The following is a 45,927-nucleotide window of genomic DNA, read 5'->3' on the forward strand; positions in this document are numbered from 1 at the left end:
CAAGAACCGCTTTAATCAAGATGCTCTTCAATAAAAGCTCTGATTGCTTCTGGATCAGCATCCACAAAATATTTTTTACTCTTTTTTCCACTCAATTCTTCCAGGGTTGTTGAGGTGGGAGTAGGTAGTGATGCTTTTTGATAAACACTGGGAAACTTGGCAGGGTGTGCGGTGGCAAGAATGAGGTATTTTTCAGACGAATCTAGATCTTTAAAAGCACAGGCAGTATGCGGGTCCACCAGGTAGCCATATTCGTCCATTACCTGCTTAATAATTTGTGGTAGTTCTTCATCACAAACTGAAGAACTCGTGAAACCATCCACTTTGAAATGCTCGAAAGAATATTTTCCTTTTTCACTAAAGGTTGCCATTACTTGACGGAGTTTTTTTGAATCTCCTCCAAGAATAAAATAAAGCAGCCTTTCAAAATTAGAAGCCACTTGAATATCCATTGAAGGTGCTAGACTTGGAGAAACATTCTCGAGCGAATATTCACCAGATTGAAAGAGGCGATGTAAGACATCATTCTGATTTGTTGCCACGCGAAACCCTTTTATGGGCAAGCCCATTTTGGTTAGCAGCCAACCAGCAAAAACATTCCCAAAATTTCCTGTTGGAACTACAAATGTTGTATTCTCACGTTCGTGCTTTTCTAACTGTAGCCAAGCGAAAAGATAATACACGGATTGGGCAAGTATCCGGGCGAGATTAATTGAATTAACCGCAGAAAGCCCGACTTTATTCTTAAATTCAAGATCTGAAAAAATCTCTTTAATTGCTCGTTGAGCATCATCAAAAGTTCCTTCTATTGCCAATGGATAAACATTATCTGCCTCCGTACAGGTCATCTGTCTTTCCTGTAAAGGGGAAACTTTTCCGTCCGGAAATAAAATAAAAACCGTTACTCCTTTTTTCCCCAAAAGTCCGGCAATCGCAGCCGCTCCAGTATCTCCAGAAGTGGCACCTAGTATCGTTAAAGGTTTTCCATTTTTTTTAATTTGTTCTTCATAAATATTTCCAAGGAGTTGAAGAGCAAAGTCCTTAAATGCTAAAGTGGGTCCATGAAAAAGCTCTAGGATTTTTAAATTCTTTTTCAATGAAACAATGGGAGCAATCTCCTGATGAGAAAAACGAGAATAGGAATCCTTCACTAATTCCCGCAAATTATTTTCTTCTATATCGGAAGCAAATAAACGAAAAAAAGAAAAACATAAATCTGGATAACTCATGTTCTCCCAATCCGAAAGATAAGAAGTAATATCAGGAAATTCGTCCGGTAAGTAGAGACCTCCATCTGGAGCTAATCCCTGAGCTACTGCTTCTGAAAAGCTTACCGAACCCGCCTGCCCTCGGGTACTGACGAATCTCATTAAATAAACTCTCCTACTTTCCTAAATCAAATGCCTGATGAGCAACCCTCGTTGCATCATCTCCATTATCAGGATTAACCGCGACTGAAATCTTGATTTCAGAAGTGCTAATCATCAACATATTAATTCCTGCATTGGCAAGTGCTTCAAAGAATTTAGAGGCTACACCAGAATGGGAACGCATTCCCACGCCGACAACAGAAACTTTAGCAATATTTGTACTTTTTCCAAGTTTACCAGCGGACTGGTCCAGGAAATGAGCCTTTAGGGCTTTTTCTGCCCGGAAGGCGTCTTCAGTAGGAACTGTAAAGGTAAGGTTTGCCTTTCCATTACGAGCAACATTCTGAACAATCATGTCTACCACCACATCGGTTTCGGACATAATCTTAAAAATTGCCGCGGCTGCACCCGGTCGGTCAGGCAATTCGGTAATACTTAATCTTACTTGATTTTTATCAATGGCTACACCACTAACTAGTGTATCCTCGAGGGATTTTACTTTTTTCTTCACGGTCGTTCCTGTTTTGTTGGAAAAGGTTGAGCGAACTTCAAATGGAATGTTATGTTTTTGGGCAAATTCTACTGCCCGTGTTTGCATTACCTTAGAGCCACTGCTTGCTAATTCAAGCATCTCCTCGTAATTAATGGCCGGCATTTTGCATGCATTCGGGACGATACGAGGATCTGCGGTGTAGACTCCTTCCACATCGGTAAAAATTTGACAACTTTTGGCACGTAATGCACCGGCAAGGGCAATTGCACTTAGATCAGATCCGCCCCGTCCAAAAGTAGTAACATCTCCATGATCGCTCACTCCCTGAAAGCCTGCCACTACCACTACATTACCCGCCCGTAATTGCTTACGAATATCCCCCCCTCTTACTTCTCGAATACGGGATTTAGTATGGATTCCTTCCGTAATAATTTCTGCCTGCCATCCAGTCCGGGAAACCGCCGGTACCTTTAAGGCATGGAGTGCAAGAGTCATCAGGGCAATGGTTTCTTGTTCACCGCAAGTCATTAAAACATCCATCTCTCTTTCAGTCGGGTTTTTTAAAATTGCACTTGCCCGTTCAATTAACTGATTGGTTACGCCAGCTCGGGCAGAGACCACCACCACCACTTGATTACCTTCGGTTAATGTGCGTTTAACCCTTTTCGCAACCCGCTTAATGCAGTCAACATCGGCTACCGATGTGCCGCCAAACTTCTGTACAACGATACTCATTTTTCTTCAAAACAATTGGGATCAAACATACGAAATAAAACTGGCTTCTCTTTTACACCATCTAATTGTTCTAACGAATCGATTGCTAATCCAATAGAGTGTTCATTAGTTTGGTGAGTAGTTAAAATAATCGATGCCGATTTAGTTTTCTCGTCTGGAGTCTGAGAAACTGTGGCAAGACTGATTCCATGGACTGCTAAATTTTCAGCCACCTTTGCTAATTTACCGGGACGATCGTCCACACTTAGCCTCAAATAAAAACAACCTGAAATTTCCTGAGAAGGTGCCGGTTTACATTCATCTGGAGTTACATGTAAAAGCTTGGGAGGTAATGCACTGCCCTGCATGCCTTTAACCACATCCACAATATCACTAATTACGGAACCGGCTGTGGGGTCCTGCCCTGCTCCCCTGCCCGTCAGAACAACTGTTCCCACAACTGTTCCTGTCAGACTAATTCCATTAAAAACTCCATCTGTCTGGGCGATAATTTCATTAATCGGAACTAAAGCTGGGTAAACTCCAACGGAAACATAATTTTGCTCGAAGCTTCGGCGAATTACTCCGATTAATTTTATCTTACAATTTAGATCCCGGGCAGCGGCTAAATCTTCATTTGAAATTCTACGAATTCCCTCCACCGTAGTGTCTTTTAAATCAATCCACATCCCATGGGCAAGGTAGCCAAGGATAACCGCTTTATGGGCTGCATCAACCCCATCTAAGTCTAAAGCTTCATCCGCTTCCACATAGCCTAACTCACGGGCATCTCCCAGTACATCATCAAAGGTGGCTCCTTCATTTTCCATTCGAGTCAGGATATAATTAGAGGTGCCGTTCATTATTCCGTAAATCAACGGAAATTCATTCGCGACCAAGCTTTCACGAAGAACTTTAATGATCGGAATTCCACCGGCAACACTGGCCTCAAAGGCATAACGAACACCAGCATTTTCTGCCGCTTTAAATAATTCATCACCATGATCACAAATTAATGCTTTGTTGGCCGTTATTACTGATTTCCCCATGCTAAAGGCTCGGAGGGTCAACTTTTTTGCTTCTTCAATTCCTCCTATTAGTTCGCAAACAATATCAATATCAGGATCTTCAACAATCGAAAGTGAATCTGTGGTTATGCATGTTGGATCTATTGCGAACGCTCTTTTTTTTGATAACGAACGAACAGAAGCACGGGTCGGAATGAGTTGGACTCCAAGAATTCTCTCCCATGCCTTTTCGTTTTCTACTAAATGCTTCCATGTTCCCTGTCCCACAGTACCGAAACCAAGAATACCAACTCGTAAGACTTTTTTTTCATTCATAACAAACTTAGTAGAAATAGTTTTAAATTTTATTTTTTTTCTGAAAACGATTTTCAGTTCCTTCACGAAGACGGATGATATTCGAACGGTGTCTCCATACAATCCAAGCCATTATTATAAAAGCCAACGTAACCATTCCCATTACACCGGAAGAGTCTTCGTTAGACCAAGCAATTACAATCGCACAGACTGGAAGACTTACCCCAAAACCAATTGAAGCAAGTGCAACGTAGCGGGTTGAAAAAAAGATAATGACCCATGTGACCAACCCTAAGAATAAACAACCTGGCATCACCCCAAGCAATCCTCCCATTGTGGAAGCAACTCCTTTTCCTCCGCGAAAGCGAGTAAATATGGGATAGGTATGCCCAAGGACGGCACCGGGCAATCCCCACAATCCAAGAGTCGAATCTCCGGAAAAAGAAATCCATGGAAAAAGAAACCATGTGGTGGCGATCAATCCCTTCATGAAATCCATAAAAAATACAAAATATCCCGCCGGTTTACTTACACTTCTTAGTACATTAGTTGCCCCTGGATTACCACTCCCCACGGAGAAAATGTCTACCCCATACCGCTTGGCAACCAAGACTCCAAATGGAATTGAACCCAAGATATAGCCGACTAAGGCAACTCCAACAGTTTCAACTGAAAGCATATTTAAAATAAAAAAGGATCAAGGTATTCGAGCTAGCCTTGTCGGGAAATTCTTGCCTCTCTGATATCAGAATCTGCCTCCAGTATGCGAAGCACACCTTCATCCGGTTCCTCATCAAGTTCGCAAATTGTTAATGCAAGTTCGCCACAATCCGCTCGACTCAACGACATATTGGCAATGTTAACACCTCGATCGCCCAAAATTGTTCCCAATTTTCCTACAATTCCAGGTTTATCAACATTTCGAACAACTAATAAAAGGTCAACTGGACGAACTTCAATAGCTTGCTGGTCAACCTCCACGATCCGAGGATCATTTGCTTTGCCAAGAAGTGTTCCTTTCACAGATCTTTCTGTTCCATCACTTGAAACAGTTTTCACCTCAATTAATTCGTTATAATCAACCACCGATGAGGATTTTGTAACTTCTAGCTTTATTCCTAAAGCCTTAATCTTGTGCGGTGCATTCACATCATTGATTCCCTCATCTCCGGCAAGCCCAGCAAGCCAGCCCTTTTGAACAGCCCGGGTTAAAGGAACCGCGTCAAAATCAACAATTCCTCCCCAAAAAGTAATATGAATTGAAGAAATATTTTCCTGTGCTGATTGACGCGCAAAACTTCCTAATCGATGACAAAGGTCAAGATATGGGCTTAATGTAATTAAGTCTTTTGGATCAATCGAGGGCATATTAATCGCATTTCTAATACGACCTCCTTGCAAAACCTCCGCAATTGCTTCCGCAATTTCAACCCCAACACTTTCCTGTGCCTCGGCAGTGGATGCACCTAAGTGGGGAGTTAAATTTAAATTCTCAATACCGCGAAACTCATGATCCTCTGGAAGCGGTTCCTGTTCGTAAACATCTAATCCTGCAACTGCCACTTTTCCACTTTTTAAAGCTCCTGCGAGTGCACTCTCTTTGATAATACCACCCCGAGCACAATTAAAAATTCGTACTCCATCCTTCATTTGAGAAAAGGCAACCTCATCCACCATATCCTTGGTGTCTTTCGTCAGAGGCATATGGACGGTTATATAATCCGCTCGGATAAAAGCATCTTCTAGTTCAACTTTTTCTACTTCAAGTTCGTTCGCTCGCTCTTCGGTCAAATAAGGATCATAGGCAATTACATTCATCTCAAATGCCTTCGCTCTTTTTGCAACTTCAACCCCGATTCGACCCAATCCAAGAACCGCTAAAGTTTTGAATCTTAATTCGCCACCCTTTAACTGCTTCCTTTCCCATAATCCCTCTTTCATACTCGTTACACCACGAACAATTGGACGGGTGCTGCAGAGCATGTGTGTAAAAGTCAATTCTGCGGTAGCAATCGTGTTGCCACCAGGCGTATTCATTACAATAACTCCCGCCTCGGTAGCTGCTTCGATATTAATATTGTCCACTCCCACTCCGGCACGCCCGACCGCTTTCAATTTGGTTGCACCAGTAATTACTTCGGGAGTTATCTTGGTATCACTCCTGACAATAATTGCAGAAACATCCTTGGAAATCTCTAGCAATTTTTCTGGAGATGATCCGTAGGCTTCAACTACTTCAAAACCATCCTGCTTTTGCAAAAACTCCACACCTAATGGGGAGATACGGTCCGCGACAAGAATTTTCATTGTAACAATGTAAAAAGGTCTAAATATGCCCAAAACTACTACAATTGCAATGAGGAAAGAAATTTCTTAATTTTTACTTTCCGAAGCCATCTTCAATTGGCATGATGGACGGTAATTATGTTTGAATCATTAACTGAAAAATTAAGCCATACCCTACGAAACTTGAGGGGCGTTGGAAAACTTTCTGAAGATAATATCAGTGAAGCATTAGGAGAAGTGAGAAAAGCTCTTCTTTCGGCTGATGTTCATTTTAGAACTGCACGAGAATTTGTAGAAGAAGTAAAGCAAGCCTGCCTGGGTCAGGAGGTACTGAAGTCAGTCTCTCCTGGGCAACAGGTCGTCAAGATAATCAATGACGAGCTTGTTAAATTACTCGGTGAAGGATCCACGCAGTTAAAAGAGGATAAACCTCTTCGGGTAATGATGGTAGGTTTACATGGTGCGGGTAAAACCACCACTTCAGCTAAATTAGCTAAAAGATTGGCAAAGGACGGGCGTAAACCAATGCTTGTAGCCTGTGATATTTATAGACCCGCTGCAATTGACCAATTAGAAATCCTTTCAAAAAACGAAAATTTTCCATGCTATCTAGACCGAACTAGTAAAAATGTTCCCAATATTGCAAGAAATGGCTGGGAGGAGTCGAAGAAAAATGGGTCCGATCTAGTCATATTTGATACGGCAGGCAGATTGCAAATCGATGACGAGCTCGTTCAGGAGTTAGAAGATTTAAAAAAACAAATCAATCCCCACGAAATTCTCCTCGTTGCTGATGCCGCTCTTGGACAGGAAGCAGTCAATGTTGCTAAGACTTTTCATGAACGGTTGGATCTTACTGGTATAATTCTTACCAAAATGGACGGTGACGCCCGCGGGGGTGCCGCACTTTCCATGAAAAAAGTAACTGGTGCTCCGATTAAATTCATGGGGGTTGGCGAAAAAATTGATGAATTTGAAGTTTTTCATCCGGATCGGCTGGCTTCCCGAATCTTAGGTATGGGGGATGTTGTATCTCTTGTCGAAAAGGCACAGGAACACCTCGATGAAGAAGAATCAATGCGCATGGCGGAGAAAATGCTTAAGGCGGAATTCGACTTTGACGATTTTCTTTCTCAAATGAGGCAAATGAAAAAAATGGGATCAATGGGGTCAATTGCGAAGATGCTTCCAGGAATGGGAAATATTCAAGTAGGAGACAAAGAAGAGAAATCCCTGGCACGACACGAAGCCATAATTTTATCGATGACCAAAGAAGAACGACGAGTTCCAAGGATTATAGCCGGTTCGAGGCGCAAAAGAATTGCAGATGGTTCAGGCGTTCAAATTCGGGATGTGAATCAACTCATTAAGCAATTCTCACAAATGCAAAAAATGATGAAGAAAATGAAGGGTGGAAAAATGAAAAAAATGATGAGTGCTCTTGGTGGCGGAGGTGGTATGCCAGATATGAATGACATGGACCCCAACCAATTGGCCAAGCTGGCTAAGAAATTTAAATAACGGGTCTAATCGAGATTGTGAAGATCCACCCATCCATTTTTTGGATTCGACGCAGCTGCTAAAAAAATTCAGTAAAAAGTATAGCTAAAATGAATTTTTAGATTTGCATTAAAAACATCCACTTCTATACCAAATACTTATTATCTAGTTCAGTATTTAAATCTCACACAAACAATTTATTATGTCAGAAAATATATCTAAATGTCCAGTACTTGGTGGAGCGCACGCCCATAGTGCTGTTGGAACAACCGCAAACCAACATTGGTGGCCCAACCAATTAAACCTAAAGATCCTGCATCAAAATTCTTCTCTTTCCGACCCAATGAGTGAGGATTTTAATTATGCAGAGGAATTTAAAACTTTGGACTTGAATGCGGTTAAAAATGACATCGAAGTTTTAATGACCTCCTCTCAGGATTGGTGGCCAGCTGATTATGGTCACTACGGACCCTTCTTTATCCGCATGGCCTGGCATAGCGCGGGTACATACCGCATTCATGACGGCAGAGGAGGTGGGGCATCCGGTACTTTACGATTTGCTCCGCTAAATAGTTGGCCTGACAATGGAAATTTGGACAAAGCAAGAAGGTTATTGTGGCCCGTAAAACAGAAGTACGGAAAAAAACTTTCCTGGGCAGATCTTATGATCTTAACTGGTAATTGTGCCATTGAATCAATGGGCTTGAAAACATTTGGATTTTCTGGAGGCCGTGCCGATGTTTGGGAACCTGAAGAGGACATTTATTGGGGACCAGAAATCGAATGGCTTGGAGATGAGAGATACACGGGAGACCGGGAATTAGAGGAACCACTTGGTGCTGTTCAAATGGGCCTAATTTATGTTAACCCACAAGGCCCAAATGGTAACCCTGATCCCATCGCAGCAGCTAAAGACATTCGTGAAACCTTTGCTAGAATGGCGATGAATGATGAAGAGACTGTTGCCTTGATTGCAGGTGGGCATACTTTTGGTAAAGCTCATGGTTCTGCTGACCCTGATCAATATGTAGGACCAGAACCCGAAGGTGCGAGTACAGAAGAACAAGGCCTTGGATGGAAAAACAGTTTTGGTAAAGGAAATGCCGAAGACACTATCACCAGTGGATTGGAAGGTGCCTGGACAACCGAGCCAGCTAAATGGGACAATAATTACTTTGAGAATCTATTTGGTTATAATTGGGTCTTAACCAAAAGCCCTGCAGGAGCACATCAGTGGACCCCCAAGGAAGAATCCGCAAAAGACACTGTCCCGGATGCTCATAATCCCGCCAAGAAACACGCCCCGATGATGTTTACAACGGATATTGCATTGAAAGAAGATCCCGCATACTTACCTATTTCGAAGCGTTTTCATGAAAACCCGGATCAGTTTGGGGATGCTTTTGCAAAAGCATGGTATAAACTAACCCATCGTGATATGGGCCCGAAGTCTAGGTTTGTTGGTTCACTGGTTCCCGATGAAACACTTATATGGCAAGATCCAGTCCCGGCAGTTAACTATGAATTAATTGGAGAAGAAGAAATCAATGCATTAAAGATTACGATTCGAGACTCAGCTCTTTCCATTTCACAACTGGTTAAAACTGCATGGGCATCGGCGTCCACTTTCCGTGTTACTGATAAGCGAGGAGGGGCAAATGGAGCCCGGATCCGACTATCCCCTCAGAAAAATTGGGCCGTTAATCAACCCGCTGAACTTTCATCAGTTATTCAGGCATTGGAAAAAATTCAGTCTGATTTTAATAACTCCCAATCCGGTGATATGAAGGTATCTGTTGCTGATATTATCATCCTCGCTGGTTGTACCGCAATCGAAGATTCAGCCCAAAATGCAGGACAAAAAATAACAGTCCCATTTTCCCCGGGAAGAACGGACGCAGTACAAGAGGAAACTGATATTGAATCGTTTTCTGTACTTGAGCCAAAAGTAGATGGATTTAGAAATTACCTTCAGGCAAAACCGGTCAGGTCTACCGAAGAACTTCTTGTGGATCGAGCACATATGTTATCCCTCACCGCACCAGAAATGACCGTTTTGATTGGTGGATTAAGAGTTCTTAACACCAACTCAGATAATTCTGACTTAGGTGTATTCACAGACAAACCCGGGACATTAACCAACGACTTTTTTGTGAATTTACTGGACATGAACCTTGAATGGGAAAAATCATCCAAGTGCGATCACTTTTTCGAAGGTAAAGACTTAGTGAGCAAAGAAGTTAAATGGACTGGCACATCCGTTGATCTTTTATTTGGTTCAAACTCACAATTGAGAGCAATTTCAGAAGTCTATGGCTCGAACGATTCCTCTCAAACATTTTTGAACGACTTCGTTTCTGCCTGGAATAAGGTTATGAATCTTGATCGATTTGATCTGGAAGATTAATTTTTCCTAGTTTTTCGATGTAGTTCACTAGTCCCAATGTCGTTTGGGATTAGTGTGCTATTTTCGGGCTTACCTGCTATATAATTCGCCTGACCTTCTGAAAGAGTTCCGTCATTTTTTCGAGGTCTTTTATACCAGGTGATTTTTCAATCCCACTATTCACATCTACATGACGGGCTTGCGTTTCCTCGATCGCACTCGAAATGTTTGATGGAGAAATCCCACCAGCAAGAACCCAATTTTTTGCCGTAAACTTTTCCCTCCATAAGGAAAAGCTTCTCCAGTCTGAACGTTCTCCTGTTCCTCCAAATTTACTCTCGGAATAAGCATCTATTAAAAAAGTTTCCGAGTAGCAGAACAAGTCTTCTGGAAAACTTACACCTTTGGGCAATCTTGGTGCTAACCAAAGGTTTTCTGCTCCAACTAATTGGCTCCATTGCCCAATCAAGTCCCTGGATAAGTCGTAGGAAAAATGAAGTTGAAAAACACCAAAGCCTTGGTCCATTATTTTCTTTAGGTGTTCAATCGTTGGCTCAACTTCAACCGCCACCATTTTTTCTTCATTTAAAGAAAGTTCTGATTTTATATTTTCAACTTTTTCAAAATCTATCTTTCTTGGTGACTTCTCGTATGTAATAAATCCCAGTTTATCCGCTCCCAGTTCCAATGCGAACCGTGCGTCTTTTGCTTCAGTAATTCCGCAAACCTTGACTGATATAGAGTCCGCTTTGTTCACAATTATTTTTTGAAATAATTCACCAAAGATTCGACCATTGATTCTAGAGTTGAATCAGCAGCTTCAATTCCAACAGTAAGTTCGTTCTCCTGAAGAGTTTCAGACGTTTGCGTACCAAAGCTACAATAAATGGGTTTTTTTGCATTCTTTGAAAGCACCAAGTCATCTTCTTGCTCGATGTAAGAAAGTGCGGCCGAGGAACTTGCAAAAACTATAGCATCAGCACCTTTCTCAATAAAATCAGAACGATCGGGTGCAGTAAGCACATCCGCAAAGTCAGTTTGATAAATAGGTAAAGTGTCTACAATTGCATGACCGATCGACTCAAGTAAGCCCACCAAGACTTCCCGATTGCGGTTCCCTGCAACGACCAACACATTTGCACTATCCAAAGAATTCGTAGCCACCAATTCTTGAGCCAAATCTTCCGCAGTCGATCGCTTTGGGATTAACTCCACTTCCAAATTAAACTTTCGTACTACGTCGGCAGTAGCCTCCCCTACACAGGCAATTCTCATTGGACCAAAGCTTCTAATATCACTAAACGCTTTGAAAAATAGTTTGAAAAACTCTTTTGCACCATTGGCACTAGTAAAAATTACCCATCCATAAGTTGCGATTCCGGTAAAAGTTTCTGCAATTAAATTTCGATCCTCCTGGGGTAATATCTTAATTAATGGAAGTTCAAGAACTTCAGCACCTTTTTTTTCGAGTAGTAGCTTTAAACGACTCGTCTGGTTTACCGGTCTAGTCACAACAATTCGGGTTCCAAACAATGGTCTATTTTCAAACCAATTTTTTTCGCCACTCAGCCCAACTGAATTCCCAATAAAAATAATTGCCGGTGCCTTTAAGTCCTCTCGTGTCGCGTCCTTTACTAAATTCCCTAGTGTGCTGATTATTTTTCTTTGTGTCGGTAAAGTACCATGACTTACAATTGCGGCGGGTTTATCTGGAGCAAGCCCACCCTTCAATAATTTTTTCGTTATTTCATTCAGCGTACCCATTCCCATATAAATACAAAGTGTGCCTCCCACTTCAGCAAATTTAGCGAAATCAACCCGGAGAGATTCCTTTTCAACATCTTCATGGCCGGTTAAAAACGAAATCGAAGAACCATATTCTCGGTGAGATAAAGGAATTCCTGCGTAAGCCGCACAAGCCAGTGCAGCAGTAACACCCGGTACAATTTCATACGGTATATTAGACTGGTCCAACACAATCATTTCTTCTGCGCATCGACCAAAAACAAATGGGTCCCCTCCTTTTAAACGAACTACCCTCTTCCCTGCTCTTGCTCGGTTAACTAAAATCTTACCGATTTCTTCCTGGACAACCGTATGTCGTCCTGGACTTTTCCCTACATCGATGTGTTCGCAGTCACTTTTCGCTCGTTTGCGTAATTCTGCATTGGCAAGGTGGTCAAATACTAGCACATCACAAGTACTTATCAATTCAATCGCTTTTTGAGTAATTAAACCTACATCTCCAGGCCCCGCTCCTACCAAGAACACAGTTCCTACATTTTCTTTTTCTATTTCAGCCATGATAAAATTTTGTCCATGATCATTTCAATCGTATCATTCTGAATATCGAGAATGCGAATACCACAATCCTCATGGAAGAAATGTAATTGCTTCCCTGCCAAATGAACACCAAGTGCGACCTGGCACCCCCCTCCAAGACGATCTAAAATAGCTCGTTCAAGCAAAACGGCTCGACTAGTCTCCTCATGATCAAGAACTGAGAATTTGTCTAATTCGTTGGAGCGGACTTGAATCGCGATTGCTGCCTGCCCGGGAGAAGGGACCATCTCGTCAATAGGCAATTTGTTAAAGGTCAACCCCGGGTACTCCTTGATTCCCAATCGAGAAAGGCCTGCTGCTGCCAAAATTGTTCCATCTGCCTCTCTTTGAACTGCTATTTTACGCAAACGGGTTTCCACATTTCCGCGAAGTTCCTTCCAACTGACTTGAGGAAATCGCTTTTGGAGTTGCGCCCTTCTTCGAGGACTTCCAGAAGCTAATATTTGAGGATCTTTTACCTGCTCATTTAAAACAAGGACATCACGGGGATCTTCACGTACAGGAAATGCAGACAAGACTAAACCGTCTGGGTTTTCCGTCGGTAAATCTTTCGCACTGTGCACGGCTAGGTCGGCTCGTCCTTCCAGTAAAGCGACCTCTAATTCTTTTGTAAATAAGCCCTTTCCACCCTTCTCCTGTAACGACCAATCAGCTTGCTGATCGCCCGTGGTTGACATCGGTGAAAGTTCAACATTTAAACCCATGACAGATTCTACTAATTGAGCCACCCAATTGGCCTGTTTTAGGGCAAGAGGACTTTTCCTTGTTGCTAAAACAAGCTTATTAGTTGAGGCAGACATAAAAGTGATGCCGCATTATGTGCCAGGGCAAGATCTAATCATGCCTAAGCAAAGTCGGGATCGAATATTAGGAATAAGAAGCCTGTGCTCCTTTAATGTTCTTTTTTGGAATCCAAGACATTAACTCACGCAGACGCTTCCCAGTTTCTTCGATAGGATGTTTTTCACCGTCCTCTAGAAGTTTATTGTATTTGGGGAGACCAGCCTCGTATTCTTTGACCCATTCCTTCGCAAATTTACCAGACTGGATTTCCTTAAGAATAGACTTCATCGACTTTTTAACATTTCCGTTAATGACACGAGGTCCTCGGGTTACATCGCCAAACTTTGCAGTCTCTGAGATCGAAAAACGCATCCCGGCGATGCCAGATTCAATCATCAAATCAACAATCAACTTCAGTTCATGCAAGCATTCGAAATAAGCCATTTCTGGGGCGTATCCGGCTTCCACCAAGGTTTCAAAACCAGCTTCAACTAGGGCTGATGCACCTCCGCACAGAACCGCCTGTTCGCCAAAAAGATCAGTTTCAGTTTCTTCTTTAAAGGTGGTTTCTAAAATTCCTGCTTTTGCGGCTCCAACCCCTGCGGCCCAACTTAGGGCGGTTGCTTTTGAATCCTTTGAAGATCCTTTGAGAACTGCGATCAGAGCAGGAACGCCCTTCCCTTCTTTAAATTGAGAACGTACAACATGGCCCGGTCCTTTCGGGGCAACCATAATTACACTCACACCCCGTGGTGGCTTGATTAAGCCGAAGTGGATTGCGAAGCCATGCGTAAAAAGTAAAGTTTTTCCCTTGGAAAGATTGGGCTTGATTTCTTTTTCGTAAACTTCGGCTTGTTTCATATCAGGAACACCGATCATAATAACATCCGCTCTCTTGGTAGCTTCCGCCACTTCAACCACCTCAAACCCTTGTCTTTTCGCTACTTTTATTGATTTACTGCCTTTATATAGACCAATGATGACATTGCACCCACTTTCTTTCAGGTTCAGCGCGTGTGCGTGTCCCTGTGATCCGTATCCTATAACGGCTAGCGTTTTCTTCTTAATGGCTGTTACTTTAGCCTCTTTTTGAGTGTATACTTTAGCGGGCATGGCCGTATATTTTTTTGTGTTACTGTTTATATAGTGAAAATGTAAGACGATTAATGATCTGCTCGCCCCCGTCGCAGGGAAACTGTTCCCGTTCGTGCAAGTTCGATAATACCAAAGGGTTCGATCAATTCTATGAATGCAACAATTTTATTACCGTTTCCGGTTGCCTCCACGACTAACGATTCTTTTGCCACATCGATAATTTTCCCACGAAATACATCGCAAATCTGGGTAACTTCAGAGCGATTGGACGAATTGGCTTTTACTTTTATCATGACTAACTCTCGGCCTACACTCTCGTTATCTGAGAAATTTTGAATATCAATCACATCAATCAACTTGTCCAATTGCTTGACGCATTGATCAAGTGCTTTCTCATCACCGTTCAATGTGGCTGTAATCCTAGATCGGCCCTCTTGGTGGGTTGGCCCCACATTTAAGGTATCAATATTGAATCCCCGGCCACTAAACAAGCCGGCAATTCTGGCAAGTACACCAAATTTGTTTTCAACCAGAACGGAGATTACATGTCGCATGAAGTAAAGAAGGAAAAGTGGTGGACGACACAGGACTCGAACCTGTGACCTACTGGGTGTAAACCAGTTGCTCTAACCAACTGAGCTAGCCGTCCAAAGTTTAAAATTTAAAAATCAGATTATACTAATGAAACGCATTAATGTGGCAAGCGTGAATAATTACTTTACTTTTTAGACACCCTAATTTTTTTGGGACCAAGTACTGGCTTGATTGGTGAACCATATTTTTTACTTACTCGAACAGAGTTCGCCTGACTAGATGCAGACGGAGAAACCTTGCCTGAATTTGAAGAAGAAACCATTTTCTTAGGACCGAGCCAGTAACTGCTTGGATTAGCACCCGAATTTCCCTTACCCGATGGGATTACCCCACGTACTGAAGACTCTCCAAGTCTTCGCTCGGAAGAACCCATCGGTACATTTTTGGATCCTGCTTTTTGTACAGGAAAGCCTGGTTCACTGGATCGACCTTTTCGAAATTGAAATCGATTAATATCGCGCAGTGACATGTTATTTACATTATTCATCATATCATCCACTCTTTTATCTAGTTCCGCGTAAACGGCATCTCGAAATTCAATCGAAGCGGCTGCGGGGCTTCTGTTTCCTACATCAATATTTGAAACTCTTTCAAAGTTCTCGGAAGCGAATTTTTGATTAGAAGAAAGTTCATTTTCAATAATTTTTGTATCGAAACGCTCGCTTCCCCAGGTTTTTTTATTTTGTGCAGGAAATCTCCTCCCTCCAAAAGAAGAATAACGGCTTGGCCATTCGTTTACAGAAAAACGTTGGGTGGAAATAGAATTAATTCGACTCGAAGATAATCTCTTCGAAGACATTTGGTTTAATCTACCATCCAAAGATCGCACACGCTTGGTAAAGTCATTTGCCCGTTGTTGAGAAAAGCAAAAAGAAAACAACGAGAAACTAAGAAGAATTATAATCGGAGTTTTATTTAATGAAATTCTCGACATTTCACTAACATATATAAATAAATGGTGGGACCTCAACTTTAATTACAACCCACAATTTTTTTATCCTACTGTAAATGAAGAATTATTTAAATCTTGTCTCAAGAGTTCTGGAAAACGGGGATTATCGCGATGATAGAACCGGGACCGGGACCTGGTCAGTTTTTGGTGAACAGGAACGATTTAGATTAGATACCACATTTCCCCTATTAACCACCAAGAAGCTTCACCTACGTTCCATTATTTATGAATTACTTTGGTTTCTGAAAGGAGATACCAATATAAAATATTTAAATGATAACCAGGTTAAAATCTGGGACGAATGGGCTGATAAAAACGGAGATCTTGGACCGGTTTATGGCGCACAATGGACAAATTGGAAAAGAGCAGACGGAAAACTAGTCAATCAAATCCAGGATGTCGTTCACTCGATAAGAACGAACCCAGATAGCCGAAGGCATATTGTTTGTGCATGGAACCCCGGCGAATTACACCTGATGGCTCTTCCCCCTTGCCATGCGCTCTTTCAATTTTATGTCTCCAATGGAAAACTCAGCTGTCAACTCTATCAAAGAAGTGCTGATATATTCTTAGGTGTTCCATTTAATATCGCTTCATATAGCATTCTAACAATGATGGTTGCAAAAATCTGTGGTCTACAAGCCTATGAATTCATTCATACGTTTGGAGATCTACATTTATACGCAAACCATAAAGAACAGGCAGAATTACAACTTGAAAGAAATCCGAGAACACTCCCCAAAATGAATATTCATGGAAATCAGGAGGAACTTTCTGACTTTAAATTTGAAGACTTTGAACTTATTAACTACGACCCCTACCCAGCAATAAAAGCACCTATTGCGATTTAAATCATGGCAAAGATTAAAGCAATTGCAGCTGTTTCACTCAACGGAGTGATCGGAAAAAAGGGCGATTTGCCTTGGCGAATTCCCGGTGAATTAAAGTGGTTTAAAAAAATAACCATGGGGCACATAATTGTAATGGGTAGGAAGACTTGGGATTCTTTGCCTGGATTATTACCGGGACGGGAAAACTGGATTCTCTCCCGCTCGAATCATTCAATTGAAAACGCAAAGGTTTTCACATCTTTCGATGAAGTTGAAAACACTGCTGGAGATCGGACTGTTTTTATTATTGGAGGAGGTGAAATATATTCTGCGTTCCTACCCAAATGTGAAGAAATCTACCTCACCGAGGTCCCACAAATAATCCAAGACGGTGATGCATTTTTCCCGTCCTATAAAAACGATTTCCATTGTACCGAAACTCTCGAGAAAAATGAAGATTTTACGATCGGGAAATGGTGCAGGAATAAATAGGTATTCCACTTTGCAATTCCTGCAGTCTAGCTCTCAATAGTAAGGTTGAAGAAGCAGGTAAACCACTGGGCCAGTTACTGCGACATACAGCCACACCGGAAAGATTTTCTTGGCTAGAATACGGTGTTTTTGGAATTGATTCGTAAACCCATAGACAAAGGTGAGCAGGATAAAAGGAAGACTAATCGCAGCTAAAATAATGTGTGTAATTAAAATCCCGAGATAAACGATCCTCATGATACCGACCGCATTTTTTTCTTCCACACTTACAATTCCATCTTTGTTACTATCTCCATATAAGGTTTCTGCACTGGTGAAATGGTAAGCAACGTAGGAAAGAAGAAAAAGAAAGGAGCAAGCCATCGCCAAATAAATCCACCTTTGGTGGTGGATCACTAATTTCCTCTTGATTGAAATAATTGCCATAATAAGAGAAAACGCAGCAATGCTGTTCAGGACAGCATGAATCGGAGGAAGAAAAGTAAGGTCAGTGCCCTCCGGAAGTTCAATTTTAACCTCCCTCATTAGGCTAACCAAAAATAAAACAGCTCCGCTAATAATCCAAACCAGGATTTTTAGTTTTTTGCCTAAAACAAGATTCTCTTGGCGTGCAAGGTAACGATCAATATCACTCATATTTAGTTCTTGATTAGGATCCTATTGCAAGGTCAAAAGGGATAAAAACCTCTTCCTCTATGTCAGTTCTGACTTGGGCCCACAATCGGTAAACGCCCTCCCCTGGCGGTGAGAAACCAAAGGTGAGAGGCCCCTGAAAAGTCGTTTTTTTGACATTACCCAAATCTTCGTTGAGTGGGTGTAGGTGAGCAAAACCATTCACATTTTTATCGAATGCGACCATGTGTGCAAATGCCCCCATTACAGGGTGAAGAGTAATATCATGACCCTTTTTATCCCTCGCCAACAATCGAAGTTGAATTTGGTCCTGTCCCGGCTCAGCTGGAATTTTGATTAATTTAAAGTCGATGTTTTCCTTCGAAAATACTAAACATTCTTCTCGTTTCAAAGGAGATTGGCTCTTCCCTACGACCTCAAACGAAGAAGAAATTAAAACCCTTCTCGGGCTTTTTTGGGGAATAAAATCTAGGAATACAGAATATTTTCCTGCCAATTTAGGGGTTAAGGAAAAATGCCAAACTCCATCAAATAAACTATCTGCAACTGGATGGATGTGATGATAGTCGTTTAAGGTTTTATCCACCGCTAAAAGGTGGATTTTTTGGGTATGGCTTAAAGCAACATCTTGAGAAGTAAGGGGCGAACCGTCCGCCTTCTCAATTTTAAATTCAAATTTACACTCCTCGTTCATCTCGAGTGAACCAATGGGACGAAAGTCAATCTTCATCGGCCACTTGCGAATTGAAAGATCCACAAAACCAGTCTCATCTGCTCCACAGTAATCTAACTCACCTTCTTCGTTATAGGTTTCTTCGTGTAAGAACTCGCAAGGCTCAACGGGGAGGTTCCGTGCAATTACAAATAACACAACAAAGGGAATTCCCATGAGGAGAGAAAGCGACAGAGGATTAGTGAAAGGTTTGGGGGGAGTAATCATTTCAATCTTTACTATCTAAAGCCCTCCCTGTAATCGAGAAAGAAAATCTTCGACCCTCCAGTTTCTGCCGGGAACCTGATATACAATCTGTCTTTTTGAATTAACGATCATTGTCCTCATAGTATGATCGAGTGGTTGATCAGGGGCAGTCTCTCGAAGTATCCCAAATTGACGGGTCAAGTCGTCGATAACAGGTTTTTCTGCGGTACATACCTTAAAATTGCTTTCGTCTAGGTTGTAACCGCGTGCGTAAGACTTAAGGACACCAGGTGAGTCAAAAGCTGGGTCTAAAGTAATTGATAAAAAGCGAATGTTTGGAATTTTTATTTTTTGGGCCAATTCTTGTAGTTTTTTCATTTTAATCGTTGCGGCAGGACACATTTCAGCGACTGAACACCGCGAGAAAATGAAATTTAGAATAGTTACCGAACCATCAAAGTAATCCGTGGTGACTACTCCGCCATCCTGATCATAAAGTGCAAACGGAGGCAAATTATCTCCGACTGTTCGTAACATCGATTCTCCCATTCCCAATGTATCTCGTCGTAATAAACGATTCACATTTTTCACCCGAATTCGCTCCGCCTTTTCATCAGGCCAAACATTGTATAGCAGGAAAGTCTTACCAACAGTTGAAGAAAAGGTTTCTTGCAGATTTCCCTTGAACACCTTTTTCTTGGAAAGAAGGGAAAGATCTCCCGGTTGAACCTGGAGGTTTATCTTACTTCCTACCCTTCTGGAAATTTTGTCTGACAGGTTATGACTTCGGGCAAGAATTTCAACTTCTACTGTACTGTTGTTAACATCAATATTTAATACTTTTCCCCTCAAAATATTTTCCACTGCATCAGAGCGGACTCCGCTCGGGCTTTCATCAGAGCATCCATTTTTCGCAAATGCAAAAAAGAAGGACAATAAACAAATTAAGAAAGTTCTTAGATAAAGTTGCATAAGGATCACTAATCTATAAGTCATTTTTAAGGAAGCAATTCCAAAGGAGTTCTTTCCCACATTTAGAAAATACTCCACAAAAATAAGTTAACTAAATCTATTATAAAAATGTTATTTTCAGGCATTAACTGAGAAAATTATTTCAATTTAAAATCACTTGACATATCTTGAGCAGTTAAAGTCTCTGAATTGATGTATTAGAAAATCTAACGATCGGATATTTATAAGTTATGACCTTGCTTGTCTCCCCTTAAAATATCATTTTATAGGTAACTAATTTCATCTAGTGAATAGTTACAAAAACATTACTGCCAAATCTGATGCTCCGCCCCTCCCTGTATCTGTGAGTACTACTATGCATGGATTGCTTGAGTTAACCAAGCCCCGCCTCAGTTTAATGTCAGTGTTTACTGCCTCACTAGGTTACCTTGTTCACTTCCCCCTAACCCCCCACTTTTATATTTTCTTTTGTCTCACAGTTGGTACTGCACTTGCCGCCGGTGGTGCTGCTGCACTCAATCAGTGGATGGAGCGAGACGAAGATTTATTAATGCGTCGTACTGCTGACAGACCAATCCCCGCACAACAAATTGAACCTGAAATTGCGCTTATCTTCGGAGTTTGCCTTTCCTCCATCGGACTCGCAATTCTTTGGATTGGCACTAACCCATGGGCATGTTCTTTAACTTTTCTAACTTTGGTCGTTTACCTTCTAGTTTATACCCCCCTTAAAAAAAGAACCCCCTATGCAACTGAAGTGGGTGCCATTTCTGGTGCACTCCCCCCGCTGATCGGATGGGTTGCTGCTTCCGGTGGACCAACCACATACGGATGGATTTTATTTGGTATTCTCTTTACCTGGCAAGTTCCTCATTTTATGGCAATCGCATGGAATTTCCGTCAGGATTATCAAAAGGGTGGATTTCAACTACATAACTTGGGAAATCCGAACGGTTTTCATCTTGCCCGCAAGAGCTTTATTTATTCTATCATCTTATCATTGTTCATCTTCTCCCCCTATTACATCGAAACCACACAACCGAATCCTGGATTACTTTATCTTATTTCCGCCTGCTTACTCACCGTATATATTTTGATAAACTCATTCCAATTTCTAAATTCCTCCAATCGGGACAAATCGGCTAAAAAACTTTTTTTTGTAACCATCATTTATCTACCCCTACTCTTCGCCACGCTAGTAGTGGATCGCTTTCTTTGATACAACCAAGAACTATGAAAACATTGCTCAACAAGATTCAAACCTTGTCATACATTATCCTTCCGGCCTTCTTCTCTTTTATTGGAGGTTGTTCACGAATTGATCATAAGCAATCCGCTCTTGATCCCAAAGGTCTGGTTTCGCAGAATCAATACGACATATTCATGCTTTCCGTCTGGATTACTATATTTCTTTTTTGTGCAGTAGGTGGTTGCCTAATGTATGTTCTGTGGAAATACCGAGCCAAAACACCGGAAGAAGCAATGGAGGTTCCCCCACAGTCTCATGGAAATTCCAAAGTTGAAATTTCTTTAATTATTGCCTCTACTCTTATCTTAATCATCTTGGCCGTTCCCACACTTCAGGGTGTTGTCCTCATGAATCGGGTCCCAGATCCTAATGATTCTGAAACACTCGAGAAACTTGGGTTAGATCGAAGCGCGATTGATGATGCAATTACGGTTAATGTGACTGGCAAGCGTTTTTTCTGGATTTTTGAGTATCCACAATTTGGAATTGTTACCTCAAATGAACTTGTTTTTCCTGCCTCCAAAGCAGTTCGCATAAACCTCAGAACTGAGGATGTGATACATAGTTTTTGGCTCCCCAAACTAGCCGGCAAAATGGATCTCATGCCCGGTCAGGAAAATTTCTTATGGTTTATTGCAAACGAAGAAAAAATCCGGACGAGAAAGGATTCGGACGGTAACATGACTCTCGTTTCCACCGAAATTGCAATGCCTTCCGTATTTAACGGTAATATGAGGGAACGAATTTTCGCTAAACAAAAATTCACCGATGAATTCGAAGCTGTTGGCGGACTTTTTTACGGGCAATGCGCGGAGTACTGTGGAAATTCTCACGCCTACATGTCATTCCGAGCACTTGCACAAACGGACGATGATTTTGACTCTTGGGTAAAACGCTTTCAAAACTCCCAAAATCCAAACCTACAACCCGGAACTTACAACCCGGAGGAAGAATACCAGAAAGATTCGATAGTCCAATTCGCGGATCCTGCGCTTGGTGATTCCGGCACCCGGGAATTTCGAGCCGTTCAAGCAATCGCGAAAGGACAAGCTCCCAATCTAGACAAGAAGGTTTGGAAAAAAGCACACTCTGACGACTACGAAATGGGGAAAAAACTCTTTTCTTCTCTTCAATGCGTTCAATGCCACGCAATAAACCGGACTGGACTGGGTTCGAAGGGACCGAATTTAACTCTTTTTGGAATTCGTACTTCTCTTGCTGCGGGTTGGATGAGAAATGACGAAGAAAATCTTTCCAAATGGCTTCGTAACTCAAATGAAGTCAAATTCGGTAATTTAATGTGGAACGGTGAGGGAGTGGACGACGATCACCCTCTCCGCAACCTTGAAAACGATGATGAAAAAGTAAACCAGTTGGTTACTTATTTATTGGGTCTCAAATAACCCCATTCATTTAATCCAAACTTTTACACTCAACTATTGAAATACCATGGCAACTGAATCAATAAAATACCTCACCCCGGAAACTGAAACTAAGCTTAAATCGAAAGCCTTTCCGAGACCTCACCAAAACACCTCCGGCATTGTGAACTGGTTAACCACGATCGATCACAAGAAAATTGGGGTAATGTATGGCCTGGCCGCCCTCTTTTTCTTAATTTTAGGGGGAGTTGAAGCATTATTAATTAGATCCCAGTTGTGGAATCACAACATGGAGGTTTTAAGCAACCGTGAGTATAATCAAATGTTCACAATGCATGGAACAACGATGGTCTTTCTTGTCATCATGCCGTTGAGTGCTGCATTTTTTAATTTCATCATGCCCCTACAGATCGGGGCACGTGATGTTGCATTTCCACGAATGAACACCCTCAGTCTTTGGTGCTTTATTGCGGGCGGGATAACCTTGAATTTAAGTTGGTTCTTCACCGGAGGATCTCCCGCGATTGGCTGGTTCGGCTATGCACCACTTACCGACACCCGATTTGCTGAAGTAATAGGAGATATGGGACCCGATTTTTGGATATTCTCTTTGCAAATCCTTGGCCTTGCATCCCTGCTTGCCTCTTTCAATTTTATTACCACCATCATTAACATGCGTGCTCCGGGGATGACAATGATGAGATTGCCCGTTTTCACATGGATGACACTTATCGTCAGTTTTTTAATCATTCTCGCCTTTCCTGCCATCACAATTGCACTAGTTGAGTTAATGTTCGACCGAACATACGGCACCAATTTTTACGACTTTTTGGAAGGTGGAAAACCACACCTCTGGCAGCATCTTTTCTGGATTTTCGGCCATCCTGAAGTCTATATTTTGATACTTCCAGCAATGGGAATTGTTTCTGAGATCATTCCTGTTTTTTCCAGAAAGCCGCTTTTTGGATACGGATTAATTGTATTTTCTGGTGCAATCATTGGATTCATGGGATTTGCAGTATGGAGTCACCATATGTTTACAACTGGAATGGGAATTGTAGCCACATCCGCTTTTTCTATCCTCACCATGCTTATTGCTATTCCAACCGGGATCAAGATTTTCAACTGGATTGGAACTATGTGGGGCGGACGAATTCGTTTTGAAACTCCAATGCTTTTCGCTCTTGGATTCATCACCATGTTTATGGTTGGCGGATTTACTGGGATCATGCACTCATCGGTCCCGATTGATGCACAACATCAAGATTCTTATTTCGTAGTGGCTCACTTTCATTATGTTCTAATTGGCGGTGCGTTATTTGGTTTATTCGCGGGATTTTATTTTTGGTTACCGAAGTTAACCGGTAAAATGCTTAATGAAAAACTCGGTAAATTTGTATTCACCCTTATGTTCATTGGTTTTAATGTAACATTCTTTCCGATGCATTATTTAGGAATGATTGGCCAACCTCGCAGAACACACAGTTACAATGAAGGCCACGGATTTGAGACATGGAATCAAATCGCAACGATTGGAGCTTTCATTCTCGGCGTTGGAATCCTGATCGGGGTTTATCAGTTTGTTACCGCATTTTTTAATAAGAAATTGAAGGATGCTGGCAAAAATCCTTGGGATGCAAGAACATTGGAATGGACTCTTTCTTCTCCTGTGAAAGAATATAATTTTGCACGAACCCCTATTATCAAATCAAGGGATCAGGCCTGGGAAAATAATTATGGCCCCAAGGAAAACCATTCCGACAAGGTGCCTCTCGACGACCACGGTGTACACATGCCTGACCGCTCCTGGTATCCGTTGGTAAGTGGACTGGGTTTTCTCGGACTCGTTCTTGGATTACTATTTCACCAATCTGTCGATGCAAACACAGGAGAGATACTGAGGGATTATACCTACGCGATAGCGGGAGGAAGTATCGCAATATTTGGTATTATTATGTGGTCCCTTGAAGGACCGGCAGGATACCACCTCTTTCCCAAAGAAACCGAAGAATAATTTTCCCACGACCGTTATACTACAAAATTTGAATTATCATGAGTGAAGCATCCGCACATGCCCTTGAGCATCACGAGCCAGAAACCAGCACTGGCATCCCAAACAAAAAAGTCTTAATGTGGGCTTTTCTAGGTTCCGACTGTATGTTTTTCGGCACCCTGATTTCCACTCATTTAATCTACCGTAAAATTTCAGCCACAGTTGGTGGAAACACTTTGGATGTTCGCGATATATTCGATATTGAACTCACTTCATTTAGTACCTTCATTCTCTTAGCGAGTTCTTTATTTATGGCACTAGCCGTATCTGCTATCCATAAAGGGAATTTATCCAGTACCCGTTGGATGCTCTTCGGTACAATCATATTTGGTGCAATCTTTCTTGCCTGCCAAGTCTATGAGTTTACCCATTTCGTTCATGTTCCGGGTAATGAACTCACCCTTTCAAGTTACCGGGGAGAACCGCATGTATTCGGGTCCACTTTTTATGTTCTTACCGGAACGCATGGTACTCATGTGGCAATTGGTGTATTTTGGCTCATTGGGTGGTTTGTATATTCATTTACCGGAAAAATGAGTACTGCAGATGCGCTCGATATTGAATGTTGTGGGTTATATTGGCACTTCGTTGATATTGTATGGATCCTTATTTTTCCGGTAGTATATCTAATGGAATACGCATTCTGAACGATTTAGAAATTTTTAAATACTTATTATTATGAGCGGACACTCGGAAGACCCAGTATTAGAAGAAAGCAAACGCTTCTTCACATTCTTTAATTTATCCATGCTACTTGTTGCCATAACTGGCATTGAGATTGTTATCATTTATGTTCGAGCCTTTGACGGACCAGTAATAATAACAGTTTTATCCATATGCTCTGTGATCAAGTTTGTGGGGGTAATGACCTGGTTCATGCATCTACGATGGGATAAAATACTGAATACGGTCCTCTTTTTAATGGGGCTTGTAATTGCCGTTTTCACCTTTTTTGCGGTGATGTACATGCTTGATAATCCACCCGAGGTAAAGGAGTTTTCAGTTACCCCATTAGAACAGGATTGGGAAGCAAAAACAGAATATGTCAAGGGAGACTACACCAAACATAATGACTCCTATTATGTCGCCGAGATAGCCCATCAATCTGGTGATACATTCTCCACACAAATTATGCTTGATAATGAACCGGTTAACTCGTGGAAAAAAGTGGAAGGTATTCCTCATCAAATCAGTTGGAAAGTAAGCACGGGAGATATGATTGAAATTAATTCCTTAAAACCGGGTAATCCCTTCTTTCACCAATACCACCCCTATCCCGAAGATAATATCGAAGGTTCTAAAATATCTCTACTCGCAGAAAGTGCATCCACAGAAGATTTTAGAATTAAGGTACGATCCGAAGCGTTTTGGGTGGAAAATCAGTAACCTTTTGAAAATTGTATGATTGGGTTCATCCAAGCATAGATGAATTCACCAGTCACATTAAGTCATTGGCATACAGAACCTGCCCTTATCGGGGGGTTATTATTTATTTGCTGGTGCTACGCAATTATTGTTGGACCCTACCGGAAAAACTTCTCTCCCAACCTACCCTATTCTCATAGGCATACTCTTTGGTTTAGTGCTGCTGTAATTACCTTTTATCTGGCAGTTGGCTCTCCACTGGATGCAATGGGAGAGAACTTCCTATTTTTTGCACACATGATTCAGCATAATATTCTCATGTATTTAAGCCCATTATTTTTACTCCTGGGGATACCAAGAGAAATTGTGGATGAGTATCTAGAAAATAAACCAATTTTGGAAAAACTTCTTAAGTTTTTATTTCATCCCATTATCGCCGGATTACTTTTTACATTTGTATTTTCTTTTTGGCATTTTGCAGCGTTTTATGAAGCAGCAATTAGAAATAAGACAATTCACATGGCAGAACATCTATCAATGTTCTTTACTTCAGTGGCAATGTGGTGGCCAATTTGCGGTCCATCGAAGAGAATCCCCCCCTCCAAGTATGGCCCTCAAATGTTGTATATTCTTGCAATCATGCTTGGACAAACTCCTATCTTTGCTGTGCTTACCTTTTCTAAAGAGGTACTTTATGATACTTATTTCTATGCGGAACGAGTGATGAACTTAAGCCCGCTTGAGGATCAAAAAACGGGCGGAGTCCTGATGAAACTAGCCAACATGATAGTTTCAGTAAGTGTTCTTTCTTCCATCTTTTATCGATGGTCGAAAGAACAGAAATATTAGTTCTTTTAGAAAGCTACAGGCGCGAGACTAACAACTCTCGCTCAAAAAGCATTTCTTTAGGTAACGATTCGGATAATTGAAGAAATAATTCCTCGTGCCTCAATGTTTGCATCCTCAGTTTTTCAGGTTCAATTTTCATTAATTTTTCCCAGTCTTCATCACTAAACTCCAAACCGGACCAATCCAAGTCTTCCTTATAAGGCATCCATCCGAGTCTTCCTTCATGGGCACTACCCTGTCCTGAAGATCGTTCCACAATCCAACGTAGAACTCGCATATTATCACAAAACCCGGGCCATAAAAAACTTCCGTCTTCATCCTTGCGAAACCAATTAACATGAAAAATTCTTGGTTTATTCTTAAGCTTTTTACCCATCTTCATCCAATGCTTAAAATAATCGCCCATATTATAACCACAGAAAGGAAGCATTGCCATTGGATCTCTTCTTAAATTTCCCAATACTCCCTCTGCGGCAGCAGTCGTTTCAGATGCCAGGGTTGCTCCTAAATAAACGCCATGATTCCAGTTGAATGATTGATAAACTAATGGGATATCGGACATCCTTCTCCCGCCAAAAATAAAGGCGGAAATAGGAACTCCTTCCGGATTTTCCCAATCCGGGTCAATCGTGGGACACTGAGATGCCGGAGCTGTAAAACGGGCATTCGGGTGGGCTGCAGGATAATCCAATTCGGGGCTCCACTCGCGTCCCTGCCAGTCAATTAAACCAGCGGGAGGTTCTTCAGTGAGACCCTCCCACCAAACATCTCCCTCTTCAGTCAACGCGACATTGGTAAATAATGTGTTTTCCTTCATTGACTCCATTGCATTGGGGTTCGTTTCCCAAGATGTTCCAGGAGCGACTCCAAAAAAGCCCGCTTCTGGATTAATTGCTCGGAGCATTCCATTATCATCGGGTTTTAACCAGGCGATATCATCTCCCACCGTAGAAACCTTCCACCCCTTCATTGCCGGAGGAGCAACTAGCATTGCCATGTTCGTTTTACCACATGCACTCGGAAAGGCACCCGCAACGTAGGTCTTCTTACCCTCCGGATTCTCCACACCAAGGATCAGCATATGCTCCGCCATCCAATCATTATCTCGTGCCATACAGGAGGCAATGCGGAGAGCTAAGCACTTCTTGCCCAACAAGGCATTTCCTCCATAGCCACTCCCGAATGATACAATTGTGCGTTGTTCCGGGAAATGTACGATGTGAGTGTCCTCCGGATTGCAGGGCCAAGGCACATCTTTTGTTCCCGGAGTTAATGGAAATCCTACAGAATGAAGACAGGGTACAAAAAAATCTTTTTCTCCCATCACATCCAGTACAGATTGTCCCATCCTGGTCATAATACGAAGATTTAAAACTACATAGGGGGAATCTGTTACCTGAACTCCAAATTGAGACAAAGGTGACCCCAATGGTCCCATGCAAAAGGGAATGATATACATCGTACGCCCCTCCATTGCCCCTTTAAATAAGCGTTTTAATTTAGCACGCATTTTTCTTGGATCTTCCCAATTATTAGTGGCACCCGCATCATCTTTACCATAACTGCACATGAAAGTACGGCTTTCCACACGAGCTACATCACGAGGATCCGAGCGAACAAGGAAACTATTGGGGCGCTTATCCTCGTTTAATTTAATCATGGAACCTTGGCCAATCATCAAGGTGCAAAGTTCATCCCATTCCTGATCCGATCCATCGCACCAACGAACATCTTGTGGTGCACACATTTCAACCATTTTATCCAACCATTTTAACAAGGCCTGGTTGTTGGTTTTACTCCGATCATAATTAACTGTCTTAGATTCCATAACTTATAGTCGGTAAGGACGGGAAAGTAGATAGTCAAACATTCCCTCCGTTTTCATAATAAAACTTGTTCTTTTTTTAGGAATTATAGAAATCTAGTTTGCCAATCTCTCCATGAAGTTGTAACTCAGTTATTTGTTTATGTATAGACAGAAAAATCATAGAGATGCCATATTGGCCCTGGAAGATGGAAGTGTGTTCAAAGGATTTTCCTTTGGAGCAAAATCTACTGTCGAAGGGGAAGCGGTTTTTAATACGGGAATGACTGGTTATCAGGAGACCCTCACCGATCCTTCCTATTATGGCCAAATTGTAACCATGACCGCTCCCCAAATCGGTAATTACGGAGTTAATGAAGAGGACGAGGAGTCAGACGGCCCCAAGGTAAGAGGCTTTGTGGTTCGCGAACTCAGTACAGTCGTCAGTAATTGGAGGGCGACTCAATCTCTTCAAGGTAAGAGGCTTTGTGGTTCGCGAACTCAGTCCAGTCGTCAGTAATTGGAGGGCGACTCAATCTCTTGGTGATTATCTCAAGAATCATGGGATTCCTGGGATTTCTGGAGTCGATACACGTGCCATTACGAAAAGACTTCGTATTCATGGAGCCCTGAAAGCATGCATCAGCACAGAGAACATCAGTGATGAACAGGCACTCAAGAGAGCGCGAGATTGGACTGGAATTGTAGGGAAAGATTTTGTAAAGGAAGTGAGCTGTAAGGAGTCATATACATGGGATTCAAGCGGAGAAAAAAGTCAGCCGTTCACTGTGATAGGAACCCAACTTCCTTCCACTTTTAAACAGGAATGCACGCATCGAATCGTTGCCTTTGATTATGGGGCTAAAAGAGCCATTTATAAAAATTTACGCAGATTTGGCTTTGAAGTGATTGTATTACCTGCTCATTCCAGTGCGGAAGATGCGATTTCGCATAATCCCGATGCCATTTTTCTTTCCAATGGACCGGGTGATCCCTCGGCCTTGGATTATGCCCATAAAACAATTCAAAGTCTGCTTCCAGATTATCCTATTTTCGGAATTTGCTTAGGTCATCAGGTACTTACCCATGCGATTGGTGCAAAAACCTACAAACTAAAATTTGGACATCGTGGAGGAAATCAACCAGTTAAGAATATTGAAACAGAAAAAGTGGCCATCACTTCTCAAAATCACGGTTTTGCTGCCGACAAGGCTAAACTGGAAGAAATGGGTGCCATCGTTACTGAATATAATTTAAACGATCAAACGGTCTCGGGCATGCGACTAAAGGATCGACCCGTTTTCTCGGTTCAATATCACCCGGAAGCTTCTCCCGGACCCAATGATGCCAACCACCTCTTTCAGGTATTTTACCAACTAGTAAGTGATCATAAGGCGAAGGTCTAAAGGGGCCTTATAAGTTCCCATTGAGGCTCTCTTCGATATTATCGTTGAACATTTCATTTTGATTGGAATCGAACAATAATATAAGCCCATGAATTCCGACCCTGAACAAATTGTTAATTGCGGAATTGTCTACGATCCAATCATGGAGAAGCATCACACGGGAGCAGGACACCCGGAACGGAATAATCGAGCCTCCATTATTTTTCAAAAACTCAAAGAAAAAGAATTACTCCGATTCACCAAGGATATTCCAATCAAGCAATGTACTTCTGAACACCTTTCATTAGCACACAAACCTGACTATCTAAGAAAAGCAAAAAGAGAAATCGAGTCTGGACTTTCCTCCCTTAGTACTGGCGATACTGCCATTTGCGATCAATCATGGAATGTCGCCTCCGCCGTAACCGGGGGTATTCTTAACGCCGTTGAACAAGTGGTTACCGGGAGTCTCAAAAATGCATTTTGTATAACACGTCCGCCGGGGCACCATGCAAATGCAGATAAGGGTATGGGATTTTGTCTATTTAACCATGTCGCTGTGGCCGCCCGCTACGCACAACAGAAACTGGGTGTGCACAAAATTTTAATTGTCGACTGGGATGTCCATCATGGCAATGGAACGCAGGATATTTTTTATGAAGATGATTCAATCTTCTTCTTTAGTACCCATCAAAGTCCATGGTATCCTGGTAGCGGAAGAACGGAAGAAAAAGGAACGGGCAAAGGCGTAGGCTATAATCTAAATTACCCCTTTCCCGCAGGTTCAGGGAAAAAAGAAATTCTTGATTATGCATTTGGAAGCGAACTGCCCAAGCATATGGCTAAATTCAAGCCTGAGTTAATTTTGATATCAGCTGGATTTGATTCGAGGATCAATGACCCGCTAGGACAGTTTCAATTAGAGGATGAAGATTTTTTTGAATTGACCAAAATTATTTTGAATCTTGGCGATGAATACGCGAACAGCAATGTCGTCTCCGTATTAGAGGGTGGATATAACCTGAATGGGTTAGCCTCATCCAGCATCGCTCACCTCCTGGCACTACTCAACAGGACATTCTAATCGAACCTATTTTAAAAAAAACACTCCATTATTGGACAGATCTCAATTATTGAGTTATACTACATTATTCAAAAATTAATCAGTTCAGAAAGTTCTGCACCTTCATCAAATTTATCTTTTATACCCGCAAAGGAAGGCATAAGCAGACTAGAAAATCGATCAGTTTTATAAAAGTGCCAAAGACCCCTGGCACTTTTTTTTTGGATTTTTTTTAAACTGAAAGAACAATCTACGAAAAATGCTTCCCTAATTGGACAAGTTTACAAAATTGAGCTAATATAAATTGTTCAGAAAAAAAAATTCTTTAATTTTGTGAAATTTATTCCCCCTAATTGGACAAGTTTACAAAATTGAGCTAATATGAATTGTTCAGAAAAAATAATTCTTTAATTTTGTGAAATTTATTCCGCAATTTCGATGATTTACACATTGTGAAGTAAATTAAAATTCAACTTTTAAAGATCAAAAAAGTGCCGTACAACGGCACTTTTTTTGTTATTTTATCCTTTTTAAACCTCTGAGTTTCTTGACTAAAATGGATTAAACTAGTAGCAAATTTGAATGCTTCGCGGAATTTCACCTCTTCTCAGTCCACAACTTTTAGAAACGCTCTATCGAATGGGTCACCACGATGAAATCGTATTGGGAGATGCTCATTTCCCTGGTGAAAGTTGCAACGATACTATTATTCGGGCCGACGGATTAGGAATAAATGATCTTCTCGATGCAATTCTACCCCTCTTTGTACTAGATCATGTAATTGAAAAACCGGTTATGATGATGGCGCCTCTCCCCGAAGATAAAGCAAATCCAAAAATTGCGGCCGATTATCAAATAGTACATGACGGGTATGATTCTATTGTTAAAAAACATTACCCAGAAACTTCTCCCATTTCCCTAGTTGGCAAATACGACTTTTACGACCAAACCCGAAAAGCGTTTGCAGTAGTAATGACTGGAGATACCCGAATCTACGCTAATTTAATATTAGCGAAGGGCGTCACCACCTGGTAAATCAGAGTATAGAAGCCTACCCTCTCGATTTCCCGCCTGAAATATTCACCGTGGTGCCGTGGATATAAGAGGCACGTTCGGAGGCAAGGAATACGACCAAGTCAGCAACTTCAGACAATTTACCACTTCTACCCAACGGGATTGAAGAAGTACTGCCATATTTTTCACGAAGTTCTTCCGCACTGATTCCTCGGGTATAAGCAAGGGATTCCTCATAGGCGGGACTTCGCATCGAAGTGGTTTCCATGATACCGGGACCCACTCCAACAACACGAACTCCCTGCCTGCCCAATTCTTTGGCCCAGGAACGGGTGGTGTTATGATTCGCAGCCTTTGTTGCTGCATAAACACTCTGGCCCTCGCTTCCCTCCATACCGGATTCTGAAGTCATATTGATCAATACCCCGCCCTTACCAGAAGCCAGCATTGCACGGGCTGCCGCTTGTGCACAGAGGAATTGGCCCTTCACATTGACCGCAAATACTTGATCCCAAATTTCTTCTGTTAATTCTTCTTTTCCGGCCGGATCTACCAACAGTCTCGGCACATTAATTCCCGCATTATTGACCAGTACATCGACACCACCAAATTGATCAATCGCAGTTTGAACCATTCCTTCAACATCTTTTTTGGATGTGACATCACAACGAGTAAAAATAACCTCCCCTGGACCTGCCTCGTTGGCTTCCACCACGGCTTTGGCTCCAACCTCCTCGGCAAAATCTGCGATCACCACCTTGGCCCCTACCTCCACGAAGCCTTTTGCCACTGAAAGTCCGATGCCAGCGGCACCCCCTGTAATAATTACCACTTTATCCGTAAGATCTGTCCAATTCATACTATATTATTGTTTTAAGTTTAATGGGTAAAAGGCATTGTATCCTTCATAAATTGCTTCCTCTACTTCACGAGACCACTGCTCTCCGTTCTCGGCAAGAATTCGAGCACCAGCCAGTAAAGCTTGTTCGACTAATCCATCTCTTTTTTGAGCCGCACTAATAAAGGAATGGGAGTTCACTTCGACATAGGGCAAATCTGGTAATTCAGTAAAGGCAAAAAAGGAACCAAAAGGTTGAGTAGCTTCAACCTGCTCCATCATTTCTGTTACATGATTTAAGCCACAAACACCCTTTACCATCCAGTCAAAACTAACCGGGTTATTTGCGTGCACCACCATGTCATCGGAATGGGGCTCTGAAGTATTAGTTAAATTCCACGGTACATTTGCTCCACAAATTTGATGGCGCGAAACATAATGAGCCTGCCTGGACAGAATAGGGATAATAGCATCTCCATCCACAAAATTGACTGCTGCTGAACGAGCCAGATTTAATTCTACCGCCTGGTATTCCCGCACTGCATCCTGTGCATGTCCGGCAATAAAAACATCAGTGAAGTTTGAAGTGGAAGGTGCTTCAGATTGTTCAATTCCATCCCAAGAATGATCCGGGATATAAACTGGGCAATCATTCGGTAATTGATTTAAGTATGCATCTAAGCGTGGCTTATCATTCTCAAAACCAAGTAATGCAACCACAGGTTCTTTCGCCAGTCCTGAATGACGAACTGGGTCATTCGGGCCAATATTGTGATGCATAGAAGTAATCTGTGCCTCCACTTCCTGTTCCAAGCTATCAAACTTTTCTGCACGACGGATCGGCATATTAATGACCAATTTTGGATCTGCCGCACCGGCATAACTGTTTAGATTTCCACCCTCCTCAATAATTGCACAGGCTTGATCATAGCTTTCCTGAGATGCATAATTGGTCCAGATCACACTTGGTTTTCCAAACTCGGTTAATTTGGAAATAATTGCAGGATCCCTTCGATCGATTAACTCGACCCGAGTACCCCGTTTTCTTAAATCAGAAATGAGTGCATACTCGTTCATCTCCTCCAGTTTTGCTGGGGAACCGGTAATGTAAACCACTTGCGGTAATTCACTGTCTGGAACACTCGCCACAATGGTAAGATTGATCATGGCCATCCGCGCCGTTCCGGATAGGTATGCTAAGATCGAGCGGGGAGGAACTCCATATACAAATTCACCCTTATCATTAAAAGTAAAGATGTGCTTGTTCGTTCCAAAATTACAGGCAAAAGGTTCAGCATGGGCAAGGGAGATCAGGCTGGTGTCATTTTCGGGTTTTACCTTATTGAAAAGACTGCCAAATCCCTGTGAACGGATAAAGGAAGGTGCGATTCCTGGCACCGCATTAAATCTTCTCAGTCCACCCAGGTATTGATAGGAGTAGCCAAGTGCAGCAAGAACGCCCGAATCTTCCGGTTCAAAGCTTAATGGATTGATTGGTTGACTCGCGTGACCTGGAGTGATGACAACAATGTCTCCCGGACGAATTTCAGATTCTGCGGGTGCTTGAAGAACCAACTGCAATGTCTCATGACCTAACGCCACTTTTTCTACCCCCGAGGGTACCCGTGCATGAGCATCGAACTGCCGGATCGCCTTGGCATCGGAGGCACATCGACAATTTCCAAAACTTGCCAGAACAAAATCATTTTCGGTGGTTACCGAGCGAGGGAGTTCATCCGAAAGAAGTTCGATTCGATCCGGGCCAGTAAGAAAAACACCGAGGTGTTTCTGACGGGATTCCGCGAGCAAGGTATTGGTTCGAAATTGCAATGAATTATTCATGGGGTCTGACTTTTATCGTCTCCTGACGTATTGTAATAAAATCGAATTTTATTTTTCAAAGCACTGTACGCTCACATCCAAAATAGAAACCAATTATATTCCTTCTCTGTTTCGATGGACAAGTTCCCCTGTGGTTGGATTACTTGTTAATTGATGTCCAGGCAGTGGCATAATACGTTCATGGATTGCATCGATCATCCATGAAGGTTGAGGAAAATAATCCTCTTCCACTTCCGCACAGGGTGTAATCCAATTACGAGAACCTACCACTACGGGGGGAGAGTCTAAATCATCAAATGCCAACTGGCTAATATTGGAGGCAATATCCTGCATTACTGAACCGCGGGCACAAGCATCCGAAGAGAGTAATACCTTTCCAGTCTTTCGAACGGATTCAATTAACGGATCATAATCCAAGGGGTTAATCGAGCGACAATCAAATACATCGCAAGTAATCCCGTATTTTTCTTCAAGAATATCAGCTGCCTCTAATGCACGGTACATCGTTGCACCCACAGTAATTAAGGTAATATCTTTTCCGGTTCTTCTCTTTGCCGGAAGACCAAAGGGAATTTCATAATATTCTTCAGGGACTTCTTTTTCAAATAATTCACCAATATCATAAAGTCGCTGGCTTTCAAAAAATATCACCGGATCACTACCTGCCAATGCGGTGTTAAGCATTCCCTTGGCATCATAGGGAGTACAGGGGAAAACGACCTGAAGGCCGGGAATATGATTCACGAGTGCACTCCAATCCTGTGAGTGTTGAGCACCATATTTGGAACCAACAGAGACGCGAAGGACGACAGGCATTTCTAAAATACATGCCGACATACTTTGCCACTTGGCCAACTGATTAAAAATCTCATCCCCAGCTCGGCCCATAAAGTCACAATACATCAATTCGACTAATGCACGACCTCCCTCCAATGCATATCCTACCGCACTACCCACAATAGCGGCTTCAGAAATAGGTGAGTTAAAAAGGCGATGGTAGGGAAGGGATTCGGTTAATCCTCGATAACAGGCAAAAGCTCCTCCCCAGTCACGATTTTCTTCTCCGTAAGCAACCAGAGTGGAATCTTTTTGAAAGCGATGAAATGCGGCTTCAAAAATGGCATCACGATATTGATAAACTTTATTTTTGGAGACTGGTTTACCATCAATAATACCAGCTCTTGATTTTTTGGCTAATGCTTGAACCCGTGGGTTCTCAGACGCGGCCAAGATTAATTCAGGCTCCCGGGAGGGGTCGTAATTTTCAACTTTTCTCTTCGAGAACATCAAATTTCCAATTTTTTCAGAAGCAAGTCTTGGAGAAACCTCCAAATCGGAAGCCAAGCGGCATGCTTGGATCATTGCCTTGGTAGTATTTGCCTTGGTCTGTTCAATCGCTTCCTCAGTCAGCATACCGGCCTCAATCAATTCCTTGGAATAAGCATTTAATGGATCCACTGCCTGCCAAGCCTCGACCTCTTCTTTTAATCGGTAGGAAGAAGCGTCTGAGGGAGAATGTCCGGAATAACGGTAAGTAATTGTTTCTAATAAAACTGGACCATCCCCGTTTTCAATCAATGCTTTCTTACGCTTAATTGCGTCCACCACAGCTAATGGATTATATCCGTCCACACGCTCCGCATGCATTGATTGCGGGTTCACACCGGCACCCACCCGGGCGAGATAATCAAACGCCATGGTTTCACCAGCAGTCTGACCCCCCATTCCGTAGAAATTATTCATGAAATTAAAAATGATAGGCAGTCCCCCCTTCATCCCTTCTTCCCAGAGTTCGTGAAACTGGCGCATCGATGCAAAGTTCATCGCTTCCCAAGTCGGACCGCACCCCATCGATGCATCCCCCACATTTGAAATTACAATTCCGTCTTTCCGGTTTACCTTTTTAAAGAGTGCGGCCCCCATCGCAATATCAGCAGAACCGCCCACAATTGCATTATTGGGCAGGATTCCAAAGGGAGGAAAAAAGGCATGCATTGAACCGCCTAAGCCCCGATTAAATCCATTTTCACGACCAAAAATCTCGGCTAATGCACCGTAGAGTAAAAAATTACGAGCCAAATCCTTCACGGAATCTGAACCTTGTTTCTCGACCACTCGGTAACAATCACCACCGAGGAAATTTTCCATAATTTCAATCAAAGAATCATCATCCAATTTTCGAATAGCGGACATTCCCTTGGCCAAAATCTCGCCATGAGAACGGTGAGAACCAAGAATATGATCGTCAATACCTAAAAGAAAAGCTTGTCCAACAGAGGATGCTTCCTGTCCGATCGAGAGGTGGGCCGGTCCTTTATGATCATATTCAATTCCTTCATAGGAACCCTGCGTTTTAATAGTTTGAAGCATGTTTTCAAACACGCGAATAAGAAGCATGTCTTCATACATACCAACTAAAGCTTCTGCCCCATAGGCTTCTTTCTCTTTGGCAATATCTTGCTTGTACTGATTGAGTGGAATTTCAGCAAACGGGACCGTTCCTGCTTTGCGTTCTTTTGCGGGTTCTATAATTTGTGACTTAGGCATGACGAAAAATGTTAAATTTTAATAAATGAGTTACCGAACGGCCATGAAGACGTCCTTCATAATTTCGGAAGTGGTGGGGTGAGGGAAAACAATCTCTGCAATTTCCTCTTCTCGTAATTCGGTTTCTAACATCGCAGTCGCACCAAATATCATCTCGGAACAGGCACCCCCTACCATGTGAACACCAATTAAACGATTGGTATCCGCATCCAGGACCACCTTGCACATTCCCTCTTCACCGGGATTTTCCGCAATATAACGGGCATTAATCGCCATCGGTATCTTTCCAGTCTTCACCTTGAATCCACGATCAATCGCCTCCTCTTTGGTTAATCCGACAACTGCCACCTCCGGGCTGGTATAAACAACCGCGGGCATAGTATCGTGGCGCATTTGATCCTTTTGGCCATTGATATTGTGAACCACAACCTCTGCCATCCGACTTGCCGCATGGGCAAGCCATGCTTGTCCAGTCACATCTCCCGCTGCCCAAAGGCCTGGCAAATTGGTTGCTCCGCGATTATCGACTTTAACTCCTCCTCTCGGATCAAAATCCAAACCAATTTCCTCTAATCCTAAACCGGATACATTAGGTCGGCGTCCAGTGGCAACGAGAACTAAATCGGCGTCCATATTCTTACTCTCACCATCGAGGGTAAAGTGAACGGACTTCCCTTCAAAACTCTCCACTTTTGCACCTAATTGGAAAGTTACTCCCTTCTTTTCTAATTCCTTACGAAGAATCGCCGCAATTTCAGAATCTAAATTCGGACAAATTTCTGGCATGGCTTCCAACACAGTCACGGGTACACCGACAGAGGCATAAACACAGGCAAATTCGCATCCAATTACGCCCCCCCCCACAATCACTAGATTCTTTGGTAAAGTATCAATATTCAAAATTCCAGTCGAATCAACAATGTGATCCGCTTCAATTCCAGGAATAGGGGGAATCGTAGGGGAAGATCCTGTACAAAGGAGAATGTTATCGGCCTCATGAGTCTCTCCATTCACAGTAAAAGAAGAGCCTTTTGATAAAGTAGCCTCCCCTTCAATCACCTCCACCTTGTGCTTTTTCATTAACCCGGCAATCCCATCTCTCATTCGATCCATGACCGAATTTTTATGAGCATGAGCTTTTCCGAAATCAAATGATAACGAACCCGCTTCGACCCCAAAGATCGAACCATGCTTGGCGTGATGATAAGTTTTCGCAGCCTGCAGAAGCGTCTTCGAAGGAACACAACCCTCATTTAAACAGACGCCTCCAAGCTTTTTCTTTTCCACCATTACCACTTTTAAACCTGCAGACGCAGCTTTTTTCGCAGCCACATACCCGGCAGGTCCGGCACCAATTACAGCAAAGTCATATTTCACAATTATTCTTCTCCTTCAATTTTTTGTGGGTTTTCACCCGGATGATTTTCTAAATGATTAACCAAGGTTTGTATAAAACGGGCAGCGGGTGCTCCGTCAATTGCCTGGTGGTCGATTGTTAAACTCAAAGAGATTTGATCGACAAAGGAAACCTCTCCCTCCTCATTCTTCTTCGGCTTTAAACTAATTCCTCCCACTCCGAGGATTGCAATTTCTGGGACATTCAAAACAGGAGTAAAATTTTCCACTCCAAGCATTCCAAGATTAGTCAGTGTAAATGTACCTCCAGACAGATCATCGGGTTGGATTGTTCCCTCCCGGCAGGCAATCGCTTTTTTCTTAATTTCGGAAGAAAGCATTTCTAATGACATCTTGGATGCCTCCTGGACAACCGGGACCATTAAACCACGGGGCGAATCCACTGCGATACCAAGATTTACTTCATGAAAAACGGCCAACCGGTCTCCCAAGAAATGAGCATTCATTTCTGGATGATTCTGCAAGGCAGCTAAAATGGCTTGGGCAATTAAGTCATTAATCGATACTTTCGACTCACCATCCGCCAAGCGTTTCTTTCGATACTTCTGACAATTTGTCACATCAAAAGAAGAGTGTAATGTTAATTGAGCAGTTCCCTGTAGGGACTGCATCATACGCTCGGCAATTAATTTCCGGATTCCCTTTACCGGTTCAACCTCTGCACCTTCAATCGCACCCGGCTGACGCATATCGGAAGCAAGTGCCATCCCGGCAATACCCGAACCACGAACCGGGGCTTCGAGGCCCTGTTCTTTCGCACGCACACGGGCAGCCGCTGATAACCTTGGCGTTCCGGCAAGAAATGCATCCACATCCCGTTCGATTACGCGACCTCCAGGGCCAGTACCAACTAAAGTTTCTGCATCCACGCCCAGGTTCATTGCTTTCTTACGTGCCCGCGGACTCACTCCGGAAGAGGGGACATGTGAAGTCGTAGATAAATCAACTGGGGCAGAAGCGGGGGATTGATCGGCCGCTACGGTGGACTGAACGGCAGAAGATTCAGGAGTTGAGCTAGTCGCAGGTAAAGCCGTTGCGGATGCACTCTCTGTTGCTGGACGAAGGTCATCAATATTTTCTCCCTCTGCACCAATGGCAATTACATTGGCAAGAACCGGAACATCGTCATCCGCTTCCCAAAAAAGCTCCAGTACAGTTCCAGAAGCCGTAGACTCGAGGTCAAAGCTTGCTTTATCAGTCTCAATCACTGCCAGTACATCGCCTTCGGCTACGGTGTCACCTGGTTGGACTTTCCATTCGGTAAGGATACAGCTTTCAACTGATTGTCCTTGTCGGGGCATGATTACTGGATTTGCCATAATATTATTTTCTTGGTTATAAACTTATACGACGCAGACTTTTAGTCCACGCTTGGGTAAAGATTTGGTAAAAATAGGGGGTAGGTTTTGATCGCTCACTAAGATGTCTACTTTATCCCAGTCAGAAACGCGGGCGAATGATACTTTCTCTGCCTTGCTCGAATCCGCTAATAGCACCACTTGGACTGCCTGCTCCGCGACCAGTCCTTTCACAAATGCCTCATTGGGGTCAGTGGTGGTCAACCCGTTCTTTAAGCAGAATCCCATCGTACCCATGAACGCACGGTCCACCCGGACTTGGCTCAGTACGGCAGAAGTCAAGGGTCCCACCATCGTTTGACTGATTTTTCGAAGTTCTCCACCAGTCAGAATCACCCGGGGTTCCGAATTGGCTAGTTCCGCAGCTGCCCGTAAAGAATTGGTCACCACAGTTAAATCATTTCGGTTCTTCAATAAGCGGGCCAAGCAAAGTGTGGTACTTCCCCCATCCAGGAAAAGCGATTCTTCCTGCCCAATTAATTGATACGCTTCCTCTGCAATCGCACGTTTTTGTTTCGAAAATTGATTGGTTTTATCATCAAACACCGCTTCATCAAGTCGGTTCTCAGTACTCACCGCACCGCCATGGACACGCCGTACCTTTCCCTCCTCTTCTAACACCTCTAAGTCTCGTCTTATTGTGGCAACCGAAACTTTTAATTCACGTCGCAGGTCTTCCACACGGGCAACACCGCTTTCTCGTACGAGTAATCGGATGTGCTCTCTTCTTTGAGGGGCTAGTGTTGGACAGGCTTCACGAATCATAATGATCGAATAAGATTGTTTTTGATCGTTTTTGATGGAATTGCAATCCTAGAATAATCTTTTTTGAATTTAAAGGAGGAATGAAGGGAAGGAGAAAATCAAAAATTGGTGATGATTAACTCCTGTAATTCATTTTTTTCCTCGCATTGAACCTCTTTCCAAACCTGTTCCAATCCGGCCTCAGGGGAATCCCATTTATTTTTCTCACAGGCATAGCGAAGTGCAATACCTGCCCCCTTGGCTAATAAACGAGGCTCCACTCCAGCCCTGCAGGCTAATCTCATCGAACCCAGTAAACGATCATCCCAACCGATTTTACGCACCGGGTCGCGGGTTACTCGATCCACAGGATCTCGAAGAAAAGGATTTACCATACGAGTAAGGGCTTCATCAACATGTTCCTGAAATCCGAGTTCTGTAAATAAAGGATCGTCCACAGAGGCATATTGATGACACAACCCAATTCCTGCCTCCTTTAAAAAAGAATTCCTTGCCCACTCCATCAGATCGGAGCGTTTTCCAGCGTCATGCATAAAATCAATTCCTTCTTCCTTTGCCAAATAACCTAACAGAGCATGGATCGCATTATGTCCAAGAAATTTGGTGATGGCAAAAGGATCCAATTCAGACTTGGTAACAAACTGAGTGAATCCTCGTTTAAAATCATTTGGAACTTTTTCCTCAATTAAAATTTGGTCAAATTCTTCCACTAAAAAAGCCCGGTTCAACCCATCCACAATCGGCCTTAGTCCTTCCGCCTGAATTCGTTCTTGATCCGTGACCACCGAGCACATTTTGGCAATTACCGTTTCCGAAAAAACGAAGCGGTTTTCTTGAAAATCGGGAAGGTATGAAGAACATGCATCCTGTAACCGGGAAGCAGCCCGGGAATCATTCTCTGCTGCATAAATAACACAGGAGGGAAGTTTGGATGAATCGATTTTCCTTCTCAGCCCCTCGCTAATTAATTTTGCCACTGAAGCCTCCTCCCCAACATCGTATAGTTTAAAACTCGGTAACGCGGTGCATAATTCCTGAGCTTCCGCAATTGCATCAATTAATTGCTCACGATCCTCCGCTACTAAAGGATTATAAATTTCAATCCCCTCCACCTGGATATTACTTAAGCGGGTGGATCCGGCAATATTGGAAAAATAAGTGCCCCCGCTCCGCCTGACATGATTTACTAATTCCGCATCAATTTCCGAGACTACCAGCCTTGAAAAAGACTGGGATGAATATGCTTCTGCTAAAAATAGCCCCCCCTGGATCGCACCAAAGCCAAAGCCGACAAAAGTGGACATTTACTAAGCAGACATTACCTGGCGGGCAAGTTCAGTCACTTCTCCCGCACTCATCTCAGAATGTAATGCCTCCTTTAAGCGCTTCTCTCCCCGTGGGGAATAGAGCTCTCCAAATGTAGCATAAAACTCATTCTTGGTAGTCGTGTCTGAAAATTGATTACTGGCCCAGTCACTCAGATAGCCCATTCCGGTATCCCTTTGGAGTGTTGAATGGGCATGAAGAATCCAGGAACCGCGAATAAATACCGGTTGTAAGGGAGCTAATTCTGCGGAAGAAAAATCATCCACAAATTTTTGCCCCGGACTGTTCATCTCTGTACCACCCAGTAAAGGAAGGCCAAGGTCTTGGGTTAATTGAACAACTTGTTTTAAATTTTCCAATTTTTGATCCGATTGCCCGGGAGTATAATTGCGGTCGGGGATAATATTAAATGCAGCCACTCCGGTTGAACGCCCCACCTCCACAAGTTCCTCAATCGACTGCTCCCCAATGGAACAACCATCAAGCCAGGTAAAGGTGGGAATCGCACCACATAATAATACAAATTGATTCATTTCCGCCATATTCGGGAAAGACCCAGAGTCAGGTTTTACATACCCCACCCCACCCTGCTTCATCGTTTTTGCTCGAATTAAATCAGTAATCGGTCGCCCTTCTGGTAATTCTTTGATGTCCGCTGGTGCCACCCCCAGTTTTTCACTCCAAAATTTTCTTAAATCCTCCTCCACTGGATACATCGCTGCTGCCTTTCGGGCGTACGCCACACAGAGATGCCGTTCCGTTGCATTACCATTGGGAGTAAGGGGAAGTACATCCTTATTATAATCTAAAAGTAAGGGGGAAAGAAATTCATTTACCCGGGCCACCATGGCCAAATTACGCTCCGCCGAAGTGGATCGCATAGTATCGAGAAAAATCTGTGCCTCCTGTGGAATACGGGTCGTAGTAAAACCAGTACCCATGTGATAACTGATTCCAGGTTCGCCCGGAGAATTAATTTCCCGGTCTGCAAACTCGGGTACAAAGACACGGGATTCAATTCCAATACATGCTTTTAAATCAAGTAATCGACTGGCACTCCAAAACTCTTCCAAGCCATCGAGCACATCAAAGTCAACAATTCCCCCCATCTCCAAGCCTTCCCTCTTCGCTTCCACTGCGAATCGAGTGGGAGAATATCCTTTGTAATTAAATGAATAAAAGGTATGGGCATGGGCATTCACAATCGGACGAATGCTTGGAAAAGTTTCCTCTCTGGCAATCTGAGCCAGTGAATCTTGTCGCGTTGAAGAATTGAAATCGTTTAAGGAATCCTGAATCATTAATGAGTGAGAGTTAGGTTATAAAATTAGTTTTTGTCTTCTCCGATTCCGAATTGGTCAGCCAATGCAAGGCATTCCTCGAGAGAACGTAATCCATCGGTACAGGTCGGGTTGGACATACAGGCAGTAGCGGCACAGGTTCCGGTGAGCAAACACTTTTCTAAAGGCCAGTCCTCGTGGATACCAAGCAATACACCCGAACAAAAAGCATCCCCTGCTCCCGCAGCCCCTTTAATGTAGTCCTTGGGTAAAGATAAAGAGCCCTGACGAAGTTTTTCACCGGAGCTTTTTGCCCCATAAGAACCTTCCGGGAAATGAATTGCCACCAGATCAGACACCCCCAATTCGAAAAGTTTTTGACTCGCTTCCTCAATTCCATCTTCCAGTAATTGACCATCCTTGCGTACTGCCACACCGGTTACTTTACTGGCTTCGATTTCATTAAGTATGCAATAATCAACCTGCTTTAATGCCGGTCCAATAATTTTGGAAAAGCGCTCGCTGTCCTCGCTCACCACATCGATGCTGGTTTTAAAGCCAGCCGCCCGGGCTTTGGCGAGTAAAGCAGCCCCCACAGTTCCATGCTCCGAGTCTTCCGCATCAATTGCATCCAATAAGAGCAGGTAACCGAGATGAAAAATTTTCGCATTACTCCCTGCGAAATCAATATCTTCTCCCGCCCAGGTTGCGTTGGCTCCACGATTGTGAAAAAAAGTTCTTCTTCCCCCTTCAATTTCGGTCATCACATCGGTGTAAGAAGTTGATGTTCCCGGAGACACTGAAATAAATGCGGGATCAATCCCATTTGATCGACAATCCTCTAGAATATATTCTCCCAGTCGATCCTGTCCCACTAGGCCGGCACCCACCAGTGGAAAACCCGCACCCATCTTCGCCAAGTCAAGCAACACATTATAAGGGGAACCACCCGTTCCTTGAGACTGATCAAAAATATTCGCAAGTTGTTCATGCTTGGGGTAGACATCAATCATTTTGACTTGGTCTATAATCCAGTTTCCGCCAGCAAGGAGGCCACTACGGTTATTGGTGATATCTTGATTCATCGTAATTTCAACAGGTTAGGAGTTTAAAAAGAAAGTGAAAAAATTGGGGTTTGTCTTTACAGGTCAAAGAAAACAAAGTTGAAAGCATACGAATACTCCGTTCCTCTCAATCCTAAAATTAAATAAAATGTATCGGGCAATACCTTGGTCAGAAGATCAACTAAATACCCTAGATTCTACTTTTAACTAAATTAATAAACAGTCTATGAGAATTTTTCTTTTATTAAATATGTTTTGGGCAGTGCTTTGTTATAGCAAGGTTACGCTTGAAGAAATCCCCAGACTTAATACTGCGACCGCATTAAAAATCCTTGCATCCTGTCATCAAGAATCAATCAACCAAAAAGTCGAAGTGGCCATTATGGTCGTGGGAATAGATGGTCGCATACTGGCCAGTTCTAAAAGTGAAAAAATGGATCCGGGCCTGTACGATTTCGCAAAATTTAAAGCACAAACATCCTGCTTTAAAGGAGTAGCGACTGAGGAGTTAGAAGCCCGAAATGGCGAAAATCTTGAAATTATCGATATTGGTAGCCTGAAAGTTATTCGGGGAGTAAAAGGGGGAATCCCTTTGTATTATAATGGCAAACTGGTCGGGGCTATTGGGGTGAGCGGTGCAAATCCGGATATTGATAAGATTATCGCGATTAAGGGAATTGAAAAGATCGAGGAACTCAGCGACAAAAAATAAAACTTTTTATTTTGTACTAAAAAGGACAGCAAAAAATTTCCCTAAGCCTTCTCGTCGATCTTCTTCTCAATCGCTTCGATTACCACATCCATAGATTTGATCCGGGCATAGCGCTTACAATTACCCTCGATAATCGTCCACGGGGCAAAGGGGGTATGAGTACGCAGAAACATTTCCTCGGCCGCTTCTTCATACAAATCCCACTTTTCCCGATTTCGCCAGTCCTCCTCGTGTAATTTCCATAATTTGGCGGGGTTTTCCTTGCGTGCTTCAAAGCGTTTTAATTGTTCGTCTTTATCGATATGAACCCAGAATTTCACCAAAGCGGTTCCATAATTATGAAAGTTCTCCTCCATTTCATTAATTTCACGATAAGCCTGTTTCCAGTCATTCTCACCACAAAAACCTTCCACCCGTTCAACCAACACACGACCATACCAGGAACGGTCAAAAATAGTTAAATGACCGGCCTTAGGAAACTCCGTCCAAAAACGCCATAAATAATGGTGTACTTTTTCCACATCATTAGGAGCGGATATGGGAATCACCTCATAACCCCGCGGATCCATTTCTTCAGTTAAACGGCGAATATTTCCGCCTTTTCCCGCAGCATCCCAACCTTCATAGACAATGACCATGGGGATGCGCAACCGATAGAGTTCATTATGGAGTTCATGAATTTTTTTCTGCCGGGTAATTAATTTTTTTCGATACTCGTCTTTGCCCAAGGATAAAGAAGTGTCCACCTTGCGCAAGGAAGGGGCAGTCTTACAAGTGGGTAACTTGGCCGGAATATTGCGGTTAAACTTGATTCCGCCTTTTCGTTTATCAACTTTATTCCTCAGTAAATCGACCAGGATTTGTAGAGTCTTAACCGTAGCGGGAAGAAATTTTGTGGTGTCAATCTCTTGCCAATGGGCACCGTCCACCA

General features: G+C 42.8%; 37 protein-coding genes, 1 tRNA gene and 2 pseudogenes. 14 read left to right on the forward strand and 26 right to left on the reverse strand.

Translation table 11 applies throughout. The features are described 5' to 3' along the window. Positions 1-11: 11 nt before the first annotated feature. From thrC to serA, 5 genes are read right to left on the reverse strand one after another with little or no spacing between them, the layout of a single operon-like run. Positions 12-1,370, reverse strand: coding sequence for a threonine synthase (gene thrC, locus ACKPQ5_RS06470; protein WP_407678284.1), 1,359 nt, complete (start codon positions 1,368-1,370; stop codon positions 12-14). A gap of 13 nt (positions 1,371-1,383) precedes the next feature. Continuing rightward, positions 1,384-2,598 (reverse strand): aspartate kinase, encoded by a 1,215-nt coding sequence (locus ACKPQ5_RS06475; protein ID WP_407678285.1) that lies wholly within the window; start codon positions 2,596-2,598, stop codon positions 1,384-1,386. Next, a complete protein-coding gene (locus ACKPQ5_RS06480) occupies positions 2,595-3,920 on the reverse strand; it encodes a homoserine dehydrogenase (RefSeq protein WP_407678286.1) in 1,326 nt (441 codons plus the stop codon). The genes ACKPQ5_RS06475 and ACKPQ5_RS06480 overlap by 4 nt, the downstream gene beginning before the upstream one ends. 22 nt (positions 3,921-3,942) lie before the next feature. Next, positions 3,943-4,578: a glycerol-3-phosphate 1-O-acyltransferase PlsY gene (plsY, locus tag ACKPQ5_RS06485; protein ID WP_407678287.1), complete on the reverse strand. Its 636-nt coding sequence runs from the start codon at positions 4,576-4,578 to the stop codon at positions 3,943-3,945. Between the two features lie 32 nt (positions 4,579-4,610). Beyond that, complete coding sequence (serA, locus tag ACKPQ5_RS06490) at positions 4,611-6,206, reverse strand: phosphoglycerate dehydrogenase (RefSeq protein WP_407678288.1); 1,596 nt, start codon at positions 6,204-6,206, stop codon at positions 4,611-4,613. Between the two features lie 117 nt (positions 6,207-6,323). Between serA and ffh the strand changes: the two genes are divergently transcribed. Next, a complete protein-coding gene (ffh, locus tag ACKPQ5_RS06495) occupies positions 6,324-7,706 on the forward strand; it encodes a signal recognition particle protein (protein WP_407678289.1) in 1,383 nt (460 codons plus the stop codon). Positions 7,707-7,887: 181 nt separating this feature from the next. Continuing rightward, positions 7,888-10,092, forward strand: a complete 2,205-nt coding sequence (gene katG, locus ACKPQ5_RS06500) for a catalase/peroxidase HPI (protein ID WP_407678290.1) — start codon at positions 7,888-7,890, stop codon at positions 10,090-10,092. A 76-nt stretch (positions 10,093-10,168) separates the two neighbouring features. Here the strand turns inward: katG and ACKPQ5_RS06505 are convergent, their stop codons facing one another. The 7 genes from ACKPQ5_RS06505 to ACKPQ5_RS06535 all read right to left on the reverse strand — a co-directional run bounded on the left by ACKPQ5_RS06505 (position 10,169) and on the right by ACKPQ5_RS06535 (position 15,820). Next, positions 10,169-10,828, reverse strand: coding sequence for a phosphoribosylanthranilate isomerase (locus ACKPQ5_RS06505; RefSeq protein ID WP_407678291.1), 660 nt, complete (start codon positions 10,826-10,828; stop codon positions 10,169-10,171). Between the two features lie 2 nt (positions 10,829-10,830). Further along, positions 10,831-12,375, reverse strand: coding sequence for a uroporphyrinogen-III C-methyltransferase (gene cobA / locus ACKPQ5_RS06510; RefSeq protein WP_407678292.1), 1,545 nt, complete (start codon positions 12,373-12,375; stop codon positions 10,831-10,833). Then, positions 12,363-13,214 (reverse strand): hydroxymethylbilane synthase, encoded by an 852-nt coding sequence (gene hemC / locus ACKPQ5_RS06515; protein WP_407678293.1) that lies wholly within the window; start codon positions 13,212-13,214, stop codon positions 12,363-12,365. Before hemC ends, cobA begins: the two co-directional genes overlap by 13 nt. Before the next feature lie 67 nt (positions 13,215-13,281). Further along, entirely contained in the window at positions 13,282-14,310 is a 1,029-nt protein-coding gene (gene ilvC / locus ACKPQ5_RS06520; RefSeq protein ID WP_407678294.1) for a ketol-acid reductoisomerase, read from the reverse strand. Positions 14,311-14,360: 50 nt separating this feature from the next. Then, positions 14,361-14,846 (reverse strand): acetolactate synthase small subunit, encoded by a 486-nt coding sequence (gene ilvN / locus ACKPQ5_RS06525; RefSeq protein ID WP_407678295.1) that lies wholly within the window; start codon positions 14,844-14,846, stop codon positions 14,361-14,363. Positions 14,847-14,864: 18 nt separating this feature from the next. Then, a tRNA-Val gene (locus tag ACKPQ5_RS06530) sits at positions 14,865-14,941 on the reverse strand. Between the two features lie 69 nt (positions 14,942-15,010). Then, positions 15,011-15,820, reverse strand: coding sequence for a hypothetical protein (locus ACKPQ5_RS06535; protein WP_407678296.1), 810 nt, complete (start codon positions 15,818-15,820; stop codon positions 15,011-15,013). A gap of 74 nt (positions 15,821-15,894) precedes the next feature. Between ACKPQ5_RS06535 and ACKPQ5_RS06540 the strand changes: the two genes are divergently transcribed. Then, positions 15,895-16,689 (forward strand): thymidylate synthase, encoded by a 795-nt coding sequence (locus ACKPQ5_RS06540; protein WP_407678297.1) that lies wholly within the window; start codon positions 15,895-15,897, stop codon positions 16,687-16,689. 3 nt (positions 16,690-16,692) lie between these two features. After that, positions 16,693-17,160: a dihydrofolate reductase gene (locus ACKPQ5_RS06545; protein ID WP_407678298.1), complete on the forward strand. Its 468-nt coding sequence runs from the start codon at positions 16,693-16,695 to the stop codon at positions 17,158-17,160. A 33-nt stretch (positions 17,161-17,193) separates the two neighbouring features. On the opposite strand, the gene ACKPQ5_RS06550 is transcribed toward ACKPQ5_RS06545, so the two are convergent. The 3 genes from ACKPQ5_RS06550 to ACKPQ5_RS06560 are packed head-to-tail and all read right to left on the reverse strand — an operon-like array spanning position 17,194 to position 19,648. Beyond that, positions 17,194-17,796 (reverse strand): DUF420 domain-containing protein, encoded by a 603-nt coding sequence (locus tag ACKPQ5_RS06550; RefSeq protein ID WP_407678299.1) that lies wholly within the window; start codon positions 17,794-17,796, stop codon positions 17,194-17,196. Positions 17,797-17,809: 13 nt separating this feature from the next. Continuing rightward, positions 17,810-18,733, reverse strand: a complete 924-nt coding sequence (locus tag ACKPQ5_RS06555; RefSeq protein WP_407678300.1) for a hypothetical protein — start codon at positions 18,731-18,733, stop codon at positions 17,810-17,812. A gap of 15 nt (positions 18,734-18,748) precedes the next feature. Continuing rightward, positions 18,749-19,648, reverse strand: coding sequence for an SCO family protein (locus ACKPQ5_RS06560; RefSeq protein ID WP_407678301.1), 900 nt, complete (start codon positions 19,646-19,648; stop codon positions 18,749-18,751). Positions 19,649-19,970: 322 nt separating this feature from the next. On the opposite strand from ACKPQ5_RS06560, the gene cyoE reads away from it, so the two are divergent. Genes cyoE through ACKPQ5_RS06590 form a run of 6 tightly spaced genes read left to right on the forward strand, consistent with a single transcriptional unit; the run spans position 19,971 to position 26,582 of the window. Next, positions 19,971-20,903 (forward strand): heme o synthase, encoded by a 933-nt coding sequence (cyoE, locus tag ACKPQ5_RS06565; protein ID WP_407678302.1) that lies wholly within the window; start codon positions 19,971-19,973, stop codon positions 20,901-20,903. A gap of 14 nt (positions 20,904-20,917) precedes the next feature. Then, positions 20,918-22,336, forward strand: coding sequence for a cytochrome c oxidase subunit II (locus ACKPQ5_RS06570; RefSeq protein ID WP_407678303.1), 1,419 nt, complete (start codon positions 20,918-20,920; stop codon positions 22,334-22,336). 46 nt (positions 22,337-22,382) lie between these two features. Continuing rightward, complete coding sequence (ctaD, locus tag ACKPQ5_RS06575; protein WP_407678304.1) at positions 22,383-24,329, forward strand: cytochrome c oxidase subunit I; 1,947 nt, start codon at positions 22,383-22,385, stop codon at positions 24,327-24,329. A 38-nt stretch (positions 24,330-24,367) separates the two neighbouring features. Next, entirely contained in the window at positions 24,368-25,015 is a 648-nt protein-coding gene (locus tag ACKPQ5_RS06580) for a cytochrome c oxidase subunit 3 (protein ID WP_407678305.1), read from the forward strand. A gap of 31 nt (positions 25,016-25,046) precedes the next feature. Beyond that, on the forward strand, positions 25,047-25,754 hold the full coding sequence (locus tag ACKPQ5_RS06585) for a cytochrome C oxidase subunit IV family protein (protein WP_407678306.1): 708 nt from the start codon (positions 25,047-25,049) through the stop codon (positions 25,752-25,754). Positions 25,755-25,793: 39 nt separating this feature from the next. After that, positions 25,794-26,582 carry a cytochrome c oxidase assembly protein gene (locus ACKPQ5_RS06590; RefSeq protein ID WP_407678307.1) on the forward strand — a complete coding sequence of 263 codons (789 nt, stop codon included), beginning with the start codon at positions 25,794-25,796 and terminating at the stop codon, positions 26,580-26,582. A 13-nt stretch (positions 26,583-26,595) separates the two neighbouring features. On the opposite strand, the gene ACKPQ5_RS06595 is transcribed toward ACKPQ5_RS06590, so the two are convergent. After that, entirely contained in the window at positions 26,596-28,410 is a 1,815-nt protein-coding gene (locus ACKPQ5_RS06595; protein ID WP_407678308.1) for a phosphoenolpyruvate carboxykinase (GTP), read from the reverse strand. Positions 28,411-28,549: 139 nt separating this feature from the next. Between ACKPQ5_RS06595 and carA the strand changes: the two are divergent. From carA to ACKPQ5_RS06610, 3 genes and pseudogenes are all read left to right on the forward strand, one after another. Then, positions 28,550-29,792: pseudogene (carA, locus tag ACKPQ5_RS06600) on the forward strand (glutamine-hydrolyzing carbamoyl-phosphate synthase small subunit). Between the two features lie 88 nt (positions 29,793-29,880). Then, a complete protein-coding gene (locus tag ACKPQ5_RS06605; RefSeq protein ID WP_407678309.1) occupies positions 29,881-30,855 on the forward strand; it encodes a histone deacetylase family protein in 975 nt (324 codons plus the stop codon). Positions 30,856-31,416: 561 nt separating this feature from the next. Next, on the forward strand, positions 31,417-31,869 hold the full coding sequence (locus tag ACKPQ5_RS06610; protein WP_407678310.1) for an RbsD/FucU family protein: 453 nt from the start codon (positions 31,417-31,419) through the stop codon (positions 31,867-31,869). A gap of 16 nt (positions 31,870-31,885) precedes the next feature. On the opposite strand, the gene ACKPQ5_RS06615 is transcribed toward ACKPQ5_RS06610, so the two are convergent. The 9 genes from ACKPQ5_RS06615 to ACKPQ5_RS06655 all read right to left on the reverse strand — a co-directional run bounded on the left by ACKPQ5_RS06615 (position 31,886) and on the right by ACKPQ5_RS06655 (position 44,305). Beyond that, entirely contained in the window at positions 31,886-32,707 is an 822-nt protein-coding gene (locus ACKPQ5_RS06615; RefSeq protein ID WP_407678311.1) for a sorbitol-6-phosphate dehydrogenase subunit, read from the reverse strand. A 6-nt stretch (positions 32,708-32,713) separates the two neighbouring features. Beyond that, the gene (locus tag ACKPQ5_RS06620; RefSeq protein ID WP_407678312.1) at positions 32,714-34,528 is read right to left on the reverse strand and encodes an MDR/zinc-dependent alcohol dehydrogenase-like family protein; all 1,815 of its coding nucleotides are present in this window, start codon (positions 34,526-34,528) and stop codon (positions 32,714-32,716) included. 93 nt (positions 34,529-34,621) lie between these two features. Continuing rightward, positions 34,622-37,075, reverse strand: coding sequence for an alpha-ketoacid dehydrogenase subunit alpha/beta (locus ACKPQ5_RS06625; protein WP_407678313.1), 2,454 nt, complete (start codon positions 37,073-37,075; stop codon positions 34,622-34,624). A gap of 30 nt (positions 37,076-37,105) precedes the next feature. Further along, positions 37,106-38,452: a dihydrolipoyl dehydrogenase gene (gene lpdA, locus ACKPQ5_RS06630; RefSeq protein ID WP_407678314.1), complete on the reverse strand. Its 1,347-nt coding sequence runs from the start codon at positions 38,450-38,452 to the stop codon at positions 37,106-37,108. A gap of 2 nt (positions 38,453-38,454) precedes the next feature. Beyond that, positions 38,455-39,810 carry a dihydrolipoamide acetyltransferase family protein gene (locus tag ACKPQ5_RS06635; RefSeq protein WP_407678315.1) on the reverse strand — a complete coding sequence of 452 codons (1,356 nt, stop codon included), beginning with the start codon at positions 39,808-39,810 and terminating at the stop codon, positions 38,455-38,457. A 24-nt stretch (positions 39,811-39,834) separates the two neighbouring features. Continuing rightward, entirely contained in the window at positions 39,835-40,614 is a 780-nt protein-coding gene (locus tag ACKPQ5_RS06640) for a DeoR/GlpR family DNA-binding transcription regulator (RefSeq protein WP_407678316.1), read from the reverse strand. Positions 40,615-40,712: 98 nt separating this feature from the next. Further along, positions 40,713-41,918, reverse strand: coding sequence for a mannitol dehydrogenase family protein (locus ACKPQ5_RS06645; RefSeq protein WP_407678317.1), 1,206 nt, complete (start codon positions 41,916-41,918; stop codon positions 40,713-40,715). Between the two features lie 3 nt (positions 41,919-41,921). Next, on the reverse strand, positions 41,922-43,241 hold the full coding sequence (locus ACKPQ5_RS06650; RefSeq protein ID WP_407678318.1) for a PHP domain-containing protein: 1,320 nt from the start codon (positions 43,239-43,241) through the stop codon (positions 41,922-41,924). Between the two features lie 26 nt (positions 43,242-43,267). Beyond that, complete coding sequence (locus ACKPQ5_RS06655) at positions 43,268-44,305, reverse strand: carbohydrate kinase family protein (RefSeq protein ID WP_407678319.1); 1,038 nt, start codon at positions 44,303-44,305, stop codon at positions 43,268-43,270. Between the two features lie 205 nt (positions 44,306-44,510). On the opposite strand from ACKPQ5_RS06655, the gene ACKPQ5_RS06660 reads away from it, so the two are divergent. Next, positions 44,511-44,996 carry a GlcG/HbpS family heme-binding protein gene (locus ACKPQ5_RS06660; RefSeq protein WP_407678320.1) on the forward strand — a complete coding sequence of 162 codons (486 nt, stop codon included), beginning with the start codon at positions 44,511-44,513 and terminating at the stop codon, positions 44,994-44,996. Positions 44,997-45,037: 41 nt separating this feature from the next. Here ACKPQ5_RS06660 and ACKPQ5_RS06665 read toward each other — a convergent pair. Then, positions 45,038-45,927, reverse strand: a pseudogene (locus ACKPQ5_RS06665) (phosphate--AMP phosphotransferase); the annotation flags it as partial.

The organism is Candidatus Seribacter sulfatis (genome assembly GCF_964187635.1).
GTDB classification, from domain to species: domain Bacteria; phylum Verrucomicrobiota; class Verrucomicrobiia; order Opitutales; family Seribacteraceae; genus Seribacter; species Seribacter sulfatis.

Bases quoted from the DNA above. Each gene is read 5' to 3' on its own strand.
- thrC (WP_407678284.1), bottom strand. From the start codon at position 1,370: ATGAGATTCGTCAGTACCCGAGGGCAGGCGGGTTCGGTAAGCTTTTCA.
- ACKPQ5_RS06475 (WP_407678285.1), bottom strand. From the start codon at position 2,598: ATGAGTATCGTTGTACAGAAGTTTGGCGGCACATCGGTAGCCGATGTT.
- ACKPQ5_RS06480 (WP_407678286.1), bottom strand. From the start codon at position 3,920: ATGAATGAAAAAAAAGTCTTACGAGTTGGTATTCTTGGTTTCGGTACT.
- plsY (WP_407678287.1), bottom strand. From the start codon at position 4,578: ATGCTTTCAGTTGAAACTGTTGGAGTTGCCTTAGTCGGCTATATCTTG.
- serA (WP_407678288.1), bottom strand. From the start codon at position 6,206: ATGAAAATTCTTGTCGCGGACCGTATCTCCCCATTAGGTGTGGAGTTT.
- ffh (WP_407678289.1), top strand. From the start codon at position 6,324: ATGTTTGAATCATTAACTGAAAAATTAAGCCATACCCTACGAAACTTG.
- katG (WP_407678290.1), top strand. From the start codon at position 7,888: ATGTCAGAAAATATATCTAAATGTCCAGTACTTGGTGGAGCGCACGCC.
- cobA (WP_407678292.1), bottom strand. From the start codon at position 12,375: ATGGCTGAAATAGAAAAAGAAAATGTAGGAACTGTGTTCTTGGTAGGA.
- hemC (WP_407678293.1), bottom strand. From the start codon at position 13,214: ATGTCTGCCTCAACTAATAAGCTTGTTTTAGCAACAAGGAAAAGTCCT.
- ilvC (WP_407678294.1), bottom strand. From the start codon at position 14,310: ATGCCCGCTAAAGTATACACTCAAAAAGAGGCTAAAGTAACAGCCATT.
- ilvN (WP_407678295.1), bottom strand. From the start codon at position 14,846: ATGCGACATGTAATCTCCGTTCTGGTTGAAAACAAATTTGGTGTACTT.
- ACKPQ5_RS06535 (WP_407678296.1), bottom strand. From the start codon at position 15,820: ATGTCGAGAATTTCATTAAATAAAACTCCGATTATAATTCTTCTTAGT.
- ACKPQ5_RS06540 (WP_407678297.1), top strand. From the start codon at position 15,895: ATGAAGAATTATTTAAATCTTGTCTCAAGAGTTCTGGAAAACGGGGAT.
- ACKPQ5_RS06545 (WP_407678298.1), top strand. From the start codon at position 16,693: ATGGCAAAGATTAAAGCAATTGCAGCTGTTTCACTCAACGGAGTGATC.
- ACKPQ5_RS06550 (WP_407678299.1), bottom strand. From the start codon at position 17,796: ATGAGTGATATTGATCGTTACCTTGCACGCCAAGAGAATCTTGTTTTA.
- ACKPQ5_RS06555 (WP_407678300.1), bottom strand. From the start codon at position 18,733: ATGATTACTCCCCCCAAACCTTTCACTAATCCTCTGTCGCTTTCTCTC.
- ACKPQ5_RS06570 (WP_407678303.1), top strand. From the start codon at position 20,918: ATGAAAACATTGCTCAACAAGATTCAAACCTTGTCATACATTATCCTT.
- ctaD (WP_407678304.1), top strand. From the start codon at position 22,383: ATGGCAACTGAATCAATAAAATACCTCACCCCGGAAACTGAAACTAAG.
- ACKPQ5_RS06580 (WP_407678305.1), top strand. From the start codon at position 24,368: ATGAGTGAAGCATCCGCACATGCCCTTGAGCATCACGAGCCAGAAACC.
- ACKPQ5_RS06585 (WP_407678306.1), top strand. From the start codon at position 25,047: ATGAGCGGACACTCGGAAGACCCAGTATTAGAAGAAAGCAAACGCTTC.
- ACKPQ5_RS06590 (WP_407678307.1), top strand. From the start codon at position 25,794: ATGAATTCACCAGTCACATTAAGTCATTGGCATACAGAACCTGCCCTT.
- ACKPQ5_RS06595 (WP_407678308.1), bottom strand. From the start codon at position 28,410: ATGGAATCTAAGACAGTTAATTATGATCGGAGTAAAACCAACAACCAG.
- ACKPQ5_RS06605 (WP_407678309.1), top strand. From the start codon at position 29,881: ATGAATTCCGACCCTGAACAAATTGTTAATTGCGGAATTGTCTACGAT.
- ACKPQ5_RS06610 (WP_407678310.1), top strand. From the start codon at position 31,417: ATGCTTCGCGGAATTTCACCTCTTCTCAGTCCACAACTTTTAGAAACG.
- ACKPQ5_RS06615 (WP_407678311.1), bottom strand. From the start codon at position 32,707: ATGAATTGGACAGATCTTACGGATAAAGTGGTAATTATTACAGGGGGT.
- ACKPQ5_RS06620 (WP_407678312.1), bottom strand. From the start codon at position 34,528: ATGAATAATTCATTGCAATTTCGAACCAATACCTTGCTCGCGGAATCC.
- ACKPQ5_RS06625 (WP_407678313.1), bottom strand. From the start codon at position 37,075: ATGCCTAAGTCACAAATTATAGAACCCGCAAAAGAACGCAAAGCAGGA.
- ACKPQ5_RS06635 (WP_407678315.1), bottom strand. From the start codon at position 39,810: ATGGCAAATCCAGTAATCATGCCCCGACAAGGACAATCAGTTGAAAGC.
- ACKPQ5_RS06640 (WP_407678316.1), bottom strand. From the start codon at position 40,614: ATGATTCGTGAAGCCTGTCCAACACTAGCCCCTCAAAGAAGAGAGCAC.
- ACKPQ5_RS06645 (WP_407678317.1), bottom strand. From the start codon at position 41,918: ATGTCCACTTTTGTCGGCTTTGGCTTTGGTGCGATCCAGGGGGGGCTA.
- ACKPQ5_RS06650 (WP_407678318.1), bottom strand. From the start codon at position 43,241: ATGATTCAGGATTCCTTAAACGATTTCAATTCTTCAACGCGACAAGAT.
- ACKPQ5_RS06655 (WP_407678319.1), bottom strand. From the start codon at position 44,305: ATGAATCAAGATATCACCAATAACCGTAGTGGCCTCCTTGCTGGCGGA.
- ACKPQ5_RS06660 (WP_407678320.1), top strand. From the start codon at position 44,511: ATGAGAATTTTTCTTTTATTAAATATGTTTTGGGCAGTGCTTTGTTAT.